Origin of the sequence: Chryseobacterium pyrolae (genome assembly GCF_025153485.1) — a bacterium.
GTDB classification, from domain to species: domain Bacteria; phylum Bacteroidota; class Bacteroidia; order Flavobacteriales; family Weeksellaceae; genus Chryseobacterium; species Chryseobacterium antibioticum.
Genome location: NZ_JANZQH010000003.1, coordinates 115344 through 173014, shown reverse-complemented (window position 1 = coordinate 173014; position 57671 = coordinate 115344). Strand labels below are relative to the sequence as shown.

General features: G+C 36.3%; 48 protein-coding genes and 1 tRNA gene (2 of these 49 cut by a window edge). 19 read left to right on the top strand and 30 right to left on the bottom strand.

The features are described from left to right. The 3 genes in view from NZD88_RS07535 to NZD88_RS07525 are tightly spaced (at most 48 nt apart) and all read right to left on the bottom strand, a layout consistent with a single transcriptional unit that may run on beyond the window. On the bottom strand, positions 1–677 hold the 5' end (the start) of the coding sequence (locus tag NZD88_RS07535) for a lantibiotic dehydratase family protein (protein ID WP_259828505.1). Its footprint begins 1519 nt before the window's first position; only the first 677 of its 2196 coding nucleotides appear in the window; the start codon lies at positions 675–677; its stop codon lies off the left edge, out of view. Then, positions 677–2860: a prolyl oligopeptidase family serine peptidase gene (locus NZD88_RS07530; RefSeq protein WP_259828504.1), complete on the bottom strand. Its 2184-nt coding sequence runs from the start codon at positions 2858–2860 to the stop codon at positions 677–679. Before NZD88_RS07530 ends, NZD88_RS07535 begins: the two co-directional genes overlap by 1 nt. 48 nt (positions 2861–2908) lie before the next feature. Beyond that, complete coding sequence (locus NZD88_RS07525; protein ID WP_259828503.1) at positions 2909–3082, bottom strand: hypothetical protein; 174 nt, start codon at positions 3080–3082, stop codon at positions 2909–2911. 199 nt (positions 3083–3281) lie between these two features. Here NZD88_RS07525 and NZD88_RS07520 point away from each other — a divergent pair, with 199 nt between their 5' ends. From NZD88_RS07520 to NZD88_RS07495, 6 genes are all read left to right on the top strand, one after another. Beyond that, positions 3282–5033, top strand: coding sequence for a helix-turn-helix domain-containing protein (locus NZD88_RS07520; RefSeq protein WP_259828502.1), 1752 nt, complete (start codon positions 3282–3284; stop codon positions 5031–5033). Between the two features lie 245 nt (positions 5034–5278). After that, a complete protein-coding gene (locus NZD88_RS07515) occupies positions 5279–5440 on the top strand; it encodes a hypothetical protein (protein WP_259828501.1) in 162 nt (53 codons plus the stop codon). 24 nt (positions 5441–5464) lie between these two features. Then, positions 5465–5635 (top strand): hypothetical protein, encoded by a 171-nt coding sequence (locus NZD88_RS07510; RefSeq protein WP_259828500.1) that lies wholly within the window; start codon positions 5465–5467, stop codon positions 5633–5635. A gap of 235 nt (positions 5636–5870) precedes the next feature. Beyond that, positions 5871–6515, top strand: a complete 645-nt coding sequence (locus NZD88_RS07505; RefSeq protein WP_259828499.1) for a hypothetical protein — start codon at positions 5871–5873, stop codon at positions 6513–6515. A gap of 3 nt (positions 6516–6518) precedes the next feature. Then, positions 6519–7046, top strand: coding sequence for a TlpA family protein disulfide reductase (locus tag NZD88_RS07500; protein WP_259828498.1), 528 nt, complete (start codon positions 6519–6521; stop codon positions 7044–7046). After that, the gene (locus tag NZD88_RS07495; protein WP_259828497.1) at positions 7033–9141 is read left to right on the top strand and encodes a peptidase domain-containing ABC transporter; all 2109 of its coding nucleotides are present in this window, start codon (positions 7033–7035) and stop codon (positions 9139–9141) included. Before NZD88_RS07500 ends, NZD88_RS07495 begins: the two co-directional genes overlap by 14 nt. Before the next feature lie 102 nt (positions 9142–9243). Here NZD88_RS07495 and NZD88_RS07490 read toward each other — a convergent pair whose 3' ends face one another. The 12 genes from NZD88_RS07490 to lpxB all read right to left on the bottom strand — a co-directional run bounded on the left by NZD88_RS07490 (position 9244) and on the right by lpxB (position 32183). Then, entirely contained in the window at positions 9244–14220 is a 4977-nt protein-coding gene (locus NZD88_RS07490) for a GEVED domain-containing protein (RefSeq protein WP_259828496.1), read from the bottom strand. A gap of 253 nt (positions 14221–14473) precedes the next feature. After that, on the bottom strand, positions 14474–19012 hold the full coding sequence (locus tag NZD88_RS07485; protein WP_259828495.1) for a GEVED domain-containing protein: 4539 nt from the start codon (positions 19010–19012) through the stop codon (positions 14474–14476). Positions 19013–19654: 642 nt separating this feature from the next. Further along, positions 19655–20323 (bottom strand): DUF6048 family protein, encoded by a 669-nt coding sequence (locus NZD88_RS07480; protein ID WP_259828494.1) that lies wholly within the window; start codon positions 20321–20323, stop codon positions 19655–19657. Next, the gene (locus NZD88_RS07475) at positions 20289–20765 is read right to left on the bottom strand and encodes a DUF6452 family protein (RefSeq protein WP_259828493.1); all 477 of its coding nucleotides are present in this window, start codon (positions 20763–20765) and stop codon (positions 20289–20291) included. Before NZD88_RS07475 ends, NZD88_RS07480 begins: the two co-directional genes overlap by 35 nt. Positions 20766–20842: 77 nt before the next feature. Continuing rightward, on the bottom strand, positions 20843–22249 hold the full coding sequence (rlmD, locus tag NZD88_RS07470; protein WP_169232941.1) for a 23S rRNA (uracil(1939)-C(5))-methyltransferase RlmD: 1407 nt from the start codon (positions 22247–22249) through the stop codon (positions 20843–20845). Positions 22250–22418: 169 nt separating this feature from the next. Next, positions 22419–23942, bottom strand: a complete 1524-nt coding sequence (locus NZD88_RS07465) for a TlpA family protein disulfide reductase (RefSeq protein WP_259828492.1) — start codon at positions 23940–23942, stop codon at positions 22419–22421. A 316-nt stretch (positions 23943–24258) separates the two neighbouring features. Then, on the bottom strand, positions 24259–25026 hold the full coding sequence (locus tag NZD88_RS07460) for a succinate dehydrogenase/fumarate reductase iron-sulfur subunit (protein WP_034746785.1): 768 nt from the start codon (positions 25024–25026) through the stop codon (positions 24259–24261). Between the two features lie 24 nt (positions 25027–25050). Next, positions 25051–27063 (bottom strand): fumarate reductase/succinate dehydrogenase flavoprotein subunit, encoded by a 2013-nt coding sequence (locus NZD88_RS07455; protein WP_259828491.1) that lies wholly within the window; start codon positions 27061–27063, stop codon positions 25051–25053. Positions 27064–27078: 15 nt separating this feature from the next. After that, the gene (locus NZD88_RS07450; RefSeq protein WP_048508425.1) at positions 27079–27741 is read right to left on the bottom strand and encodes a succinate dehydrogenase cytochrome b subunit; all 663 of its coding nucleotides are present in this window, start codon (positions 27739–27741) and stop codon (positions 27079–27081) included. A 143-nt stretch (positions 27742–27884) separates the two neighbouring features. Next, entirely contained in the window at positions 27885–29654 is a 1770-nt protein-coding gene (locus NZD88_RS07445) for a ComEC/Rec2 family competence protein (protein WP_259828490.1), read from the bottom strand. Between the two features lie 281 nt (positions 29655–29935). Further along, positions 29936–31024 (bottom strand): glycoside hydrolase family 99 protein, encoded by a 1089-nt coding sequence (locus NZD88_RS07440; protein WP_259828489.1) that lies wholly within the window; start codon positions 31022–31024, stop codon positions 29936–29938. 55 nt (positions 31025–31079) lie between these two features. After that, entirely contained in the window at positions 31080–32183 is a 1104-nt protein-coding gene (gene lpxB / locus NZD88_RS07435; RefSeq protein ID WP_259828488.1) for a lipid-A-disaccharide synthase, read from the bottom strand. A 163-nt stretch (positions 32184–32346) separates the two neighbouring features. Between lpxB and NZD88_RS07430 the strand changes: the two genes are divergently transcribed. The 4 genes from NZD88_RS07430 (at position 32347) to NZD88_RS07415 (ending at position 36160) form a co-directional block, all read left to right on the top strand. Continuing rightward, positions 32347–32856 (top strand): DUF2480 family protein, encoded by a 510-nt coding sequence (locus NZD88_RS07430; RefSeq protein ID WP_259828487.1) that lies wholly within the window; start codon positions 32347–32349, stop codon positions 32854–32856. Between the two features lies 1 nt (position 32857). After that, positions 32858–34117, top strand: coding sequence for a protein O-mannosyl-transferase family (locus NZD88_RS07425; RefSeq protein WP_259828486.1), 1260 nt, complete (start codon positions 32858–32860; stop codon positions 34115–34117). A gap of 40 nt (positions 34118–34157) precedes the next feature. After that, positions 34158–35417: a DUF2723 domain-containing protein gene (locus tag NZD88_RS07420; RefSeq protein WP_259828485.1), complete on the top strand. Its 1260-nt coding sequence runs from the start codon at positions 34158–34160 to the stop codon at positions 35415–35417. Positions 35418–35500: 83 nt separating this feature from the next. Beyond that, entirely contained in the window at positions 35501–36160 is a 660-nt protein-coding gene (locus NZD88_RS07415) for a DUF937 domain-containing protein (protein WP_259828484.1), read from the top strand. Between the two features lie 54 nt (positions 36161–36214). On the opposite strand, the gene NZD88_RS07410 is transcribed toward NZD88_RS07415, so the two are convergent. The 3 genes from NZD88_RS07410 to NZD88_RS07400 are packed head-to-tail and all read right to left on the bottom strand — an operon-like array spanning position 36215 to position 39572. Continuing rightward, on the bottom strand, positions 36215–36334 hold the full coding sequence (locus tag NZD88_RS07410) for a 30S ribosomal protein THX (protein ID WP_259828483.1): 120 nt from the start codon (positions 36332–36334) through the stop codon (positions 36215–36217). A 60-nt stretch (positions 36335–36394) separates the two neighbouring features. Then, positions 36395–38143, bottom strand: a complete 1749-nt coding sequence (locus tag NZD88_RS07405; protein ID WP_259828482.1) for a hypothetical protein — start codon at positions 38141–38143, stop codon at positions 36395–36397. Between the two features lie 34 nt (positions 38144–38177). Then, a complete protein-coding gene (locus NZD88_RS07400) occupies positions 38178–39572 on the bottom strand; it encodes an MATE family efflux transporter (protein ID WP_259828481.1) in 1395 nt (464 codons plus the stop codon). 112 nt (positions 39573–39684) lie between these two features. Here NZD88_RS07400 and NZD88_RS07395 point away from each other — a divergent pair, with 112 nt between their 5' ends. The 3 genes from NZD88_RS07395 (at position 39685) to NZD88_RS07385 (ending at position 42530) form a co-directional block, all read left to right on the top strand. Beyond that, positions 39685–40044, top strand: coding sequence for an ankyrin repeat domain-containing protein (locus NZD88_RS07395; protein WP_259828480.1), 360 nt, complete (start codon positions 39685–39687; stop codon positions 40042–40044). A gap of 160 nt (positions 40045–40204) precedes the next feature. Beyond that, positions 40205–41959, top strand: coding sequence for an aspartate--tRNA ligase (gene aspS, locus NZD88_RS07390; protein WP_259828479.1), 1755 nt, complete (start codon positions 40205–40207; stop codon positions 41957–41959). Positions 41960–41993: 34 nt separating this feature from the next. Further along, the gene (locus tag NZD88_RS07385) at positions 41994–42530 is read left to right on the top strand and encodes a hypothetical protein (protein ID WP_259828478.1); all 537 of its coding nucleotides are present in this window, start codon (positions 41994–41996) and stop codon (positions 42528–42530) included. A gap of 20 nt (positions 42531–42550) precedes the next feature. On the opposite strand, the gene NZD88_RS07380 is transcribed toward NZD88_RS07385, so the two are convergent. Together NZD88_RS07380 and NZD88_RS07375 are read right to left on the bottom strand one after the other, a co-directional pair. After that, positions 42551–43825, bottom strand: a complete 1275-nt coding sequence (locus NZD88_RS07380; RefSeq protein ID WP_259828477.1) for an adenylosuccinate synthase — start codon at positions 43823–43825, stop codon at positions 42551–42553. A 69-nt stretch (positions 43826–43894) separates the two neighbouring features. Then, on the bottom strand, positions 43895–44464 hold the full coding sequence (locus NZD88_RS07375) for a Crp/Fnr family transcriptional regulator (protein WP_259828476.1): 570 nt from the start codon (positions 44462–44464) through the stop codon (positions 43895–43897). Between the two features lie 146 nt (positions 44465–44610). On the opposite strand from NZD88_RS07375, the gene ku reads away from it, so the two are divergent. From ku to NZD88_RS07355, 4 genes are all read left to right on the top strand, one after another. Beyond that, the gene (gene ku / locus NZD88_RS07370) at positions 44611–45396 is read left to right on the top strand and encodes a non-homologous end joining protein Ku (protein ID WP_259828475.1); all 786 of its coding nucleotides are present in this window, start codon (positions 44611–44613) and stop codon (positions 45394–45396) included. Next, complete coding sequence (locus NZD88_RS07365) at positions 45396–45998, top strand: DNA polymerase ligase N-terminal domain-containing protein (RefSeq protein ID WP_259828474.1); 603 nt, start codon at positions 45396–45398, stop codon at positions 45996–45998. Before ku ends, NZD88_RS07365 begins: the two co-directional genes overlap by 1 nt. Positions 45999–46075: 77 nt before the next feature. After that, positions 46076–47947: a DNA ligase D gene (gene ligD / locus NZD88_RS07360; protein ID WP_259828473.1), complete on the top strand. Its 1872-nt coding sequence runs from the start codon at positions 46076–46078 to the stop codon at positions 47945–47947. Between the two features lie 22 nt (positions 47948–47969). Further along, entirely contained in the window at positions 47970–48506 is a 537-nt protein-coding gene (locus NZD88_RS07355; protein ID WP_259828472.1) for a hypothetical protein, read from the top strand. A 1-nt stretch (position 48507) separates the two neighbouring features. Here NZD88_RS07355 and NZD88_RS07350 read toward each other — a convergent pair whose 3' ends face one another. The 4 genes from NZD88_RS07350 to NZD88_RS07335 all read right to left on the bottom strand — a co-directional run bounded on the left by NZD88_RS07350 (position 48508) and on the right by NZD88_RS07335 (position 51333). Further along, entirely contained in the window at positions 48508–49242 is a 735-nt protein-coding gene (locus NZD88_RS07350) for an SDR family NAD(P)-dependent oxidoreductase (RefSeq protein WP_259828471.1), read from the bottom strand. Positions 49243–49544: 302 nt separating this feature from the next. Further along, positions 49545–49907, bottom strand: a complete 363-nt coding sequence (yajC, locus tag NZD88_RS07345) for a preprotein translocase subunit YajC (RefSeq protein WP_259828470.1) — start codon at positions 49905–49907, stop codon at positions 49545–49547. A gap of 9 nt (positions 49908–49916) precedes the next feature. Beyond that, positions 49917–50426 carry a DUF1573 domain-containing protein gene (locus NZD88_RS07340; RefSeq protein ID WP_259828469.1) on the bottom strand — a complete coding sequence of 170 codons (510 nt, stop codon included), beginning with the start codon at positions 50424–50426 and terminating at the stop codon, positions 49917–49919. Between the two features lies 1 nt (position 50427). Continuing rightward, complete coding sequence (locus NZD88_RS07335; RefSeq protein WP_169232966.1) at positions 50428–51333, bottom strand: transcription antitermination protein NusB; 906 nt, start codon at positions 51331–51333, stop codon at positions 50428–50430. A 90-nt stretch (positions 51334–51423) separates the two neighbouring features. On the opposite strand from NZD88_RS07335, the gene NZD88_RS07330 reads away from it, so the two are divergent. Both NZD88_RS07330 and NZD88_RS07325 read left to right on the top strand, forming a co-directional pair. Next, positions 51424–53085 carry an ABC transporter ATP-binding protein gene (locus tag NZD88_RS07330; RefSeq protein ID WP_259828468.1) on the top strand — a complete coding sequence of 554 codons (1662 nt, stop codon included), beginning with the start codon at positions 51424–51426 and terminating at the stop codon, positions 53083–53085. A gap of 99 nt (positions 53086–53184) precedes the next feature. Continuing rightward, positions 53185–53520 (top strand): DUF3276 family protein, encoded by a 336-nt coding sequence (locus NZD88_RS07325; protein WP_034701927.1) that lies wholly within the window; start codon positions 53185–53187, stop codon positions 53518–53520. Positions 53521–53727: 207 nt separating this feature from the next. On the opposite strand, the gene NZD88_RS07320 is transcribed toward NZD88_RS07325, so the two are convergent. The 6 genes from NZD88_RS07320 to NZD88_RS07295 all read right to left on the bottom strand — a co-directional run. Beyond that, positions 53728–53803 (bottom strand) — tRNA-His (locus tag NZD88_RS07320). A 35-nt stretch (positions 53804–53838) separates the two neighbouring features. After that, positions 53839–54558, bottom strand: coding sequence for a bacillithiol biosynthesis deacetylase BshB1 (bshB1, locus tag NZD88_RS07315; protein WP_259828467.1), 720 nt, complete (start codon positions 54556–54558; stop codon positions 53839–53841). A gap of 167 nt (positions 54559–54725) precedes the next feature. Beyond that, on the bottom strand, positions 54726–56375 hold the full coding sequence (locus tag NZD88_RS07310; RefSeq protein WP_259828466.1) for a tetratricopeptide repeat protein: 1650 nt from the start codon (positions 56373–56375) through the stop codon (positions 54726–54728). 91 nt (positions 56376–56466) lie between these two features. Further along, positions 56467–57339 (bottom strand): PstS family phosphate ABC transporter substrate-binding protein, encoded by an 873-nt coding sequence (locus NZD88_RS07305; protein ID WP_259828465.1) that lies wholly within the window; start codon positions 57337–57339, stop codon positions 56467–56469. Then, positions 57329–57526, bottom strand: coding sequence for a DUF308 domain-containing protein (locus tag NZD88_RS07300; RefSeq protein ID WP_259828464.1), 198 nt, complete (start codon positions 57524–57526; stop codon positions 57329–57331). The genes NZD88_RS07305 and NZD88_RS07300 overlap by 11 nt, the downstream gene beginning before the upstream one ends. Positions 57527–57602: 76 nt before the next feature. After that, positions 57603–57671, bottom strand: partial view of an energy transducer TonB gene (locus NZD88_RS07295; RefSeq protein ID WP_259828463.1) — the 3' portion only. The gene runs 771 nt beyond the window's last position; only the last 69 of its 840 coding nucleotides appear in the window; its start codon lies beyond the right edge, outside the window; its stop codon occupies positions 57603–57605.

The following is a 57671-nucleotide window of genomic DNA, read 5'->3' as shown; positions in this document are numbered from 1 at the left end:
TCAATAAACTCATTAGCTGCATCCTCAGTTATTTCCTCATTAATAAGAATATCTGCAATTTGCTCAATTGTCTTACCTTGTACAGAAAAATCCAATATTTGTTGTAATTCAATAGATAGAGAAGCCGAAGAAATGATGTATTCTCTTTTTTCTTTAGTATACTCATATTCAACATACCGAATTTTACTTCCAACTTTGTAAATACTACTATTAGGAAAAAATAATAGTCGATTTCTAATTTCTAAAGTTTGTGCAAAATGTTGAGTTAAACCAACAAGAAAATGCATATCTAATTTTGTGTCTCTTAATTTCCCAAGATCAGAATTATAGTTTAATTTTGGCTCTTTGTTGAACTTTCCCAAACCAACTTCTGAAAATAATCCAAAGGGAGTACATCTGGTACTGGTTCTACTGTAGTATTTTAAAATTGTAATTTTGAGCTTTTGAAATTTCTTTGATGAAAATTCTTTTTCTGAATTAAGCCATCTGATTAATTCATTATACACATAAGGAGATGCAAGATAGATAGCTTCTTGGAAAACAGAATTAGTACAAATTATTTTTAATTCTTCGGTAGAAGTTTCATGATCGTCTACATTTTCTTGAAATTTCTTGCGTGAAAATAACGGAGTACGAAAAACATATTCATCGAAAAATTGATACGGAAAACGAGACATTATTTTTTTATGTTTTCTTTAGGTTGGTAATCAGGATGACCTAATTGCCAAAATGCAAAGGCGAAAATATCACTCAAAGTAGAATATGCTTGTGCTACAGGGATATCTTTTCCATGACCTCCTTCGTAGTCTACTTTTAGAAGAATAGGGTTCTTTGAAGTATTATAGGATAGTAGTTTAGCCGCAAACTTTGTTGGCACCCACGAAGCAACTCTTGGATCATTAATTCCAGAAGTAATTAAAGTTGCCGGATACTTTGTTTCTTTTTTTAATTGTTGATAGGCATCCATTTCTAATAACCCCTTAAATTCTACCAAATTATTAGGATTTCCATATTCTTTAAAAGCATTTTCACCAATACCTTCATATCTTGTTGTATTTAAAACCCCTGCTTCTACTATCATTGCGCCATATAAGTCTGGTCTTTCAATCATGGCTCTGCCTATTGTTATTCCTCCGGCACTAGCTCCCCAAATAGCAACTTTTTTTGGGGATGTATATTTTTTCTCAATCAAATATTCTGTACAAGCAGTAAGATCTTTCCAAGAATTTGGTTTCTTTGTTTTTTGTCCATCGATATGCCACTGAACTCCTTTTTCACCACCGCCTCTTACATGAGCAATTGCTAAAATCCCCCCCTGGCTAGCCCATACAAGGTAACTTCTTGCAAAAAAAGGCGAAAAGGATGTTCCAAATGCACCATAACTTTGAATAAGTACAGGATTTTCACCATCTTTTTTTAAATTTTTATTATAAATCAAGGATAATGGCACTTCTGTTCCATCGTAAGACTTAACTGTAGTTTCCTCTACTATAATATCTTTAAATTCAGGATATTCTGTAAGTGGGGCTAGATTTTCTGGTTTAAAAGTATTTGTCGCCAGATCATATTTAAATCGTTGTTCTTCATTTGCCCACCCCGAGCAGTTTACCCATATTTCAGAAAAATCTTTACCTTTTGATTGTAAGCTTATATTTCCTGAAACATATGGAAGTTTTATGGAGACTTCTTTTCCATCTTTATAAAGATATAATTTTGCTTCTACACCATTTTTTGTAGTCGCATAATAAATTCCATCTTTCGTAAGTGTGTATTGGGTAATGACCTCATCTTTTTTTTCAGGAACTAGTACTTCCGGATTTTTGAAATCCTTTGTTTTTACACTACCTCTGCATAACTTGTAGTTAGGAGAATTATATCCTGATAAAAAATAAATATCATCTCTGGACAGTTTTATTGAATAAACTTTGCTCTCTTTATCATATAATAGCTGCCAGTTATTTTTTCCATTTAGCAAATCTTTTTTATCAATTATAAAGGTTTTCCTAAAATCTTCTGCATCTACCAATATACCAATATAATATTTATCGTCTTGATTAAAAGCTAATACAGCAGGAAATTCATCCCTGTTGATTTTTAGATTAGGATTATTGGATTTTGAAAAAACAATCTTCAATTTTTTAGGATCTTCTCCTATTTTATATAATATTGATTGAGTGTCTTTTCTAAATTGTTCTGAGGTAATATCAATGACTGGGTAATAGACATATAAAAAACCACTATTATCTTCCAACCACTTAATTCCCCCAATATTTGAAGGGTTTGTATTCGTAATTTTCTCCGGATATATTTTTTTTGTACTTATATCCATAATTATTACCTCAGATAACTCTTTCCCCTTTTCAGTTAAAGAAATTGCTAATTTACGTCCATCCCAGCTTGGACTAATTAAATTAATTATATAATTATGTTTACCTTCAAGGTTACTATTAAAATTAGCCGGGTCATAAAGCAATTCTTCTTTTCCTTCAAATCCTTGCCTGTAATACACTTTTGCTGTTTTTTCTCCGGCACTTCTTTTTAAATAAAAGTATTTATCATTACTTATAATTTTAAGATCTGAAATTGAGTACCCTTGTCTTCTATCAAGCTCCAATCTTTTTTCCAAATAATAATTTCTGTTTGGAATTGTATTTAAAAGAGAGTTTGAGTAATCAGTTTGAGACCTCATCCAATCAATGGTATTTTGATCCTTTAAATTTTCCAAATTTCTATATTCATCAATTATCTTAATACCGAAATGTTCATCTGTAGCAGGTACAGACAAAGCTGGATTATTTTTTTGAGCTTTATGAAAAATCATAATGAATAATGAAAGACTGAAAATTAATTTATAATACATCACAGATTAAATGATTAATGATAATAAATTTAATGAAAATTAAGCTAACTAATACCCAACTCCGCCAACTCCACCTTGGTCATTACCACTTCCATTATCTGGATTGTTACAACCATCCAAATATTGCTTAGTTCCACCAAATATTTTTTTAGGATTACTAATTTTTACTAATTGTAATTTTTCTAAAGATAATTTTTTTTCTTTCTTGTTTTGTTTTTTCATTTTGATTAAATTAAATACAGCGCAAAGGAAGTAATATTTTTTTTAATTTTGAACCAAATGTATTCCTAAATTCATGAATTTAGGAACACTAAACACTCATCAAAATTATGATAATCAAATAAATAAACACATTTTTAAGTTAATAAAATTTTAAACTTAATCGATTAATTTAATTGTGATATTTTTGCACAATAATAATATGATGAAATTTAAATACTTCATTTTACTAATCTTATTCCACCAATTATTTTATTCACAAAATAATTTAACTGATTCGTTAAAAACATATTCGTATAATGATTTAAGCCAAAAATTCTATAGCTACAATAATAGTAATGAAATAAGAAATGCGAAAATAATTTCAAAATATTACCTGAAAAAAGCAAAATCTGAAAAAAACCAAGAGCAAATATCTGAAGGATATGTAATGATGCATTTCAATGAAAATTTGCCTAATGCTTTAAAGTACCTGGATAGTTTACAAATAATTACAAAAAATTCAGACAAAGATTATTATCCTGCAAGGATTTATCTCCTCCGTGGCAATCTGTATTCTAAATTTTATAATGTAAAGACTGCATTGGGTAATTATGTTTTGACTCTTGATCATGCTAGAGAAAAAGGTAATAAAAGACAAATTGCTTTTGCGGAAATTAGCATTGCATATCTTAATAATTATATTGGGAAATATAGGGATGCGGCAAACACATTACGGCATTATTTATATAATACAGATTATTTAGATAAAAAAGATTATGATAATATTCGTGTAAACCTGGTGGACACTTATATAGAAATTAATAAAATAGATTCAGCCCGAATACTTATAGAAGAAGGATTGCTTTTTAATTCTGAAAATGGTAATACAAATCAATATTATGGATATCTACTTGAGTCAGGATTTTATAATTTAAAAATAAAAAAATATCATATTGCCATTGAAAATCTAATACGATGCAAAAAATATTTTTTCACAACCAATAATATTAAAAATCAAAGCTATACTCTCTTATTTTTAGGACAGTCATATGTCGGATTAAAGGAAACAGAGAAGGCTATAGAAACTTTTATACAGCTAGATTCACATATACAACAGAGTAAACACTTATTTCCTGAGCTTAGAGAAGTATATCCCTATCTTATAAATTATTATAAAGAAAAAAACGATAAAGAAAAACAATTATATTTCATTGAAAAGTTTTTAAAAATTGACCAAATTTTAGATTCTCAATTTAGATATATTTCTCGGGAGCTTCCTAGACGGTATGACAAACCAAGGCTTCTAAAAGAGAAGGAGAACATCATTAATGAGCTCAAAAACAGAAAAAGATTCTTTTATTTTTCTGTTTTAGTCTTATTATTGATACTATTAATATTTATATTCCTATACCGTAAATCTAAAAAAGCTGAAAAGCAACATAGAAAGATTGCTCAAGATTTGATCTATTTTGTTAATGAAAATAAAATCAAAAGAGAAACCATATCTATAAATGAAACATTCTCTGATAATTTCCAAGAGCAAGGAACTATAGAAGATAAAACAACAAAAACCATCTCACAAGATGTAGCTCAAAATATTTTAAAAGAGCTTGAAAACTTTGAAGCTAAAGAACAATTCATAAATAAAGGAATCACTTTAGGAAGTCTTGCGAAAAAAATAAGGACAAATTCTAAATATTTATCCGAGATTATTAATACCTATAAGGGGAAAAATTTTACCGGTTACATAAATGATCTCCGTATCGATTATGCTATCAAGAGGTTAGCAGAAGACAGAAAGTTTCGTTCGTATAAAATATCTTCTATTGCAGAAGAATTAGGATATAACACCGAACAAGCATTCACATTGGCGTTTAAAAAGCGGACAGGAACACCACTTTCTATATATTTAAAAGAAGTTGAAAGGATAGTAGACTCAACAGATTACAAATCAAAAAACACGCTTAAATAACTAATTTACAAGATTTTAATTATTCTAAATTCATGAATCCGTGTACTTAAATTCATGAATTTAGGAACTAATTACTTGCATTACCATTCTAATTTCCTGCATCTTTGTCTCAGGTAAAAACACAAATATTCCTTTTTTATATGTGTACAGTATAAAAAACGAAATATTACAGCTGATCAGCAAAGAAAGCCCATGTCAGGGTTTATATGACAAAAATTAATTAATAATATGAAAATTTTAACAAAATGAAAAAATTAAATGTTTCACAAATGGAAAATTTGAATGGGAGTGGTAATAATCAGGCAGTCCTATGTGGTATAGGAATTGGGCTGATGTTTACTCCTATGTTTTATTTAGGAGCAGCTGTTGCAGCTGCAGGATGTTTAGTAAGTGATAGTTCTAATTAATAATAATCTAAAATAGATAATCTTATGAAAAAAATTAATTTTAATCAGATGGAAAAAATAACAGCTAATGGGGATGGTCAAGACCTTGTAAGCGGAGTCCTTTGTGGACTAGCACTAGGAGCGGCTATTCCTACTGGAGGTGGCTCTTTAGTATTGGCTGCAGTTGGTTGTGGTGTTTTATTTGGAAACTGGTAATTGAAGGTTTAATTTCAAATTAATTAGTACTGTTTCTTATTTAGATAGGAAACAGTACTATAAATAAAATAAAAATTCATGATGAATAATAGACTTGAAATATTAATTATAGCATCCGTTGTTTTTGTGATTTTGTATAATCTTTTTAGTTATATTATCCACAATGAGTTCTACCTTAAAACTATTTTTGCAGCAGTAGTACTCGCTATAGTATATGTCATAATAAAATATAAAAATGAGAAATAGCATATTGTTTTTTATATTAATCCTTCTATATTTCACCCTGACTTTTCTTGATAAGAATTTCATCAGTACGAGTTCCAAAATTTTCGATTTCCTTTCCAAAGACTACCCCAGCGAAATGGTACAAAATTATATGGAGAGCCAGAAAAAATGGTGGTGGGTAAGCTATGCAACAATACCTTTACTTATTGGAATCAAAATTCTACTGGTAACTTTCTGTCTGAACTTTATTAAACTTTTTGATCTTCCTGGGTTAGAAAAAGTAAAATTTTCAGATATAATAACACTTGTTTTAATAGCAGAATTTGTTTTTATCATAGCAGGCTTTTATAAGTTTGTTAATTTTTATTGGATCGATACAGATTATACGCTGGAAAATCTGCAAACCTATTATCCCATCTCTTTATTAAATATAAAAGAATATATTTCAGCTGAGAAATGGCTTGCTTATCCTTTACAATTAGTTAATTTATTTGAATTATTCTATTGGGGAATTCTCGCTTGGGGAATTTGGGAACTTTCAGAACAAAAAATCAGTTTCAAAAAGTCTTTCGGTTTAACAACAATAACTTATGGAATTGGTCTGCTGTTCTGGGTAGGTGTCGTTTCATTTTTCATCCTAAACGCCCAGTACTAATGTATGAAAAATAATAAATTTCTAAAAGCATCAGCTATTATTTTTCCAATTTTGTTGATTGGAATAATGGTGTATTTATTTTTAAACTTTCAGAAAAAGAAAAAAAAAATAGATGCATTGAAAAACATCCCTTCATTTAGCCTTAAAACTATTAATGGAAATTCTTTCACCCAACACAATTTGGCCAGCGAACAGACTAAAGTCATAATATATTTCAGTCCAAGCTGTCATTTTTGTCAGGCAGAAGCAGATGAGTTATCTAAAAGTTATCACACTTATAAAAACATTCAGTGGATATGGGTTGCCAGTGAACCTTTGGAAGAGATCAAACAATTTGCTGTGAAATATAAACTAGATAATCAAATGAATATCTATTGGTGCCACGATGAAATGGCAGCCCTTTATCAAAAATTAGGGATGAACAGTGTCCCTTATTTCTTAGTTTATGATAATAACAATCACCTTATCAAACGAAATTCAGGAGCTATAAAACTAGAAAAAATCATAAACAACTTTGATGAAAGAAAATAGACATATAAAAAAAACATTCTCTCTTCAAAAGGATTTAACCGATTGCGGAATTGGATGTTTACAATCTCTGGTCCAGTATTATGGTAGCAGTATTTCATTAGAAACTCTACGTGAAAAAAGCGGAACAAGCAAAACAGGAACTACACTTTTAGGATTGCATCAATGTGCTAATTCTATAGGCTTTGAGGCGGAAGGATGTGAAGCCGATATAGATGCCCTTATTGAACATGGAGAACCTGTTATTTTACATACTATTATAGATCAAAAATTTGAACATTATGTTATATGCTATTGCTACAATCTTTCTGAAAATCATCAATTTCTTATCGGAGATCCTGCAAAAGGTTTAGAATACTGGACAAGGGAATATCTTGAAGAAGTATGGCAGTCTAAAACCTGCCTTATCCTAAAGCCCAATGCACAGTTTCAAAAAAAAGAACAAACCGATACAGAGAAAAAAAAATGGCTTAGAAATCTTATCAAAGAAGACCAAGAGGCTATTTATACCATTCTTTTTCTAGGCCTTATTTTCTCACTATTGGGCATGTCAATGTCTATTTTTTCACAGAAATTGATTGATGACATTCTGCCAAAGAAAAAAATATCCGTTTTATTGTTAAGCATTTCATTTCTTGGATTTCTACTTTTTGCGAAGGTAATTACTCAGGCGTTGAGGGAACTTTATATTATTAAGCAAAGTAAGTCATTTAATGAGAGGATTAATAAAAATTTCTACTCTTCTCTTCTTCATCTTCCAAAAATGTTTTTCGACAGCAGAAAAGTGGGTGATTTTGTAGCAAGGCTTAATGATACACAAAGAATACAAACCGTAATAAAACAGCTTATAACCAATACTGCCATCGATGTTCTGGGCATTTTAATATCTACCGGCTTTCTTTTCTTCTATTCCTGGAAACTGGCTATGGTATGTATCATTATTTCACCTGTAATTTTCTATATCATCTTCAGTTTTAATAAAAAAATTATTGATGCCCAAAGGAACGTTATGCAGTCCTATAGTATAAACGAGGCAAATTATATTGACAGCATAAGAGGAATAGAAGTTATCAAAGGGTTCTCCAAGCAGCATATGTTTATAAAAAGGAATGAAACCATATTTGGCTTTTTCCAGACAAGGATTTTTGAGCTTGGAAAACTTAACCTAACCATAGCATTATATTCAGGAATGGTTTTGGTTTTCTTTCTTATTGTCATTCTTGGTTTTTCTTCCTATAATGTTTTGAACGGGGAAATTAAAACCGGGGAATTAATGGCGATTATAGGAATTTCCAGTTCACTGCTCTCTTCAATCACTAATCTGGCATTGGTAACCATTCCAATACAGGAAGCCAAAGTAGCCTTTGACAGAATGTTTGAATATTCTTCATTAGAAAAAGAAAAAACGGAGGGCCTGGAAATTACAGAGATTAAATCTATTGACATTGCCAATATTGACTTCAGGTTCAATGGAAGAAGCAGACTATTAAATCAAATCTCTTTTTCCCTTCAAAAGGGAAATATAACGTGTCTTCTCGGAGAAAGTGGAAGCGGTAAAACCACACTGACAGAAATATTACAAAAAAATTATTTACCGGAAAATGGAGAGATTATTATCAATAAAAACATCCCTTTAAAAGATATTTCTATAACTAATTGGCGGAGTTTGACCGGCATAGTCCCACAAAACATACAACTTTTCAATGGGACTATTTTGGAAAACATTATTCTTGAAGAACAGGTTGACGAGTATAAGCTAAGGAAATTAATTTCTCTTGGTTTTGATCAATTTATCAACTCTTTACCTCAGGCCCTTTTAACTTTAGTAGGTGAAGAAGGCATAAATTTGTCTGGTGGACAGAAACAGTTACTTGGCTGGATGCGTGCTTTATATCATGATCCGCAGTTTTTAATCCTGGATGAACCCACTTCTTCTTTAGATAAGGAAAATAGGAAATTCATTTATGAATTAATCCTAAAAATAAAATCTGAAAAGGTAATTTTTATAATCAGTCATTATTTGGAAGATATGAAAGAAATGTCTGATGAGATTTTAATCATAAAAAATACTCAAATGAAAGAATCCAATCATAAATAACTGATCATCAAATAACAATTCTAGATATAAAGAGTCAATAAAATAGTATATAACAAATGAAGCCCTCATTTCTGAGGGCTTCATGTATTTGAAATTTATCTATTATTCTTTAATAAATTTCTTCTGTACCGATTTACCATTGTCTTCGATATCTAAGACATAAACTCCGTTGATCAGCTTGCTTACATTGATCTGATTGTTCAGTAAAATACCCTGACCAATGACCTGTGCTGCGGAATTGTAGATCTTATATTTCGCTCTTTTGCTGATATTCTTCACATACAATACTGAGCTTACCGGGTTAGGATAAATCATGATATCCGTCTGGTTTACCGGATTCGCTATGGCTGGCTTGGAAATTCTTACTGAGTAATCTTCCACTTCACCATTGGCGAACCTTGTACAGTTCACCGGAACTCCATCTCTCATCAATGCAATTCTCATGACCACATACTTATAGCTTGTCATACTTACAAAAGCATCGGCTGGTACACTGAAGGTTCCTGTCACCGGACTTGTGGTATTCGGAGGTGATGTAAATACTCTTTCATCAATATCGAAATATCCGTTTCTGTTGAAGTCTATCCATACTGCGATCCCTTCATCGTGATTGGTCCCATTCCATTTCTTCTCAATCGTGATCTGATTTCCTGTAGATCCCTGAACCATCTCTATGAAAGTATCAGGTACTCCTGTATAATCTGTATAGGTAGAGGGTCCGGAAGCATTTTCCATCTTAGGTCTTCCGTTTGGCATCACTGTAACTTTGGCAATATGCTCGTTCACTGAGCTTCCTGAAGACATTTGACAGTAGATCACTGTAGGGGTCGTGAAATAATACGGAGGTGTATAAGTTCCCGGTGTCCCGTTACAGATATTCACGACCTGCATTTCATATTTCGTATCTTCTAATAATCCTGTTATGGTATAAGCATTATTCGCTACCGGAACATTAGTCCAGCTCGGAATACCTACTTTTCTGTATCTCAGGATATACGTTGCCCCAGGGAAACCTTCCCATATCACTTCAGCTGATGTAGGAGTAAGCTGGGTAATCGTTAATCCCGGAGGAGGCAATTCACATGTTCTCAGGGTCGTAAATACAACAGGGTTTGAATATGGATTAGGTAAAGCTTCTCCTGTACACTGATTGGCAACCTGTACTTCATATTTTGTATACGGATCTAAACCAGATAATGAATAGGTGTTTGCAGGTGGAGCTGGCAGGTTAACAAGATTCCATGTTGTTGTGCCTACTTTTCTCCATCTCATGACGTAGGTAGAGCCTGTTACTAATGGAGTCCATGTTAACAGTGCAGAGTTTGTCGTGATATTCGTCACCGAAATACCCGGAGGTGTAGGATCACATTTTGTAGTAAATGCCTTGATTGGTGTAAAGGCACCTGTAGAAGTTCCGCAGTTGGCTGCAATCTGTAATTCATATGTAGTAAAAGGAACCAGATTGTTCAATGTATGAGGTACCGCAGTAACATATACGGAAGTCCACGTTGCTGTTCCCTGTATTCTATATTGAAGCAGGTAAGTAAGGTTATTCGTGGCAGCTGTCCAGTTAACAACAGCTGAATTGTATGTTATTGCTGTAACGGTAGGATTTGTTGGCGTAACCGTGCTGCAAGGTTTTAGTCTTACGGTATAATCTTCAACTTCTCCGTTTACTGCATTTTGACATATGACAGGAGCACTGGAACGTTTCAGTACCACTCTCATTGTTGTTGTCAACGGACCATTATATGCTCCTGCCGGAACTGCAAAATTAGCCGTAACAGGAGTGGTCGTATTGGATGCTGAAGTAAGGATCTGTTCTATAGTTTCAAAAACTCCATTTCTATTGAAGTCTATCCAGGCAGTAACCGCATCGCTGCTGGTTGCCCCTGTCCATCCTTTTGCTACAGAGATTTGATTACCTGTAGATCCTATTTCCAATGTAATAAGCGTAGCTGGGGTATTGTAACTGGTATAATTATTCTGTACAGTAGTGTTATTCATTACCGGAAGTGCCGGGTTTACAGACGTAATGGTTACATTTGAAATGTGATCATTAGTTCCGGTACCTGTCATCGGGCAATACGTAACCGGAGGAGTCGTAAATTGTATGGAAGGTGAGAATGCACTCTGGCCGCCGTTACATTTTGTGGATACCTGCACTTCATATTGAGTCTGTTCTGTTAAGTTCGGAATGGTGTAGCTATTTCCGGGAGCAGGTACAGGGTCTACTGTAGTCCAAGCTGTAGTTCCTACTTTTCTGTATCTTAATACATAGGTGGCTCCCGTTGCTGCTATCCAGGAAACATCGGCAGTAGCAGGGGTAAGATTCGTCACAGTAATATTGGCAGGCGGCGCATTTGTACATGCCGGCTGATCCGTTAGCTTTACTGCATAATCTTCTACTTCACCATTGGTAAAGCTACCACATACGGCAGGATTAGCAGAATCCCGTAGAACAACACGCATACGGGTTGTAAGCGGACCTAAATAAGCAGTAGCAGGGACCGTAAATATCGCATTTACCGGAGTCGTTGTATTATTGGCAGTATTTAAAACGCGTTCAATAGTCTCAAAAGTACCATTTTTGTTAAAATCTATCCAAACACTTACCGCTTTGCTTGATGCAGCAGCTGGCCAGGATTTAGAAATAGAAACATTATTATTTGTTGACCCTCTAACCAATGTTATCAATTTTGTGATATCAGCAGAATAATCTGTATAATTCGCAGCAGCTGAGTTGTTACTCATCGTATATGAGTTGGTGGCCGCTACGGTTACATTGGAAATATATCCATTATCTGTACTTGTAGAAGTTGCAGCACAATACAGGGTTACAAAAGTTGAAACCGGTGAAAAAGCGCCTGCTGTTCCTGCGCATACATTAGCAATTTGAAATTCATAATGGGTACCTGCTGCCAGACCGCTAAGTGTAACGGTATTCGTTATGGGTGCCGGTGTCACTGTTGTCCATGCTGTAGTTCCTGCAACCTTGTATTGGAAAATGTAGGTTGCATTGAATGACGCATTCCAGGTTACCGTTGCCTGAGCCTGGGTAATCGCTGAAACTATGATTCCTCCCGGTGCAGTGGTGGTACAAATCGGAAGCGTAGCTATTGAAGCAGTCCCGATCGCATAGAATACATTATTAATTGCACTGACTCTGATTTTAGCAGTCCCTCCCACTGTTAATGGAAAGGTAGTGAAATCTACAGCCTGGTTTCCATCATTCGGTGTCGATGCAGCTACAACATTCCATGTAGTTCCGTTATCTGTTGTAAAATCTATTTTGACATTAGCCGCATTGTAAGGTGCTGCGTTTGTATTGACCACATTCCAGGTTACATTGGTAGGACCGTTATTGTAGATGGTTGTTGGGTTTACGATAAAAGGACCGTTGTTGCCTACAATAATAGTCTGTGTTGCCGATTGGGTCTGCTGCTGATTGGCAACAGGATTGTTATCTCTTGCTGTAACGGTAAATTTGGTGGTTCTTCCTACCGTAGATACGGCTTCCCACAGGTTGTTGGCATTGTTTAAAACGCCCGCAAGTACAGAAGACAGTCTTGGGAAATAGCGGGTAGGGCTCACTGTTGGAGCCACAGATCTGAAAGACGGACCTGTCGTGGTATTTCCTAAGTTAGCATTATTAATCACTTCATTGGCGATATCTACCTCCTCCCAGTTAAAAGTCATGGGATCATTCTCAGCGTCCGTAGCAGATGCTGTCAGGACAAAAGCGGTTCCTTTTGGAATATTATAGGTCGTAAGTGGTGTAATTGCCGGAGGCGTATTCGTAATAACTGTTTCAACATCACACGTTTTGCTGATCAGATTAGCCTGAATCTGGGTAATATTGGTTACGTTAAAATAGGGATCTGAATGTGCCTGTACATCGGTAGTAGGCCCGGTAATACCGGCATATCCCATTATACTTGATCCTGAACCCGGCTCCACACTTGTAGAAGAGCCTAACTGAGGGGCAGAATATGAAAAGCTGTGGACTCCTCCCAGCTGGTGACCTATTTCATGGGCTACATAATCAATGTCAAAATTATCTCCTACAGGAGGATTACCGCCTGGAGATGTCCATCCCGAACCTTTATCATTGGATGTAGGCACTATATTATCGCGGCATATACAACCCACACATCCTGCATTTCCTCCAGCTCCTGGAGGAGAAAATAAATGTCCTATATCATAGTTGGCGTTACCTACTGCTGCAGTAATGACATTCTGCACCTGAGAATTCCAGCCAACAATACCGTTAGCTGTTCCGTTTTCTGTTGTGGAATAAGGATCGGTAGTAGCATTGGTATAAATTAAGCTCGGATAATTCTGCAGATTTAAATGGAGTGCAAAATCTTTTTCATAAACCCCATTGATTCTTGTTAAGGTGGCATTCATCGCAGCTAATGCTCCAGCTACAGTACCTCCATGATATTGGGTATATTCTCCGCAGACTGAGAGTGCCAGTCTTAATGTTCTGAATTTCTTATCTGAATTTTTTGCAAAGTCAGTAGCCTGATTGAAGAAGGCTTTTCCTTTTTTTTGAAGCGTCTCGATATCATGTTTTGCACTTTCACTTTCCTCAGTAGAACATACAAAACCTTTTTTATCTTTTCCTGTTTTCGGATGAACTTTATAGATTGTCTTAGCAGCATTGGCTGGTTCTATAAATTCATAGCCTCCATCCTGAATGATCATTGACTGGAAATCATTAGGGGATAAGCTGAATCTTAAATATTTAGAGGGATTATCTATCCCTACTCCAGCATAAGAGCCCAACTGATATTGATCTGCGAGCTCTTTTACTACAACAGGAAAGCTGTAGACTGCAAATTTTTCGATTTTCCCATTCGTGGTAGGCAGGGATATAATCACAGGTTTTGCATTTTTACCTGATTCCTCTGCTTTGGCTAGCTGCAATTTGAGCTGTGAAATGTCCAAAGAGTAATACTTGTCAGATTTTGAATCTTCAGTAGCTTCTTTTCCATAATGCACTGCGGGTATCCATTGGGCATGGATCATCGCAAATAAACACAGGAAGAAGAAAGAAAGAGAGATTTTCTTCATAATTTAAATATTTTGTAATGATTTCACAAATCTAATATATTTTTTATTAAAAAAAAACCTATTCGTTCAAATTATTAAAAATAAAGCAACAAAACACCATGAAACTAAAAAAACAAATAATATTTTATATTTTATATAAAAAAATTCAACGTTTATTGAATTATTAATTAAAAATACCACAACAATATAAAATATGTATATAATAAAAAAAAGCCCTCATTTCTGAGGGCTTTCTATATTTGAAATTTATATATTATTCTTTAATAAATTTCTTTTGAACTGTTTTACCTTCGTCTTCGATATCTATTACGTAAACTCCGTTGATCAGTTTGCTTACATTGATCTGGTTGTTTAATAAAATACCGTCACCGATAACCTGTCCTGTAGAATTGTAGATCTTATATTTCGCTCTTTTGCTGATATTTTTCACATACAATACTGTGCTTACCGGGTTAGGGTAAATCAGAATGTCAGTCTGGTTAACAGGGTTTGGCACTCCCGGTTTAGCGATTCTTACTGAGTAATCTTCTACTTCACCGTTGGCAAAATTAGTACAGTTCACAGGAACTCCATCTCTCATCAATGCTACTCTCATTACTACATACTTATAGTTTGTCATACTTACATAAGCATCCACCGGTACACTGAATGTTCCTGTAACAGGACTTGTGGTATTCGGAGGTGAAGTAAATACTCTTTCATCGATATCGAAATTTCCATTTCTGTTGAAATCTATCCATACGGCAATACCTTCGTCATGATTGGTTCCGTTCCATTTTTTCTCAATCGTAATGCTATTTCCAGTAGATCCCTGAACCATTTCTATGAATGTATCAGGTACTCCTGTATAATTTGTATAGCTAGACGGTCCAGAAGCATTCTCCATTTTAGGTCTTCCGTTTGGTACTACTGTCACTTTAGCGATATGTTCGTTCACAGCGTTTTGAGAAGCCATCTGGCAATAAACCACTGTAGGTGTCGTGAAATAGTATGGAGGAGTGTATGTACCCGGTGTACCGTTACAAACGTTCACTACCTGCATTTCATATTTCGTTTCTTCCAATAATCCTGTTATAGTATAAGTATTCGTTGTTAAAGGAACATTAGTCCAGCTCGGAATACCTACTTTTCTATATCTCAGGATATACGTTGCCCCAGGGAATCCTTCCCAAGTCACTTCAGCCCACGTAGGGAAAAGTTGAAGAATAGTCAATCCTGGAGGAGGAAGTTCACAAGTTCTTTCCGTAGTAAACACTTTCGGATTTGAATACGGGTTAAGAGTGGTTTCTCCAACGCATTTGTTTGCTACTCTTACTTCATATTTTGTATATGGATCTAAACCGGTTAACAAATAAGTATTGGTAGGAGGCGCGATGTTGCTCACCGGAGTCCAAACCGTAGTTCCCACTTTTCTCCATTCCAGTGTATACGTAGAGCTTGCTGCAAGCGGTGCCCATGTAATCAATGCAGAGTTTGTGGTAATATTACTTACCGTAACATTTGGGGGTGTAGGGTCGCATCTTGTTACAAATGGTTTGATTGCTGTAAATGCACCTGGAACATCTCCACACACAGCAGCCACCTGAACTTCATAAGTAGTAGCCGGCGTTAAACCAGTTAATACAAGTGGAATGTTATTTAACAATGCCGAAGCATATACTTGTACCCACGGTCCTGGAGGAGGTCCCTGAAGTCTGTATCTTACAAGATAAGTAACGGTATTGGCAACTCCTGAGAAAGTAAGTGTCGCAGAATTATGGGTTGCAACGATTCCAGGCTGGTTCGGTGTACCATTACTACATGGTCTAATTTTTACAGCGTAATCTTCAACCTCTCCGTTTACTGCATTCTGGCATAATACCGGAGCACTGGTACGTTTCACTACAACTCTCATTGTTGTTGTCAACGGACCTGTATAAGCAGTTGCCGGAACACTGAAATTATTATTAGTAACAGGAGTTGCAGAACTTGCTGCTGAAGTTAAGATTTGTTCTGAAGCTTCAAAAACTCCATTTCTGTTATAGTCAATCCAAGCTGAAACAGCAACATTACTCGTAGCCCCTGTCCATCCTTTTGATACAGACAGTTTATTATTTGCAGAACCTGCATCAAGAGTAATTAATGTTTGAGGCGTTGAATAACTTGTATAGTTAGTCTGTACCGTTGTATTACTCATTACCGGTACACCAGGGTTAGAAGAAGTAACGGTTACATTTGAGATGTGTTCGTTAGTTCCTGTACCTGTCATTGGGCAATAAGAAAGTGGCGGTGTTGTAAACTGTACTGTTGCGGAAAATGCACCTGTAGAAGTTCCACATGTTGTAGATACCTGTACATCATACTTAGTCTGTTCAGTAAGTCCCGGAATTGTATAGTTGTTTACTCCAGCAGCTAAAACCTGAGTAGTCCAAGCCCCACTAGGAGATAATCTCCATCTGATGGTATAGGTTGCGTTGGCAGCAGCCAGCCAGTATACCGTAGCCGTAGTTGCTGTAAGGTTTGTTACTGTAATGTTTGTAGGTGGCGCTGTAGTACAAGCAGGCTGATCGATAAGTTTCACAGCGTAATCTTCCACTTCACCCCAGGTAAAGGTTCCACAAGCAGCGGCGGCAGCGCTTTCTCTTAGCGCAACACGCATACGTGTCGTAAGATTTCCCATATACACTCCCCCGGCAGCACCAGGTACAGGGAAAATAGCAGTAACAGGTGACGTTGTATTACTTGGTGAATTCAGAACCTGCTCAGAAGCTTCAAAAACCCCGTTTCTGTTAAAGTCAATCCACACTCCTGTTCCAAACGACCATTGAGTTCCTGGCCAAGTTTTCTCGATAGTAACAGTATTAGCTCCTAAACCTCTTACTAAGGTAATCAGTCTTGCAGGATCTGCACTATAATCTGTATAATTGCTGAAATCTGAATTACTGATCATTGGTATTGCAGCATTCGGAACAACAGTAACTTTACTGATGAAACCATCAATAGTGGTACTTGTAGAACCAGAAGTACAATACGAAATCGCAGGTGTTGTAAAATTAGTACTTGGAGAGAATGCTCCCGTTGTACCTCCACAGATTGTAGCAATCTGAACTTCATACTGTGTCTGTTCTGTAAGACCAGGTATCGGATAGCTGCTTGATAGTGGCGCAGTGATATTTACGGTAGTCCATGCTCCTGAAGGTGAAACTCTGTATCTTAATACATAAGTTGCTCCAGTTGAAGGTAACCATGTTACAAGTGCTGTAGTTGGTGTAATATTTGAAACTGCAATATTAGCTGGTGGCGCTGTACTACAAGGTTGCAGAGCAATAACATTTAATGTAAAGTCTACAAAATTACCCCATGCTGCAGGCCCACATGAAGTATTGGCACCAATAAATGATGTAGAAGTTCTTACTCTGTAATTTCCAGGAGGCTGTGATCCAGGTATAGTAATAGCTGCTGTTCCATTTGTAGTATATGCCGTCGTTGCCAGAATGGTTTCGCCCGGATCATTAAAGTTCATATTATTATTCCAGTCAACCCAAACATAGTAATTGTACGTGCTGGTTCCACTGTTCAAATTCATGGTTATCGTATTGGTTGGTAACCCAGAAAAAACAGTAGTTGAATTATTAACATAAGCTGTATAGGAATTAGCGGTATAATTTAGATTTGTAATTCCTCCTGTTGTATTAATCGTTTTCAGATAATATGAAGTTGAACTCCCGCCCCCTGTTGGTGTACAGTATCCCGTAAGCACCGTTAGTGGCCCTGTCCATGAACTTTGGTCTGTTGCAGAACATCTTGATCTTACCCATACGTAGTAGGTACTATTGGCAGTCAATGGAGATAGTGTTGCAGTGGTTCCTGTAACCGTCTGTGAAGGTACCGTTGCAGCCGTTGGCGCTGTAGCAGATGTACTGTAATATACATCATATCCTCCTGCAGGTGCAGGTGAAGCAGCCGTCCAGCTTATATTGGCGCTGGTTGGTATTACTGTTCCTAAGGTTAGTGCGGTAGGTGCCACACATGAAGGAGGTGTAGTCACTGTTAACTGTCCAACCCAAGTACTCTGGTCAGTAGCGCTGCATCTTGATCGTACCCATATATAGTACGTTGTATTAGGCACCAATGGAGAAAGGGTCACTCCTGTTCCAGTAGTAACCGTTTGTGTAGGCACAGTTGCAGCCGTAGGGGCCGTAGCTGTTGTACTGTAATAGACATCATATCCTCCTGCGGGTACAGAAGAAGGTGCAGTCCAGCTGATCGCAGCTGTAGTTGCTGTTGTGGCTCCTGAAGTAAATCCTAAAGGAGGTAAGCAAGAAGGTGGCGGACCAAAGGTTAACTGAACATTGGGTCTGTTACCATCCACTGTTCCGTTAGTAGTAGGCGCCGTAGTATCTGCTTCGAGATACATATGTTTCGATGCATTACTGGAATAGGTAAAGGAATTTCCTGTTGAAGTTCCATTTCCACCTCCACCATAGTTTGTTTCAACCAATACCATCAGGTTTTCTGTCCCATTATAATAAAAAGGATTTTGAAGCGTGACCGTATTCCATCCTGTAGGGATGCTGTTTATGGTTCCGTTGTACACTAAAGTAGCACCGGCAGTTGCAGTTGCCCAGTTTTGCGCTGTAATCGTGGTGGTTGCAGCTGGAACAGATTTTAAATAAATCTTTACCGGAGCAGCAATAGTTGTCGCTACCGTAGCATTCCATGCTACCGACAGGACACTTCCACCCGCAGGAATATTCGCTTCCGCAGCGGTATAAAGTGACGCATCTCTTTGGAATCCATAGTAAGTACTCAAAGGATACCTTTGTGTGCTTGTTCCTGTACCAATTGTAACTGTTTGTGCTTGTGTGAACAGCCCAAAGACCATACAAAGCAATGTTATGAGCACCCTAAAGGGCCTGCTCATTTTACAGAGTAAAAATCCACTCATATTTTTTAAAATTTAATGATAACAATAGTATAAAGTAATTGTAGTGTTTTCCATTTTGGTGTTCAAATGTTAATTTGAAACATCCATTTTACATATAATCTGTATTGAAAAGAATAGTTTTTTAATTCATACGCTAATATTTTAATAATTACACAAATCTAATAATTTTTTCACTATTAATATATCCATTCAAATATTTTTTTGTAAAAATTTCACAATAATAATACATTTAATACATTAAAACATAAAATCCTCCGGAGAGCCTGAGGATTTTATATTATTTTGAATTACTCTAACTTTTCAATAAATCCGGGCCTTGCCCAATCCCTTCCTTTTCATCGACAGTAATGATATATCAGTATGAGACATTAATTTTTACTCCACTTATTGCTTTCATATTCATCAAAAAATCCCCAGATAAAAATCTGAGGATTCATGATGATATACTTTGTTACTTTTAATAAAGACGGATGGTATAATTAATAGTAAGAATCAGTCTCATTTTTTTTAAAATTTATAGGCAATATTCCAGGCAAACCCCATATTGAATTTAGCTGAACTTTTACCGAATCCCGGCACTATCATGGGTGTAATATCATCCTGTTTGGAAGTGTACACTAAATATTTTGGCTGAAGATTGACATCAATATAAAAATTGGACTCGAATAGCTGCACTCTTCCACCCAGCGTACCTTCTACCCAGGCAGAAGTTTGGGAAGACGATGGGAATGCTACAGAGGAACCGCTTCCTCCAAAACCACGCACAGGGACTGCCATATATTCCTGGTTGTAGAATGCACCGCCAATTTTACCTCCGGCATAGAAACCGTTGAATTCGTTTTCAAGATCTTTTGCGAGCATATAAAATGCACCCAGTTTTACAAAAGGACCGCTTGCTTTAGCATCATAACCGTTCTTCTGATAAACATTTTTCTCAAAACCGGCTTCTGCAATAGCATGAACATTTCCTCTCACTTTTGATGAGATAAAGCCCTGGTAAAGCTTTCTGTCTGAAAAAAAAGAAACTCCAGCATTAAGAACATCAAAACCCACCATAAAATTCGGTTTGTATTTCTCCTGAACTTTTTTGGTTTCTTTGGTCTCCTTTTTTTCCTGGGCCAGCCCCAGTATTCCTATTATGCTAAAAAAGAAGGAAAAGATTAGTCTTGTCTTCATTCTCTATTTGGTTTTGTCCTGTTTCCACTTTCAGGACAGGATTTGATTGTATTAATTCTGAACTTAAATTCTCGTAGCTTTTTTTAATCCCGCATCCCGGAGATACATATTTGGTTTTCGTTGTATAAGTAACCCGAATGTGAGATTCAGTCCCTTTATCTGCAAGCCTGAAATAAACATCTGTATAAGGTGAATCGTCTACCCTTAACGGGATCAGCCTTGAATCGATTTTCGTTAGTTTCCCTAGTTGTACTTTGCCGGAACCGTAGTCTACTGCTACATATAACGAATCTAAGGTTCTCACTTTATCGTTCGCCAGATTTTTAAAAGAAACTTTCATTCTAGGCGTACCTTCACCGCTCTCACAGATATCGTCTTCTCCGCCACAGGAGAAAAGCATTCCTATGAAGCAGATCATAACGAGAAATTTAAAGTATTTCATCTGTATATTTTTATTTTTATTGAGTCAGATGGAACTGACGTTTCATATTAAGATTTGAAATTCAAATTTAAATAAAATTATTTTTTAATCAGCAACGCTATGTTTTCAACATGGTGCGTTTGTGGGAACATATCCACAGGTAATATTTTCACCAAGGTATAATGTTCTTTCATTAAAGCTAAATCTCTTGCCTGCGTTGCAGAATTACAGCTTACATAGACTACTTTTTCAGGAGCCAGTTTCAGGATTTGCTCAACCACTTTCTGGTGCATTCCATCTCTTGGCGGATCGGTAATTAAAACATCAGCTTTTGGATGATTTTCCATAAATTCATCGTTAAAGACATTTTTCATATCTCCACAATAGAACGTTGTATTGGTAAGACCGTTTAATTCAGCATGTTCAATGGCAGCATCTATAGCTTCCTGAACAGATTCTATACCGATAACATGTTTTGCATTTCTGGCAACATATTGTGCGATGGTTCCTGTTCCTGTATATAGATCATAAACTACTTCATCACCTTTCAGATCAGCAAATTCCAATGTTTTTCTGTAAAGTTCCAATGCCTGTTTGTAATTGGTCTGAAAGAATGATTTCGGACCGATTTTAAACTTCAGCCCATCCATTTCTTCCATTAAGAATCCTTCTCCATAATAAATATTAACATTTAAATCGTAGATAGAATCGTTTTGTTTTGGATTAATGGCATACACCAACGTTTTGATCTGCGGGAATTTCTCTAATAGGTACTGGAAAAGCTGCTCTCTGTTGTTCTTCTCTTCTCTGTAAAGCTGGAATAAAACCATCCACTCTCCTTTAGAGTTTTGTCTCATCATTAAGGTTCTCAAAAAGCCTTCCTGATTTTTCACATCAAAGAAATCCAGTCCGTTGTCTACCCCAAACTTTTTCACAGCCAGACGTATCGCATTGGATGGATCTTCCTGAAGGAAACATTCTTTAAGATCTAAAATCTTACTCCACATTCCCGGAATATGGAACCCAAGGGCATCTTTGCTTCCGAAGTTTTCTTCTGAACTTATTTCATATTGAGTAAGCCATCTCGCGTTTGAGAAAGAAAACTCCATTTTATTTCTGTAAAAATACTGTTCTTCAGCGCCTAAGATCGGAACGGTTTCAAAGTCTTCAATTCCTCCGATTCTTTTGATATTATTGTATACCTCTTCCTGTTTGAAATCCAGTTGTTTTTCGTAGCTCATATTCTGCCACTTACATCCACCGCATGTCCCGAAATGAATACATTTAGGCTCTACTCTGAATGGTGAAGGCTCTACCACTTCTACGGTTTCTGCCTCATAGTATTTGGACTTGGATTTTTTCACCCTTGCATTAACAACATCTCCCGGGACTGCGCCTGAGATCAGTACTGTTTTTCCTTCTTCTGTTCTTCCTATCGCAACACCTTTTGCCCCTGCACCGAACAACTTAATATTTTCAAGAATTATATCTTTCTTCTTTCTCATCCGTAAACTCAATTTCTTTTAATGGTCGGAAGAAACCCTCCGGTCTCATTCCTAAATCTCTATTTCTATTTTTTCTAATACATCCGAAAAAACTTCCGGTTTGATTCCGCAAAAATACAATAAAAAAAACCTTATCCGAAGATAAGGTTTCCATCTATATTAAAGTTTATTATTTTGTAGGGGCAGGCTGTGGATTTGCAGGTTGTGCTGCAGGAGCCATTTGCATTCCCGGCTGCATTTGTACATTAGGTTCTGCTCTTGGTGCAGAAAGACCTGTAAGTTTATCAAGAATTGTTACAACCTCCTGCTCACCTAAGTTTACAAAAGATCTGCTGGCAATCTTCCCGTCTTTATCTACTACTACAAAGCAAGGCAGTTTGAATCCGTAAACGCCATATTTTTTAGCGATATCAGATTCCAGACCTTTTTCTCCGTAAACATTTGTTCCAGGAATTCCTTTTAATAAGGCGCTGCTTGTTTTCACAAACTGATCTTTTGTATCATCAACGTTTACAAAAACAAAGTTCATTTTTGATTTGTAGAAATTCACAACTTCTTTTAATACCGGAACTGTAGCTTCACTGATGTAAGGGTTCCAAGATGCATAGAAGAACAACATATAAGGTTTGCCTTTATTTTCAGAAAGCTGGTAAGATTTACCGTCTGCTTTTACCAATGAAGCTTCCGGAGCAGCTTCTCCTACTTTAAGTCCATTGATTGCTACCTGCATTTTCACAAGGTCAGCTTTTATAGAAGCATCTTTAATATCTGTATCAATAATTTTTTTGATTTTCTCTGTATTCTTTGCAGGAGCGCCCGGATGAATATCCTGAGCCACGACAAATGCTAAAAGATATTCTTTAGCGGTCTGTGAAATTCCTTTTCTGTCTTTCAGGAACTGTGCGAAGACTTCAGAAGTCGTAACATCTGTTTTTCCTTTAGTTTTAGCTTCTGCAAACTTTTGAAAGTCAGGGCTCATTTTCACAAGTAAATATTGTCTGTATAATGGAATTGTTTTTACCATTACATCTTTATTCTCTTCCAGTTTGGTTTCATAATCCTGGAAAGGCTTAGAAACTTTAAATGAAGGATTTCCTGACATCTGACGCTGTGCCATTTCATAATTGGCAAGAAGGTTCAGAATCGTTACTTTCACATCATTCTTTTTCCACTCAAGGATCCCTTTACCCGGATTATTTTTTTGAGCAAGATCCTCTACATTTTTGTTGATATCAGCTTCGATCTTCTGCGCTCCTTTTAGAAACGTTTTTTCGTCTCCTGCCATTAACTGCTGAATATTGATCTTACTTCCGTACTCCCCTAAAAATTTTTGGCTGGCCTGAAGGAAATCGTTGTTTTTCTTAGCATCTCCTGTTACTACGAATTCGTTTGGAAAGGTCATTGCGTTTCCAGAAATATTTAATTTCTGTCCGCCTTCAAGATAAATAAGATTTTGTCTTCCTGCATAGTTGATCACATACATTCCGTCTTTAGGAGCTTCGAAGCTTCCTGTAAAATTTCCATTTTTATCTAAACCTATATTAGCAAGTGGAAGTGTTGCTACACCGGAAGCTTCAACAAATTCAATTCTTTCGAGCGGTGAACTTCCAGCAATTTTTCCTTTTACTTCAACTTTTTTTGAACAAGACATCACAAAAGCTGTGATGATAAACAATAAAAGATATTTTTTCATTTCAATTTTAATATTACACAAAAATACCGTTTTTTACGGCTTGTTGATTAAGACTATTTATTTTTTTTGAAAATTTTATGAAAACCTATGAAAAGGGACGTTGAGAGCTTTTTCTCAGCATAAATTTTAATAGACAAAAAGAACTCTGTGAATGATAATTCTTCTTCTTTTCATAAAAAGTGCTCACCAAATATAGACTTATTAAATAAAGAATATCTTATCCTCTCAACAACTTAACAAATTTTAACAGCTAAAGGCATAGCATAAAAAAATCGCCTCCATAATGAAGACGATTTTTTATGTATTTGAATAGGTTCTATCCGTTGTCTACCATAGCAGCCATGTATTCTCTGTTCATTCTGGCGATGTTTTCAAGAGAAATTCCTTTCGGACATTCAATTTCACAAGCACCGGTATTTGAACAGTTTCCGAATCCTTCTTCGTCCATCGCTTTCACCATGTTCAGAACTCTTCTCTTAGCTTCTACTCTACCTTGCGGTAATAAAGCAAACTGAGAAACTTTAGCTCCAACGAATAACATTGCAGATCCGTTTTTACAAGTAGCTACACACGCACCACATCCGATACATGCTGCAGCATCCATTGCTTTGTCTGCATCTTCTTTAGGAACCGGAATAGCATTAGCATCCAAAGTATTACCTGAAGTATTCACTGAAATGAAACCTCCGGCAGCCATTACTCTGTCGAATGCACTTCTGTCTACCATTAAGTCTTTAATAACCGGGAAAGCAGCACTTCTCCATGGCTCGATAACGATGGTTTCACCATCTTTGAACATTCTCATGTGCAACTGACAAGTCGTGATACCTGTATCCGGACCGTGAGCTCTACCATTGATGTATAGAGAACACATTCCGCAAATTCCTTCACGACAATCGTGGTCGAAAGCAATAGGTTCTTTTCCCTCGTTAATAATATTCTCATTAAGGATGTCTAACATTTCTAAGAATGAAGAATCTGTAGAAACATCTGATATTTTATAGGTCTCAAACTGACCTTTAGTTTTGCTATTTTTCTGTCTCCAAATTTTCAGTGTAAGATGAAGGCCTTTTTTTGCACTCATAATGTTATATTTATAGGTTGGAGATTATTTGTAACTTCTCGCTTTAACTTCGATGTTGTCATAGATAAGATCTTCTTTGTGCAGAACTTCCTGTTTGATATCATCACCCTGATATTCCCAAGCTCCTACATATTTAAAGTTGACGTCATCTCTTTCTGCTTCCCCTTCCGGAGTAGCATGATCTTCTCTGAAATGCCCACCACAAGATTCGTTTCTGTGTAATGCATCGATAGCCATTAATTGTCCAAGTTCAATAAAGTCTGCTACTCTGAATGCTTTTTCAAGTTCAGTGTTCATACCTTCAACGTCTCCCGGAACTTTTACGTTTTTCCAGAAATCGTTTTTCACTTCTTCAATTTCTTTAATTGCTTCTCTTAATCCTTCAGGAGTTCTTCCCATTCCTACTTTATTCCACATAATGTTTCCTAATTGCTTATGGAAGTGGTCTACAGAATGAGTTCCTTTATTATTTAAGAAGAAATCTATTTTATCTTTAATTCCTTTTTCAGCTTCAATGAAATCAGCTGAATCTGTAGGAATAGTTCCTGTTCTGATATCTGCAGAAAGATAATCTGCAATGGTGTAAGGAAGTACAAAATATCCATCTGCAAGACCTTGCATTAATGCAGAAGCTCCCAATCTGTTGGCTCCGTGGTCTGAGAAGTTAGCTTCACCAATTACGAAACATCCAGGAATGGTAGACTGAAGGTTATAATCAACCCAAACACCACCCATGGTATAGTGAACGGCAGGATAAATCTTCATTGGAGTTTTGTAAGGATCATCAGCAGTAATCTTTTCGTACATTACAAATAGGTTACCGTATTTTTCTTCAATCCAAGCTTTTCCGAGATCGTAGATTTGCTGGTCACTAGGATTATGAATATGCTTTTCAATAGCAGCTTCTTTACCTTTTTTGATGATTTCTGTAGAGAAATCTAAGTAAACACCTTCTTTAGTATCATTATTTTCGATTCCGAAACCAGCATCACATCTTTCTTTACCCGCTCTAGACGCAACGTCACGAGGAACTAAGTTTCCGAATGCAGGATATCTTCTTTCTAAATAGTAATCTCTATCTTCTTCTTTAATATTTTCAGGTCTTAATTTACCTTCTCTGATGGCTACTGAATCTTCAATCTTTTTAGGAACCCAGATTCTTCCTGAGTTTCTTAATGATTCAGACATCAAAGTCAGCTTAGACTGCTGCGTTCCGTGAACAGGAATACAAGTCGGGTGGATCTGTACATAACAAGGGTTTGCAAAATAGGCTCCTTTTTTATGAATTTTCCATGCTGCAGAAACGTTTGACCCCATTGCATTGGTAGAAAGGAAGTATACGTTTCCGTATCCTCCTGATCCAATAACTACAGCGTGAGCAGAATGTCTTTCAACCTCACCTGTTACAAGGTTTCTTGCGATGATCCCTCTTGCTTTTCCGTCTACAATTACTAAATCTAGCATTTCGTGACGGTTATACATTTTTACTCTACCCTTACCGATTTGACGGCTTAAAGAAGAATAAGCACCTAATAATAACTGCTGACCTGTTTGTCCTTTAGCATAGAAAGTTCTTTTTACCTGAACCCCACCAAATGAACGGTTATCTAACTGTCCGCCGTAATCTCTTCCAAAAGGTACCCCTTGTGAAACACACTGGTCGATGATATTAGCAGAAACCTCAGCCAATCTGTAAACGTTTGCCTCTCTTGCTCTGTAGTCACCACCTTTGATGGTATCATAGAATAATCTGTATGTAGAGTCACCGTCACCCTGATAGTTTTTAGCAGCATTGATTCCCCCTTGTGCAGCGATTGAGTGTGCTCTTCTTGGAGAATCCTGGTAGCAGAATGCTTTTACGTTATATCCCTGTTCAGCTAATGTAGCTGCAGCAGAACCTCCTGCCAAACCTGTACCTACAACAATAATATCAATCTTATCTCTGTTGTTTGGTGCAACAAGGTTCATATGGTCTTTATGATTTTTCCATTTATCCTTTAGAGGACCAGCTGGAATTTTTGAATCTAATTTACTCATATTGGTATATTGATATTATTGAGTTACGAAGTGAAAAATTGCAATAAAAATAAAACCTGCAGGAATAAGGATTGAATACCATTTTCCAAAAGCTTTAATTACCGGAGTATATTTCGGATGTCTGGCACCAATCGACTGGAACGAAGATTGGAAACCGTGAGCCAAATGTAGTCCTAGCAAAACAAAAGAGATCACATATAAAGCGACTCTCCAAAGGTCTGCAAACTTCTCATGTAACTCCGGCCAGAAACGTTCTGCATCAGGAGCTAATCCTTCTACGTACTTGTAATTGATTTCATGTAGCCAGAAATCATATAAGTGAAGCGCTAGGAAAGCCAAAACAACTGCCCCGGAAATAATCATATTTCTGGACATCCATGAAGAGTTCACGGAAGGGTTGTTTGAAGCGTACTTTACCGGACGCGCTTTATTGTTCTTAATTTCCAGTACAAATCCCATAATGAAATGGAAAAGAACTGCAAAACCAAGAACAGGCTGCATTAAGAACTGCACAAAAGGATTATAGCCCATAAAATCTGATGCTGTATTGAATGCATCACGATTCAGGACTGATAACAAATTGGTCGTCAAATGCAGTATAAGAAAGATCAGCAAAAATAGAGCTGATAATGCCATCGCATATTTTCTACCTATCGTAGAACTCGTTAAACCTGCCATATAAGTTTAAATTTGAATTTCCCACAAAATTAAGAAATGTTAACAATATCGGGAAGTGAGAAATCTCACAATTAGCCAGTTTGTAATCTTTCTAAATAACAATCTACCGCATTATATAAGGAAAAAATGAAAAATGCCAGTTATTATTTCAAATCATACATCTTACCGTTGTACACTACTTTTTGTGCCGTGTGAGGAAAAGTCTTTATTTCCACACTCCGAATACGCCTAGAAGCACAATATGGGCTGGCTATCAATCTCACCATTTTCTTTTTATCCGCGTTTTCATCCATCCAAAAACAGGCTCTATCACCTTTTTTTACAGATAACACTTTGGTTTTATTAAAGTCATGAAGCAGCATTTCTTCTTTTTTATTTTCAAAAATATCGGATCCAGTTCTCATCATAAAAAAAACCAAAATCATGGTCAGCAGCCTGATTGAATTTTTCAAATCCACTTTTAAAAGCAATGGTTTCAACTTATAGACAATAACCGATAAAAACAAGACTTCTGCTATATTCATAGGAATTTCAGAAAAAAACAATAAATCCCATTCTGAAAACCAGTGAATAAGTTTTAATAAAACCTGGATTGATATGTCATATGCAAAATTGATCCATGTAAAATCGACCTGCAGTGCTATAAAAATTGTCATCAAAAAAGAAAATACAATGAGCAGTTCTGAAAAGGGAACAATCAGAATATTGGCAGGAATAGAAACCAAAGAAAACTGGTGAAAATAATAAAGAACCAGCGGAAGCGTCGCCAGTTGCGCGGACAGTGAGATCGTAACGGTGCTGATTATTAATTTTTTAAAATAACCATCCTGTCGGGGAAAATATTTTAAAAGAGGCTGATTCAGCCAAAAAATTCCTAAAACAGCGAGAAAGCTCAACTGAAAACCTACATCAAAAAGCTGCTGTGTATCAACAACCAGGATCATCATAGCAGATAGTGACAGTGAGTGGAGTAAATCCGGTTTTCGCTGAAGAATTACATAGACGAAATACACTGTAAGCATGATACAGGAGCGTATTACAGAGTTTCCAAAGCCTATAAATCCGGCAAACAGCCAGATAAAAGCTATACTTGAAATAACCGCATATTTCCTGAAACGCAAGGGACTGAAACGGGTCAGCAGGAAGTAAAACATCCCAAAAATAACCACGATATGGGTCCCGGAAATAGCCAGGAGATGAACCATCCCGGACCTGTTAAAATCCTGTACCGTATCAGCGTCCATTTCTGTTCTGTCTGCCAGAATAATTCCCTTCAAAAACTCCCGGGTCTTTGCAGATAATGCAGCCGTATCAATCTTTTTCAAGACTTCAAATCTCTGCTGTTGAATTCGCTCGTTCAGACTTAAATCAGTTCTAATCACTGAAGAAATACCGCTTGATATATAACATTGATATTCAATCTCTTTCCGCTGCAAATAGGCCGCGTAATCAAACTGAAAATTATGCTTTGGGGGTTTTGGTTTTGACAGATATGCCTCTGCTTTGTAATAATGTTTAAAATCCAACTCCTGATGCGTTTTGGGTATATAAAGTAGGGCATTGAAATTTTCTTCTCCGGCACGGGCATAGACTTCGTATTTTTTATTTTTCTCTGTAGAATTTAATTTCTTTGAGATCTTAAAGGTTACAGCTACTTTTTCAGAAACCGAAAGAGTATGTGACGAAAAAGTATGGAAAAAATGAAGGATTATCCCTGCTCCAAAAAACAGTAACCCCAACATTCCTGCTTTTATTTTATGCAGGAGATAAGAATGGAAGAATGTGAAGACGAAAAGCAGCAAACAGCATCCGGATACAAAATAAACGGAGTTTTTATCCACCTTCAACTGATCCTGAAAAAAAATCCCGAGGATAAAACAGATGGCCAGAATAAGAATAGGTTGCTTGTCCAATGAATGCTATTATTTACAATCAAAAAGTACTTATTTATTTGATTATTAAATAACACGGATTTTGCAGGATTTTAAATCTATCTCCCCTATTGATGAATAATATGAGGCGTGATTATTTACTATGAAATTACATTTTATATAAAAAAATAAAAGTTGCCCGCGTCAGACAACTTTATATTTTCAAATTTCCTGTAACAGCATTTTTATTCTTTACATTAAAATTTTCAATACAATTTCTTTTTCTGCGAATTAAATCTATTGATAAATTGTAATTCTTAGAATTATTTGCTTCTTAAAAATTGATCTGTTAATCTCTTCGTTTCCTTGATGTAAAACCAGGAATCTTTTCCATAATCTTCATATTTGAAATTTCCAGCTTTTTTAGGAATTGCGGGTTCTATTTGTGTCCCTTCATGCCATTCATTGAAAGAAGTGATCCCGATAAATTCCGGATTTACTCTTGCAGCAGCATTAAACATTTTTTCGTAATATTTTCCGTTTTCCCTGCTTTTGAAATTGGCTTCATTCCAGGGTCTTATTCTTGTATCTGAATAACCAGGCCCAACACATGGAATGAAAATAAGATGATGGTCTTTTGCATATTGGGAAAGGTAACTCCAATTGGAAGTGGTACTTCCAAAAACGAAACCTTCGCTGGCAAAGTAGGTGTAGAAACCATCAAAAGCTGATTTATCGAAAAAATCTGAATGCTCTTTTTCTACCCACAAGCCTATGTAAAGTCCGTCTAATTCAGTATTCCGAACTGTTTTTTCTCCATTCTCAGAAAGCAGCTTTGACCATTCTGACGGAGAAATTTTGTAGCTGTCGTATATATAATACAAGGGCTTTCCATCTTTTTTGTAAAAAGCATGGTGATGAGAATAGGTTTTGACAAGATAGGAAAGCTGATCTCTAAGTTCAGTAATGCTTTTATAAAAGGGTTCTATATGAAAAGCAATTTTCAAATCAAACTGATCGGCTATATCAAGATATTTGATGATACTTTTATCTACAAAAGGATCTTTTCCGAGCCAGCTTAAAACAACGACTCCGACACCGGATTCTTTGATCATTTTCATGTGCTTTTTAATGATCTCAGGATCATTGGAACTATAATTTCCCAAAGCCGGATAGAAATTCGCACCAATATCGTCTGCTCCCTTGTAATTTCCGAGGTTATTCCATTTTGGATTGCTCCAATGCGGTAAAACATCGTGATTCCAGTGATAATACTTCCCATCAATTGTGGGATTTCCGTACCATCCGTAATAGAAAATCTGTACGTTCTCACGGGATTTGGTATTTTGAGCAAAATTTGTCAGAAAAACACCTGTTACCAGGATGAATGCTAATAAGCTTTTAAAATTCATTTTAATAAAAATTTAAATCTACAAAAACCATCAGCATTATCAATAAGATTGTGTTTTAAACATTTAGGATGACCTCAGCAGCCTTCTCACTGGCTCCTTTTCCGCCTAATTTTTCTCTTAAAAGACTGTAATCATCCAGAATCTGATTTCTTTTCCCTCCATCTATAATTTTATTGAGCTCTTCAACCAGATTTTTGGTATTCAGCTCATTTTGGATCAGCTCTTTCACCACTTCCCGGTCCATGATCAGATTGACCAGTGAAATATACTTGATGTTTTTCACCAATCTCTTGGCAATGGCATAAGAAATTTTACTTCCACGGTAGCAAACCACTTCAGGAACATTGAGTAAGGCTGTTTCTAATGTTGCGGTTCCTGAAGTCACCAGTGCCGCTTTCGAGCATCTTAGCAAGTCGTAGGTTCTGTTGGAAACAAAATGAACGTTGTCGTCCACATATTTTTGATAGAATTCTTTTGGAAGACTTGGTGCCCCGGCAATCACAAACTGGTACTTTTTAAAATGGGGTCTCACAGAAAGCATTATTTCAAGCATTTTCTCTACCTCCTGTTTTCTGGAACCCGGGAGAAGTGCAATGATCTCCTTTTCGTTCAGTCCGCTTTCTTTTTTAAATTCTTCTGTACTGATATCTTTCAGACTGGAAATAGCATCGAGGAGCGGATGTCCCACAAAATGGGAATGAACACCATGTTTTTTATAAAAATCTTCTTCGAAGGGAAGAATGACCATCATTTCGTCTACATATTTTTTAATGGTTTCTACCCTACCTTCTTTCCAGGCCCAGAGTTGAGGAGAAATATAATAGACCACTTTAATCCCAAGTTCTTTTGCAAACCTTGCGATTCTTAAGTTAAATCCGGGATAATCGATCAGAATAAGAATATCAGGTTTATTTTTTTTAATATCCTCTTTACAGAACTTGATATTGTTCAGAATCGTCCTCAAATTCATAGCTACTTCGAGGAATCCCATAAAAGCGAGATCCCGGTAATGTTTTACCAGCGTTCCCCCTTGGGCTTTCATGAGATCACCCCCCCAGAATCTGATGTCCGCCTGCGGATCTTTCTGTAAAAGGGCTTTCATTAAATTGCTTCCATGAAGATCTCCGGAAGCTTCTCCTGCAATAATGTAATATTTCATTTCTTCCGAAATCTTTATTTGTTTTTTATGGCCATCAGGAACCTTTTGATTTCATTTTATAGAATGATTTTGAATCATGGGAGGTTTCTATGGTAAGGATAGAGAACAAATTAAGGTTTTCATGATCTTAATTTGTAAATTTGTCCAAAGATAATGATAAAAAATGTCAGAAGAATTTGAAATCCGAAATAAAGTTGCCGAAAGCGGTCTTGTCAATTTCGACCTAGCCACTCTGGTTCCTAAGGGAATAAGAAAAGGTATTGATCTTAAAGATTTTCTTTTCCAGGAAATGATCCTGAAGGAAAAAGATTTCAGGGAAAAAGTAGATGCGATAAATGTTGAGGAATATAAAGACGCATACATATACATTTACAATTCTGTGGACACTATCATCCCTTTGTGGGCTTATTTTGTGTTAACAGCTAAGCTTACGGATGTAGCTAAAAAGATTGTCTTCGGAAACCAGGAAGACCTGGAAGTTATTTTGATGCATAATGCTATCCAGACCTTCGATTTTGAAGATATGAGAGGCAAAAGAGTCCTGGTAAAGGGCTGCTCTGATAAAGAAATTCCTGAAAATGCTTATATAGAACTGGTTGAGCAACTAAAACCTCTGGTAAAATCACTAATGTTTGGTGAGGCATGCTCAAATGTTCCTATTGTAAAGAATTAGTATGAAGAAATATATATCGGCTGTACTTCTTCTGCTGATTTTTTCGGTGATTTATTATGCCGGAAGTTTTTCTAAAATACCGTTTGTAGACTCTATCGGTTTTATCCTGGATGTAGAAAAAGGCCAATGGATTACCACTTCTGCAGCTACAACACACTCTCTTTACATCAATACGGCTATTTTTATTAAAAATCTGACCGGTCTTAATGCCATTGAGGCATGCCGGTTTCTTGTTGTTTTTTGTGGGGCAGCAACGGTATCAGTCGTCTATCTCACCATTAAAAGTATTACGAAAACAGAATGGGCATCGCTCACCGCAGCCTTTGTCTTCGGATTCAGTTTTTCGTTTTGGAAAAATGCGGAAATTGTAGAGGTCTACACCTATAATTGTCTATGGCTGAGTCTTTTTTTCTTTTCAGTGATCAAAACTTTTGTAGAAAACAAAAAAACATATATTCTTTTAAGTGGATTATTCCTGGGAATCAGCCTATGGGTGCACATCGAAAATATACTGCTGATCCCGGCATTTTTAATTTTTCTTTTTTACTTTAGAAAAGAGAAAACATACATCTATGGCTCATTATTGATTTTCGGACTGTTTTTTTCATCTCTGTTCATCGTGAATATGTCACAAGGACTGCCTTTCAATTCTGTTTATAATTCTGAGTATGGAACCTGGGTGGAGGATTCTTTCAAAAAGACGTTCATTCAATATGTTAAAGATTTCTTCAAATCCATTGCTTATCTTATTTATAACTTCAACCTGTTTACCTTTTTTGGTATAACAGGCGCTTTTCTATTATACAGTTCGAACAGAAAAATATTTTTAGTATTCCTTTCCGGAGCTGTCTGTGTGTATGGCTTTTCTACATTTTATGCAGTTTCGGATAATTATGTTTTCTTTCTTCCTTTTAATATTATTTTTGCACTTTCTGTAGGATACGGGCTTTCGGCTCCAAAATATGCTGCATTGAAAAAGCTTTCATGGATATGCCTGCTCATCCCTCTGGGATATCTGGCTGTTTATAAAACTGCTTTTTTAACGGAAAAAGGAAGGGCATTCCACGAATTTAAAAAACATAAGGGAGGTCTCAATTATTTTATCCTTCCATGGATGAACAACAACGCCGGCATTCTGGAATTCACTATTGATAAAAAAACGGCTCCAGAGCCTGTAGAATGGATGACAACGATTGCCCGTGAATATATAGAGCTGATGAAAACCAAAGGATATACGGAAGAAAAACTCAGAAAACTCTAACAATTATATTTTGACAGTCCCAATTATAAAGAATTAATTTATGTTTAAAAACTTATACGCTGTATTTATATTTTTCATATTCATAGCTATTTATTATGCAGGAAGCTTCACAAGGATTCCGTTTGCAGATTGTGTAGGATTTGTACACAGTGTAGAGCTTGGTGAATACAAAACAGTAGCTACGGCTATCACACACATTCTTTACGTAAATACAGCTATTCTGCTGAAGAATATCACCGGACTGGATGGTATTGCTACCAGCAGGCTTTTAATTATTGGTTCTGCTGCTGCTACGGTATCTGTTATTTATCTTACGGTAAAAAGTATTACAAAAACAGATTGGGTGTCTATCACAGCTGCTTTTGTTTTCGGCTTCAGTTTTTCTTTTTGGCGAAATGCAGAAATTGTAGAGGTATACACCTATAATTGTCTATGGCTGAGTCTTTTCTTTTTCTCAATGGTCAAAACCTTTACCGAGCATAAAAAAAATTACATCATTTTAAGTGGACTATTTTTAGGGCTAAGTCTTTGGCTTCATATCCAAAACATATTACTTATTCCGGCCCTTCTGGTCTTTTTATATTATTTTAGAAACGAAAAAAAATATGCTTACCCTTCCCTGATTATTTTTGTGGTACTGTTCTTACTATTAACCGTTATAAATGTTTCACAAGGCCTTTCCTTTAACTCTCCCTACACTTCTGAAGGAGAGGACTGGATACAGAATACGTTTAAGAAAACACCTACACAGTATCTCATAGACTTTGTACAATCCTTTGCCTATCTGATCTATAATTTCAATATATTCGTATTCTTCGGAATCATGGGAATGATCGCATTGTATAAATCGGATAAGAAGATGTTCTTTGTATTCTTCGCCGGTGCTGTCTGCGTGTACGGATTCTCTACTTTTTATGCTGTTTCAGATAATTATGTGTTTTTCCTCCCCTTTAATATGATCTTTGCACTGTCTATCGGATATGGACTTTCATTGCCTAAATATGTCACATTAAAAAAACTCTCATGGGTATGCCTTCTCATTCCTCTGTTCTATTTTGTTTCTTATAAGGCCGCATTTTTAACAGAAAAAGGAAGAAACTTTCATGCTGCTAAAGAATACAAAGGCGGTCTTAATTATTATTTAGTTCCCTGGATGAATAACAATGTGGGTATTTTGGAATTCATTATTGATAAAAAGAAATCTCCGGATCCAATGCGCTGGATGACCAATGGAGCCAATGATTATATCAAGCTCTTAAAAAGCAAAGGATACACAGAAGAAGAGATTAAAAAACTTTAACAATAATTGTGAGTGAAAAGATTTTGCGAATCACATTTTTTGATAACTTTGATTTACTTAATACTTTAAAATAAACACAAACTATGAGTTTAATCGACCTACTTACAGGTAGTACCAGCAATCAGGTTGCTGAGCAGGCAGAAAACAAATTTGGGATCAGCAGAAACCAGATTATCGCTTTATTGGCAGTAGCTGCGCCATTGGTTATTTCTTATCTTAGAAATAAATCTCAGGATGCTAATGAAGCAGAAGCTTTAAATAACGCCCTGGATAAAGACCACGACGGAAGTATCCTTGATGATGCATCACAAGCTGAAGCAAGACAGGCTGAAGGAGGATCAATCCTTGACCACGTTTTTGGCGGACAAAAAAGTACCGTAGAAAATCAGTTGTCTCAAAATACAGGAATCTCAATTGACAAAATAGGACCTATTCTGGCCATGCTGGCTCCAGTGATCATGGGCTATATTGGCAAGGAGAAACAACAGAATAATGTAGGAGCAGGAGGTTTAGGAGACCTTTTAGGAGGGATTCTTGGAAACGCATCCAGCCAGGCTCAAACACAGCAGTCAAGTCCATTGAATGATATCCTGGGAAGTGTTTTAGGAAACGGACAGTCGCATTCCGGAGGAAACCCACTTAATGATATCCTGGGAAGTGTACTCGGCGGAGGCGGAGGACAGCAACAACAACAGGGAGGCGGCTTAGGAAGTATCCTGGGTAACCTTTTAGGAGGAAAATAATTTAATTTTGTATATCAAAAAAGGCTGAAGATTCATCTTCAGCCTTTTTTATGTTTAGCTTTTTGCTTTAGTTTCAGAAGAACCAATTGACTTAGAAGCCTTTCGTGGTCTTCTTTTACCATAACTTCCCGAATTGATTTTTCCTCTTCTGGATTTTTTGTCTCCTTTTCCCATAATGATAACTGTTTTGTTGGTTTACCACTAAATTAAAAAAAAATAATTGATCTCGTATATTTAACTTTTTAATATTCCGCTTGCGTTTAATTTTTTGATAAGATCTTCTAATCTTGCATTTGTAGCGATAAGGTCTTGCTTATCATAGTTATCGGAGGGAATACTTGGGATGTTAGATGTTAGTTTTTCTGCCTTTCTATTAATCAGCTCCCAATCAGACCAAACTCCACCATATCCATAGTAACTTCTTACATATTTTTTGTTTGATATAATTGTTGTATACTCCTGATGAATATTTCCTGTCGCAGAATCTTCACTATCATAAACTTCCAACATCCCTATTTCATTGACCGGGTAATTAACTCCCGGAGTAAAATCAGAAGGAAGAGTGACAAAAAAGATTCCGGTTTCAGTATAGCTATTTAAGTTTTCAGAACCGTCTATATAATTTTTGGATATCGTAACAGGCGATGTATAGGTCCCAAATTTTTTCCATTTTGCTGTAGCATATGTTCCCCTTTCTATACATATAGCGCCAATCCAATTATTATCCTTGTTTGAAGCTGTATTCCAAATTACAGATCCAACTGCAATATCTTCATCAAAGAAAACAACTTCTCCGTTATGCCCCGCTGTTGGTACAATATTTCCATAAAAATATCTGGCTCTTTTGGAATGATAATTTATATTGGAATCTCCAACATTCTGTCCATATTCAACATTACACTTAATGGATTTAAAAAAGATTAAATTCTTATTTCCATCTGGGCAGTTATTACCTCTTATACATCCTGAAAACAATTCATTTAAAACAACATGATAATAGCCAATACCGGTATTGTCTATACTATTATCTCCTGAAGGCCCAAAAAAATTATCTACAATATTCACTCCTTCGTCAGCAACAATTATATTAGGATTATCTGTAATTATATCTCCTTTTTTATTTCCTTCAAAATAACAGTCTCTTACATTTAAAATAGACGACCCCTTAAAATTAACTCCAAAACCACTCAATCCCTCAATAACGGAACTCTGAACAAACAACTGAACTTTGTCCAGACCAGGATATTCATAAGCTTCTATAAAGCTTTCACCTTGCTCAGCCATAACTTGATTAAATCTTATATCATAACACCCTTTATTAGCTTTAAGCCAAGTTCCCTTCCAATCTCTTATATTACAAGATTGAAAATACAACGTTTGTAAATAATCATCATTTGCTTCAAGCATCTTAATCCCAACAAATGAGCACCCAACAAATGAACATCTTAAAAATTTATTATCATCAAAAACAAATGAATTTTCTACATTTGACGTAAAATTCACTCCAATAAATTTAATTAATTGACTTATTGGCTGATATCTTATATTAATTACATTTCCTTGAGAATCTTTTATTTCTATTTCGTTAGCTAGAGAAGAAGAAAATAATGGAATATTATTAGAGGTTTTCAATTCACCACCAATTATTTTAAACCAGTTTCTACTCTTAATACCATCTACAATCCTATCGATATTAATGGTATTATCAATTCTGAAGTTACCATCAATTATCAGATCTTTTTTAGCATCTATACAAAACTTAATAGCCCTTTGTAATGCCGCAGAAGAATCTAGTATTCCTTTTTTATCTCCTCCAAAAGTTGTTAGTTTAACGCAAGTTTCTACGTTTTCAAAATATTTGTCCCCTAACTTTAAATAAAAAAATCCGTCTGCTAAAGAATCCTGCATCACCGTTCCATCTGCCCAATCTGTTGTATCCTTGTAAATACCTTCTTTGCCATTTTCGTGTAATAATACTGCCATAATTAATATTTTTTGATTTGTTAAAATAATACATTTATACTTTCACAGTCTTCCACTTTCCTTTTTTAAACAAAATAAAAGCAACGATGGTAATTAAAGTTTCTGCAGCCGGAATAGAAATAAATACTCCTTTCGGTCCCATCCCGAAATGCTTGGAAAGAAAATAGGCCAATGGGATCTGAAACAGCCAGAATCCGAAGAAATTCACCCAGGTTGGCGTCCATGTATCTCCCGCTCCGTTAAAAGCATTGATCAGCACCATTCCCATTCCATAGAAAATAAATCCTACACTCATAATGTGTAATGCATTTTTAGCGAACTCTTTGATCTCAGTTTCCTGTGTGAAAAAACCTACCAGAAAATCTCCAAGCAGGAAAAATATTAAACTTACAGCCAGCATGAAGATCACATTATATTTTACGGTCTTCATCACAGATTGTTCTGCCCTCAACATTTCATTGGCACCCATATTCTGGCCAACCAGTGTTGAAGCTGCATTGCTCAACCCCCAGGCGGGAAGAATAAAGAACATCATCAGTCTTAAAGCGGTTTGATACCCTGCAGACGCATTTTCACCTCCAGTAGTTGCTACTAGCTGAGCAAGAAAGATCCAGCTACATGAGGCAATCACAAACTGAAAAATTCCTGGTGTTGCAATTTTCACAATAGCTTTTATCTGCTTGAAATCAGGGGTGAAATAAGGAAGTGCAATACGGATCTGGGTATCTGCCACCAGAAGATGATACAATTGATAAATCACCCCAATACTTCGTCCTATGGTAGTTGCCAAGGCTGCTCCCGTAAGCCCCATGGCAGGGATAGGCCCGAATCCTTTGATCAGAACAGGGCATAATATAATGTTGACAATATTGGCAATCCATAGAGACTTCATTGCAATAGCTGCATTTCCTGCTCCCCTAAATATCCCATTGATCAGAAATAAAAGCATTATGATGACACTGCTTCCCATCATAATCCTCGTGAAATCTTTTCCGTAGGCTGCAGCTTCAGGTTTTGAACCCATCAGAATCAAAATTTCTTCGGCATAAATAACACCGAATAAGCTTAGAATAAAAGTAATAACAAATGAAACCAACAAAACCTGTGCAGCACTTCTCGAAGCCTGTTCCGGATTCTTTTCTCCAATTCTCCTCGCAACCAAAGCGGTAGCCGCCATACTCATCCCTATTGCAATGGAATACATTACAGAAAGCACGGATTCCGTTAAACCTACCGTCTGAATTGCATATCCACTTTCTTTCAAGTGTCCTACAAAGTACAGATCCACCAGGGCAAAAACAGATTCCATAGCCATTTCCAGCATCATAGGAACAGCCAGAAGGAGTACCGCACTTCTTATCGTTATTTGAGTATAATCTACTTCCTCGCCACTAAATGCTCGTTTGAAAAACTTTATATATTTTGTCATTTTCTAATCAATAATTATCTGATTTTCAAAAATACAAATTCAATTCTTATAAAAATTTAGTTACTCATATCAAAAAAATAATTTAGATTTGTATATTCTTAAAATGAATCTTATGAAAAAAATAATCTCTACTGCCTTTATCCTTGTAGTTTCAGTAGCTGCCAATATGCTTTCTGCTCAGATGCTTAGTAAAGCTCAGATGCAATCCATTCAGTCTGACAATGTTGCTTCATTTAAAAAGAATTTTCAAAAAGCAGATTACAATAAGTGCTTCCCTCTTAAAGATGAAACGTTCAGTGCATTAGGTTTCAGTTCTCTTTATGGTAGGAATAATATTGTTAAATTCCTTCTGGAAAACCAGGCAGACGTTAATAAAGAATGTAATGGGAAAACGCCTCTTGCATTAGCTAAATTAGGCAAGAAAGAACAAACCGCACAACTATTGATACAAAAAGGAGCTGTGAATAATTAAAAAGCCCTCAAATAATATACAAGACTTCCGAAAGGAAGTTTTTTTTGTTTACAGAACCTCCAAAAATCTTATCTTTGCATCCGGAATTTATGGTTGAAAACTTCATGATCAGAAAGCTAGACCCTATATATCTTAAACATTGAACCTTAAACAAATAATTATGTTTCGATCACACACGAACGGAGAATTGTCTCTGAAAAATCTTAATGAAGAAGTTACACTTTCCGGATGGGTACAGACTATCCGTGATAAAGGATTTATGATTTGGATAGATCTTCGGGATCGTTACGGAATTACCCAGTTATATTTCAATCAAGATATTTCTTCTACCGAAATGATTGAAAATGTAAAAAAATTAGGTCGTGAATTTGTGATCCAGGTTACGGGAAAAGTAATTGAAAGAACAAGTAAAAATCCAAATATTCCTACTGGTGATATTGAAATTTTAGTTGAAAAATTAACGGTTCTTAATGAATCAATTCTTCCTCCATTTGAAATTGAGGATAAACTTGATGTAAGTGAAGAATTAAGAATGAAATACCGTTATCTGGATATCAGAAGAGCTCCGGTAAGAGATAAACTGATCTTCCGTCACAAAATGGCGCAGAAGGTGAGAAATTATCTTTCAGACAAAGGATTTATCGAAGTGGAAACTCCGGTTTTAATCAAATCTACTCCCGAAGGAGCGAGAGACTTCGTAGTTCCAAGCAGAATGAATCCGGGACAATTCTACGCGTTACCACAGTCACCACAAACTTTCAAACAATTGTTGATGGTAGGTGGAATGGATAAATATTTCCAGATTGTAAAATGTTTCCGTGATGAGGACTTAAGAGCTGACAGACAGCCGGAATTTACACAAATCGACTGCGAAATGGCTTTCGTAGAGCAGGAAGATGTCATGAATGTGTTTGAAGGAATGACGAAAACACTGATCAAAGATATTACAGGTCAGGAATTCGGAGCATTCCCTAGAATGACATTTGCTGAGGCCATGCAGAAATACGGAAACGACAAACCGGACATCCGTTTCGGAATGGAGTTCGTTGAATTGAATGATTTAGTAAAAGGAAAAGATTTTAAAATATTCGATGACGCTGAATTGGTGGTCGGAATCAATGTAGAAGGATGTGCCGATTACACAAGAAAGCAGATCGATGAGCTTGTTGATTGGGTAAAACGCCCACAAATCGGAGCTTCAGGAATGGTTTGGGCTAAGTTTCAGAATGACGGCGTGAAAACCTCATCTGTCAACAAATTCTACAACGAAGAAGATTTAGCAAAAATCATCGAAAAATTCGGTGCTAAAGAAGGCGATTTAATGCTGATCTTATCCGGAAACGAAAATAAGGTAAGAGCCCAGCTTTCAGCCTTAAGAATGGAACTTGGAAACCGTTTGGGATTAAGAAAAGGAAATGTATTTGCACCACTTTGGGTTGTAGATTTCCCATTATTAGAATTCGACGAAGAAAGCGGACGTTACCATGCCATGCACCACCCTTTCACCTCTCCTAAACCTGAAGATATTCATTTACTGGAAACTGATCCGGGCAAAGCAAGAGCCAACGCTTATGATATGGTTCTTAACGGAAACGAGATTGGTGGAGGTTCTATCCGAATTTTTGATAAAGACCTTCAGTCTAAAATGTTTGACCTTTTAGGGTTTACAAAAGAGGAAGCAGAAGCTCAGTTCGGATTCCTGATGAATGCCTTTAAATACGGGGCACCTCCTCACGGTGGTTTGGCTTTCGGATTTGACCGTTTGGTGGCTATTCTTGACGGAAACGAAGTGATCAGAGATTATATCGCATTCCCTAAAAATAACTCAGGACGAGATGTAATGATCGACGCTCCCGCATCTATCGCTGATGCCCAGCTGGATGAACTGGAAATACAATTGAATTTAAAAGCATAAATTTAGAGCGGAGATTTTTCTCCGCTTTTTTATTATGAAAATTTTCATTCAAATAACTGTTTTAATAGGATGTGCAGCCTCTATAGGTGTTGTTGTATTTGCAATAGTCGTACTGCTGAAGAAAGTGATCTATCAGCCTCCTAGCGACCAAACTGAAGATCAAGACAAAACTTCAAACTATTTTTTTGCATTGGCATTATGTCTTTTTTTATCTTTCACTTCCTTTTTGGGAGGTAAAGAGCTTATAAGGCGTGATTTTCACAAGGCAATAAAAGAAAAGAAAATTGTCTCAGTGGAGGCTAACGGGTTCTTCTTTAGTCAAGAAGATTCAGCTGATTTATTCACAAAATTTGATTCTGATCCCGGACGCTACCATTGTGATACTTTTTTAGGAAGTATTAATTTTGAAAACAATGAGTATATTCCTATTGAGATCATCCGGCACTGTTATGAAAGAAATCAATATATCATTATTTCTAAGCAATATCCTTTAGATGCTACTATTGGAATCATCAACACTTCAAAATTTGATTTTATTCAGAACGACAGTATCTCTGTAAGCCAACCTTAAAACCTTTTTTTACAATAATTTTACTTCATTTTTAATATCTGATCTCTTCCCGGACCCGTAGAAAGATAAGTAATGGGAACTCCAAGCTCATCATTCAGAAAAGAAAGGAAATCTTTTAATTCCTCAGGCAGACCGGAAGCATTTTCAATAGCGGTAATATCTCCTTCCCAGCCTTTCATCTGTTTTAAAATCGGACGGGCATTTTCGGGAAGAGTTCCGGAAATGGTTGCTATATTTCCGTCTTCGAGCTCATAATGGGTACAGACTGCTACAGATCTCATTCCGCTTAAAACATCAGCCTTGGTCAGGATCACCTGAGTAACACCATTGATCATAATAGCATATCTTAAAGCAGGAAGATCCAGCCAGCCTATTCTTCTGGCACGTCCGGTATTGGAACCAAACTCATGGCCTTTATTTCTGATCTCTTCACCAAGATCATCAAAGATCTCTGTCGGAAACATACCATTCCCAACTCTTGTACAATACGCTTTTGCAATTCCGAATATTTCACCGACTTTCTTAGGAGAAATACCTAATCCGCTGCAGGCCCCTGAAGCAGTGGTGGAAGAAGAAGTTACATACGGATAAGTACCGTGGTCTATATCCAGCATTGCAGCCTGGGATCCTTCTGCCAGAATTCTTTTTCCTTCAGATAAAGCTGTATTTAAAAATAGCTCTGTTTCCATACGAATGAACTTCTTCAAAAATTCTATAGCCTCAAAAAACTCTATGCTGATTTCTTCCAATGAAGGAAGCACCCTATCACCGCCTGCAATCAATCTGTAATCTCTTTTTAAAATATGTCTTACCCTGCTTTCAAAATCCGGAGACTCTATGTCTTCAACTCTTACATTCTGTCTTAAAATCTTATTGGAATAAGCCTGTGCAATACCGTTTCTTGTAGTTCCTATGGTGGTGTAATCAGGATTATCTTCCATAAAGACATCCAAAAGTCTGTGCGTAGGAAGCACCAGATGTGCTTTTCTGGAAATAATCAGATTCTGTTCCGGATGAACAGTTCCGTCAAATTCTTTAAGATTTAAAATCTCTTTTTTCAGACTTACGGGATCCAACACTGTTCCTGTCCCGATCACATTCTGAACACCTTTCATAAAAATCCCGGAAGGAAGAGATTTCAGCGTGATTCTTTTTCCGTTACGTTCTATACTGTGTCCGGCATTCGCACCACCGTTAAAACGAGCCGTGATGTCATAATCCTCACTGATGAGGTCAATAAACTTACCTTTACCTTCATCACCCCATTGCAATCCTAATACAATATCCATATTCATACTTTACATTTATACTGCAAAGCTATGGCAGCTGACATAGGAGGCCATTGTCATTTGGCAAAAAAGTATTTATACGATATTTCTTCTGATCCGGCTTAATGAAGAAGGGGTAATACCGAGATAAGAAGCCAGCATAGACTGTGGCACCCTGTTAGCAAGGCCCGGATAATGATCTAAAAAATGAATATAACGTGATTTAGCATCCAGATTCAGCATGGTACTGGCTACCTTAAGTTTATTCTCTGCTACAAAAGCATGAAGCCTGGCAAATAATACCGGCCAAATAGTAATTTCTTTCTCCAGCTTTTTAAAATGATCAAGATCAATTGCCAGCAGTACCCCATCAGTTATTGCTTCAATATACTCAAGCGAAGGCATTTGATCCGCAAAGCCATGAAAATCACCGATAAATCTTCCCTCATAGATAAAGTAACGCGTAAAATCATCTCCCTGCTTATTATAGTACAAAGACCTGAAAACGCCTTCTTTTACAAAAGCAATCTTTCGGCTCACTTTTCCGGCTTCTATGAAAACTTCTCCTTTAGGAATGGTGATTTCATTTAATCCTTCAGCGATTAGCAATTCTTCCCCAGTATTCAGTACCCCGAATTTTCTTATGTATTTAAAAAGTTCCTCCATAGTTATTTCTGCCCGAATATTGGGAAAATATAAATGTATAAAAATAGTGTGGAGAAGCCATTGTCATTTGACAACAAAGCAAATAAAATGTACCACATCATCTTTTCACGGCATGTTAATTGATTGATTTTTAAAAACGTAAGACAATGAAAGCAATCTGGAACGGCGCCATTGGCTTCGGTTTAGTCAATATCCCGGTTAAAATCTATTCAGCCACAGAAACCACAAAACTGGACCTCGATATGCTCGATAAATCTGATTTTTCTAATATCAAATTTAAAAGAGTGAATGAGAGTACCGGAAAAGAAGTAAAATGGGAAAACATTGTAAAAGGTTATCTCATGGATGAAAAATACATCGTTCTCGATGAGGAAGATTACGAAGCTGCCAGCCCTGAGAAAACCAAAATACTTTCTATTGACCAGTTTGTAAAAGAAGCAGAAGTAGACAGTGTGTATTTCGAAAACCCCTACTATCTGGAACCTCAGAAAAACGGTGAAAATGCGTACAGGCTTTTGTTAAAAGCTTTACAGGAAACAGAAATGGCAGGCATCGGAACCTTTGTCCTCCGTGATAGTGAAGCTATTGGAATGATCAGGCCTTATAATGAAGAAATACTGGTTCTGAACCGGCTTAGGTTTCATCAGGAGATAAGAGATTATAAGGACCTTAAAATTCCTGCTCAAAAAGCCCCTAAACCCGCAGAGCTCAAAATGGCAGTAAGCCTTATCAAACAGCTTTCCCAGGACTTTGATCCCATCATGTATAAAAACACTTATTCTGATGAACTGATGAAGATCATCAAAAAGAAAGCGAAAGGCAAAAATATAAAAACCAAAAAAGCCGAACCTGCGAAAGAAGGAAAAGTGATTGATCTTATGGCTCAATTAAAAGCCAGTCTGCAAACTCCTAAATCCAAATCTGCATCGTAATGGCTCTAAAAGATTATAACAATAAAAGAAAGTTCGATGAAACGACCGAGCCTAAAGGAAAGGCAAAAAAAAGCAAAGACCAACTGATTTTTGTCGTTCAGAGGCATGCAGCTTCCCGTCTTCACTATGATTTCAGGTTAGAAATGGAAGGGGTATTGAAAAGCTGGGCTGTTCCCAAAGGCCCTTCACTGGATCCAAAAGACAAACGTCTTGCTATGATGGTGGAAGACCATCCCTATGATTATAAAGATTTTGAAGGAAATATCCCCGAGGGAAACTACGGAGCCGGGCAGGTAGAAGTCTGGGACAGTGGAACGTATGAACCTTTAGACGATACGAGCAAACTTTCTGACGAAAAGGAATTATTAAAAGAACTAAAAGCAGGTTCCATAAAATTCACTTTACACGGCAAAAAGCTGAAAGGTGAATTTGCTTTGGTTAAAATGAAAAATGCTGAAAATAATGCCTGGCTTTTAATTAAGCATAAAGATGATTTCGCTGAAGACCAATATAATGCGGAAGAAAATACATCTCCGAAATCTTTGGTGACGAAATTTTTAGAGGAAAAAAAAAGCCTAAAAAACGACAAAAAGAAGTCATAACTTCTACAACAAAGCCAGAGTTTCAAAGGTTTAATTCTTTAGTTGACGAAAAAAAACTGAAGAATTTCATTAAACCCATGCTGGCAAAACCTTTTGAAAAAGCCTTCGATGATGAGAACTGGCTTTTTGAAATCAAATGGGACGGCTACAGGGCAATTGCTGATCTCAGCCATACTGATCTCCTATTCTACTCCCGAAATGGGATCTCATTTTTATCAAAATTTGAAAAAGTCACGAAAGGTTTTAGCCAACAAAAACATAAAATGATCGTGGATGGTGAAATTGTCGCATATGATGAGTATGGAAAGCCTAATTTTCAGCTTTTACAGCAGATCGGTGATCATCCTGATCTTGCATTAACCTATCAGGTTTTTGATCTTCTCTGGCTGAATGGCCATTCGACCGAAGAACTTCCTCTCCTACAACGTAAGGAACTTTTAAAAGAGGCTTTAACAGAAACGGATGTGATTAAATACTGTGACCATATTCCAGAAAATGGAATTGCTTTTTTTAACCAAATGAAGAAAATGAAGCTGGAAGGGATGATCGCAAAAAAGGCCGACAGCTTATATGTTGAAAACCACAGAACAAATGACTGGCTTAAAATAAAATTCACGAATACGGATGAAGCCATTATCTGTGGATTTACAGAACCCAGAGGTTCGAGGGAAAGTTTCGGAGCTTTAATTTTAGGAAAATACATTGACGGAAAACTGATTTACTGTGGCCATACCGGAACAGGCTTTAATAACGAATCTTTAAAACAAATTTACGACAGGCTTCAAAACCTTATTATAAAAACATCCCCATTTGAAACTGCTCCGAAAACAAATATGCCCGTAACATGGACAAAACCTGAGCTAGTATGTGAAATTAAATATTCTGAAATCACAAAAGATGGTATCTACCGGCATCCTGTTTTCCTGGCTATCCGTGAAGATAAAGACCCCGAAGAAATTAAACTAACTCCAATCAACAAAAAGTCTAAAGAAATGAAAGCCAAAACGCCATCAAAGAAATCAGAGAATTCCGAAAAAGAAAAGGAAATTACTCTGGATAAGCATCAAGTAAAGCTCACCAATCAGGATAAGATCTATTTTCCGAAAGACGGCATTACCAAAGGCGATGTGATCGACTATTATCAGTCTGTTGCTACTTATATTCTTCCTTATTTAAAAAACCGTCCATTATCACTCAACCGTTTTCCTAATGGTATTGAAGAACAGGGATTTTACCAGAAAGATGCAGGAGATAATATGCCGGACTGGATCAAAACGACAAAGGTTTATTCGGAATCCAATGACAAATACATTGACTACGTTTACTGTAATGACAAGGCAACTTTAGCGTACCTGAATAATTTAGGCTGCATCGATCTGAATCCCTGGAACAGTTCACTTCCTGATCTGGAACATCCGGATTATCTGGTGCTGGACCTGGACCCATCCAAGAAAAATTCATTTGATGACGTAATTGAAACTGCTCTTCAGGTGAATGAAGTTTTAAATTCAGTTAAAGTTAAAGGCTATTGCAAAACTTCCGGCAGCACAGGAATCCATATTTATATTCCGATGGGAGGAACATACGATTTTGACCAGGTCAAAGATTTCGCACATATCTTAATGAAACAAGTCAATGAAAAGCTTCCGAAACTGACAACGCTGGAAAGAAGTTTACAGAAAAGAGATGATAAGAAAATTTATCTGGATTATCTGCAAAACAGGACAGGACAAACATTAGCAAGTGTTTATAGTTTACGTCCAAAAGAGGGAGCTGCCGTTTCTATGCCATTGGAATGGAATGAAGTAAAGCCTGGTTTGAAGCCTACTGATTTTACGATTCACAATGCTTTAGAAATGATCAAGGACAAGGGAGATTTGTTTAAACCGGTGTTGGGAAAGGGTATTGATATGATGAAGGTATTGAAATTACTCCAAAATAATGATTAATTTAGAATATTAACTAAGACCAATGAAAATCATTTATTTAATTTGTCTGCTATCTTTTATAGGTTGTACTAATAAAGAAATTTCTGAAAAAAATAATTCGGGACAATCTAAATATTCATTTGAAAATATATTTAGTTACAATAAAGAGGATACAATATTTATAAAATCTCGATTTACAGATTGTGGGGAATGGGGAGGCCATGAAGAATTCATCAAAGTCTATCGTTTAGAAAGAAAAATTGGATTAACCTATATAAAATATAAAGTCACTTGTGGTAATATAGATAGCTCAGGCTCACCTATCCAAACTAAAAATATTACTCGTAATTTTATTTTATCAGATTCACAACAATTAAGTTTAATGACTTATTTCAATAATTTAATGAAATTTAAATTCATTGATAAAGAATTGGGTAATAGTGGCAATTCTTTTTTAATCGAAGATAGTAAAGGAAAATTAAGGCTTTCCCAATATGGGAATAATATTCAATTACTTAATAATTACAATAGTTTAATGAAAAGCCTAGGCCTTTCAAAGGTGATTATTGAAAATAAATAATCTATGGAAGTTTCGCCACCAAACTTTCCGGTAAGATTTTCAAAATAGTATAAATAATTTTCCATTTAAAATTCGGGACAATAGTGAAAGAATTTCCCGCATTGACGATATGTCGTGCTACATAATCCGGCTCCATAATCAGAGATTCATTAAGTTGAAGCCCTTCATTAATCTTTGTTCTGATATAACCGATTACCAAGGCATTGACCCCAATTTTTCTTGAGGCTAATTCCTGTCGTAAACCTGCTAAATACTGAGTAAACGCAGCTTTGGTACTTCCATACACAAAATTACTTTTCCTTCCCCTTACGCCTGAAAGTGAAGACAACCCGATAATTCTTTCCAGGTGAGCATTACTCTGATCCATTGCGATAATATTCAGGATGGAAACAGCTCCCATATAATTGACCTGCATCATCTGCTGTGTACCTTTAAAATCTCTCAATGCTTTCTCATTGTCAACAAGAAAACCGGCTGCATATACTGCAATATGAGGTTTTACAGGAAGTTGATCATAAAATGTCTGATGGGAATTAAAATCTACCGCATCAAAATACAGTATTCTAACCTTTGAGGAATCCAGTTTGTTGTCTTCAACAAATTTTTCAAGTGAAACAGTATCCCTCGAAGCAGCCAGTACAGAAAATCCTTTTTCAAGGTACTGCCTGATGCACTGCTTGGCTACATCTGAATTGGCTCCCAGAATGAGAACGGTTTTGCCTGTAATTTGATTCATGATGCAAAGATATTTTATTTTGGGAGTTTGAAAAATGAATTTTAATTATGTGGGATTTTTTTAACTACTGATTTCACAAATGAGTTCTCGAATATCATAAGGGTAAACCTGATATTGAGAGTTAAATGAGACCTGATTATTTTTTAACGTAAAGATTTAAATGCTTCTGCAATAGTTTTGAGATGGGCAAAAAGATGTGGCTGCGCCACTGATTAAGCTTAAGGCTAGGTATTTGTCTATAAAAGACTCGGCGCGGTGAACTTTGTTCACCGCGCCGAGCCAATATCTTCAAACTAAAAAAATTATTTCTTTTCAGTATCGATTTCTTTTTTCTCTGCTGTTTTTTCAGCAGCAGCTTTTGCTTTTTCTCCAAAACGCGTTTCAGTAAATTCTCTTGAAACGGCTGCTTTTTCGAATTTCAGTTTTCCTGATAAAGTTTCGATAACGAAACCATCATCCTGAACCTGAGCAATTCTTCCGTGAAGACCTGAAGTAAGGACTACTCTAGTTCCTACTTTTAAGGTTTCCTGAAAGGTTTTCTCCTGCTTCTGTTTTTTCATCTGTGGTCTTATCATTAGAAAATAAAACCCCACAAACATTACCCCCATCATGATCAGCATCATAGATGAAGACCCCTGCTGTGCCTGTAAAAAGATTGTCAACATATACTTATATTATGGTTGGATGTTCGCTGTGAACGTTAATTTTATAGGAGCCTTATCAACGTTGGCAAATACGTCTGCATACTTCTGAACGTTTCCGTCAAAGCTTGAAGAGTCAAAATGCAATGTGATATTTCCTTTTTTACCCGGAAGGATAGGTTCTTTAGTAAAATCAGGAGCAGTACATCCGCATCCAGGTTTTACTTCAGAGATCACTAAAGGATTTTTTCCTGTATTGGTAATCTCATAAATGTGCTGTACTTTCTCTCCTTTTTTGATTTTTCCAAAATCGAAGTTGTTTTCAGAAAGGGCAACTGATGTTAATGGCTGGTTTGAAACCGGAGCCGCTGCTGCGTTAGCTACTGCTGGTGCTGCCGCTGAATCAGTTGGAGCCGTTTGTTGTATTGCTGTAGAATCTGCTGTTGCAGTTTCAGTACCTTGAACTTCTTTGTTTTCTTTCTTACAAGAAACCAAACCAAATCCTATGATAGACAAAGCGATAATTGATAATGTCTTTTTCATGTTAAATTCTATTTTGATCTTTACAATATTTATCCAAAATTCCGTTAATGAAGATATTGGAACGGTCTGTTGCAAATACTTTTGCGATTTCAATATATTCATTAATAATAACTCTTGAAGGCGTCAAAGCAAAATTATCCAGTTCTGAAATAGATGTTGACAAAATTACTTTATCCATTAAAGAAACTCTTTCCAGATCCCAGTTTTCCAGTCTTTCGCTTAGTTTTTTCTCATTAGCTTCCCAGTTGTTCAGGGTATCTCTAAGAAGTTTTCCTGCAAAAACTTTATCCTCTTCATCTTTAATCATTTTAATTAAAGTTCTGCTTTCTTCATCTTCTTTCAGGAAACCGATTGTTTTCTGTACCATTGAGTTGGCGATGTGAATATCATCGTACCAGGAAAGTTCTTTATCGCTCAGGTACTCCTGAAAATCTTCATTTTCAGCAATATATCTCAGAAACAGTTTTCCGATAAATTTCTGATCTGCTTCAAAAGAATATCCATCCTCTTTCATGAAATCCTGATAACGTTTCCCGGCTGTGATTCTTTGGAAAGTTTTCACCAATACATCATCATGCATATCCCATTTCAACTGCTTGTGCTGACCTGTGAAAAATAATCTCTCGGGATTTTCTTCCAGCTTGATCAGAACTTGATTATTGATGAATTTTTGGTTAGGATTAATTTCAGCATCAGTTTTAAGGTATTTGTTCTTCCCAATTTCGATCTGGGTTTCTGCTAATTCTTTCAGAGCGACCAAAAAATTGATCTGATAGATGTAGAGATTATAGATTTTCTCTATTCCAGAGAACATGTTTTTCTCTAAAACATCAAATTTTAAAGGATTTTGGTAGTATGAATACACTGTCTGTACTACTTTTTCACGGATTTGTCGTCTTCCTAACATTCAAAGAGCTTTTTATGGGTGCAAAGATACAAAAATTAAAATTGATGAAATTCGTAGTCTGCCTACATTTTCGTAAATTTGTAAAACTTTATGAAAGCGCTAAAAACCTTAAACCCTTACTTTTGGAAGCACAAAATATTATTGTTTTGGGGGTTATTATTCATCATTGCCAGTAATTTCTTCAATATATATAAGGTGCAGTTTGTAGGAAAGTCTGTAGACGAACTTACAAAAGGCGGAAACCTGGGCTTCAATCAGCAGGTTTTGGTGTATGTTGCCATCATTGTAGGCTGTTCACTTTTAACGGGATTTTTCACGTTTATGATGCGTCAGACGATCATTGTCGCATCAAGGAGGATTGAATATGAACTGAAAAACAAAATTTACAGACATTACCAGGAATTATCTCTGACGGATTACAAACAGACCACGATTGGTGACCTGATGAACAGGTTGAGTGAGGATGTTGTGGCAGTAAGAATGTATCTGGGGCCAGGTGTTATGTATGTGGTGAATTTAGTGATCCTTCTTTTGATCACCAGTATCTATATGATAAAAACGGATGCGTCTATGACCTTGTGGACTTTGTTGCCGCTTCCTATTTTATCATACATTATATTTAAGGTGAGTTCTATCATCAATAAGAAATCGAAGATCATGCAGAAAAGCCAGTCTGCCATCTCCACTTTTGTACAGGACAGCTTTTCGGGAATCCGGGTAGTGAAGTTTTTTGCTAAGGAAAACTATATCAAGAAGAACTACGGAATAAAAGTCACTGATTATCAGAACAAAGCTTTAGATTTAGCAAAAACAGAAGCGTATTTCTTTACCATTATTCTATTTGTCATCGGACTCCTGAATGTTGCAGTCATTTTTGTGGGCGGACAGAAATATATTGCCGGGGAATTGAGTGTTGGTAAAATTGCTGATTTCTTTATGTATATCAATATCCTGATCTGGCCGTTTTCAATGGTGGGATGGGTAACTTCGGTCAATCAAAGAGCTGAGGCTTCAATGCAGAGAATTAATGAATTTCTGGATAAAAAATCAGAGGTGACTAATACCAACTTTGACAACTATCCTATTAAAGGGGATATTGAATTCAGAAATGTGTCTTACGTCTATCCGAATACCGGAATCAAAGCATTAGAAAACCTGAGCTTTAAAATCAAGGCAGGAGAATCCCTGGCCATTATGGGTAAAACAGGAAGCGGAAAATCTACAATCGCTCTTTTACTCTGCAGACTGATTGATCCTACTGAGGGAGAGATTTTAATTGATGGTAAGAACCTGAAGGAGCATAATCTGACGAATTACAGAAATTTCATTGGCTACATTCCTCAGGAAAGTTATTTGTTCTCTGACTCCATTGAAAACAACATTGGTTTTGCCATAGATCATCCTTCCCACGAAAAAGTGGTAGAATATGCCAAGATTGCAGACGTTGATAAAAATATTGTTGAATTTAAAGAGCGGTATAAAACACTTGTGGGTGAACGCGGGGTCATGCTTTCGGGAGGACAGAAGCAAAGGATATGTATCGCAAGGGCTTTAATAAAGGACCCAAATATCATTATTTTTGATGATTCCCTGTCGGCTTTAGACACGGAAACCGAGCAGAATATTCTTGAAAATATCGACCGTAAAATCAACAACGCCACGTCCATAATTATCACACACAGAGAGTCTAGCGCTCAGAGAGCTGATAAAATCATCAACCTTACTGAAATTGCCAATTCTTTAACTGCTTAGCCGTTTCGTTCTCAATTGTTAAATAAATCATAAAAAAAATTTTGTGATTAAAAGAATTCTTTTATATTTGTTCTTAACAAGATTAAAAAATATCTAACAATGAGTGAATACAAGGAACGCCATGAAAATGAAATTTTCACGAAGGTGTTAAAAGCGGGGAGAAGAACTTATTTCTTTGATGTGCGCGAGACGAAAGCAGGAGATTATTATCTTACGATTACCGAAAGTAAAAAGAACTTCGGGGAGAATGGGGAAGCTACATTCGAGAAGCACAAAATTTATCTTTACAAAGAGGATTTTAAGAGTTTTCAGGAGATGTTCAATGAATCCACAGATTTCATCATTAATGAAAAGGGTGAGGATGTAATATCAGAAAAACACGACAAGGACTTCAAAAGCAAATCATTCACTATTGATTCTGACGACGAAGTATAAAAAAAGAATATCTAAAAACACAAGCATCTGAAAAAGGTGCTTTTTTTTATGTCCAACCGTAAATTTCCCCGATAAATAACGTTAAGCTTAAATACACTACAAAAATCTTAAAATAAATAAGAAGCATTTTGTAATTTTTAAAGACTAAAATTGGTGCCCAAAATAGTATAAAATAAAAAAGTACACTTTAAAAAGTGTACTTTTCTTGGGTGAATGAGGGGTCTCGAACCCCCGACCTTCGGAACCACAATCCGACGCTCTAACCAACTGAGCTACAATCACCGTTTTGTGAGTGCAAATATAGGGAAGATTTTTTAATTACCAAATAATTCCGTCAAAATTTTTCATCGCAATGAGCTTCTCAGACGTAAATCCCTCAGCATAAGTAACTCCGGATAATCTTCCTAAATCCTGAGCACGATAGGTTAGGCTTTCAAAAAAGTCCTTTGTTGCAATCGGGGTAACAGGTTCACTGGATGTTGGGTCGTAGAACTGTGTTTTGAAGGCCATGCATGCTTCAATTTTCTTATCAAGATGTTCGGATATGTCAATCACAAACTCAGGTTTGATATCTTTCCATTGGATATAATGAAAAATCTGCTTTGGTCTCCAGACTTCCTGATTCCCGCCATCTATTACAGTTTCAATTTTTCTCAGCCCGGCTAAGAAGCACGCATCCGACACTAATTTCGCGCCTTTTGCATGATCCGGATGTCTGTCATCAATGGCATTGGCTAAGACGATTTCAGGACGGTATTTACGGATCATTTTTACAATCTCCATCTGATATTCTTCTGAATTCACCAAAAAGCCGTCTTTCATGCCTAAATTTTCTCTTGCAGAAACACCAAGGATCTTTGCAGCTTCACCTGCTTCTACTTTTCTTGTTTCATCCGTTCCTCTTGTTCCCAACTCTCCTTTTGTCAGGTCCACAATGACACATGTTTTACCTTCCGAAATCATTTTAGCGATCGTTCCGCCACATCCCAGCTCTACATCATCAGGATGCGCCCCAAAAGCAAGTATATCTGTTTTCATCTGTTCTTTTTATTTTTTAATTTGTCACATGGAACGCCCAATATTTTTTTTCGAATTTTCGAATTTTTAACCCCGAGCGTTTCATATGTTCAAAGATAAGATTTAAAATAAAAACTTCCCAAACATGGAGAATGGGAAGTTTTAATATCTATAATTTAAAATTTAAATTACTTATTGATTTCTGCATTTAATTTTATAGCATCCTTATAGGTAGGATCAAGCTGTAAAGATTTAGCTACATAATCCTTAGCTTTTGCAGCATCAGAATCTTTACTCATATAAGCTACTGCAAAGTACGCATAAGATAAAATCTGCTTGTTAGCTTCTTTATCTGCAGGTTTTACTGTAGTAATGAATTTCTCGTATGCTAATTTTGCAGCATCGTTATTTCCAGCTTGCTGGTAAGAATACCCCTGACTGTAATAAGCTGGTGCCCAATCTGGAAGAAGAGCGCTCATTTTCTGCCATGTAAGAACAGCTCCGTTCCAGTTTTTAATATCCTGGTAAGCTGTAGCCAACTTAAATAGGGAATCTGAATCCTCTTTATTAGCAGCCACTTTCTTTTTCAATGCTTCAATTTCAGGACTAGTAGGTCCTTTCTCTGCTTCAGCCTGAGAAGCACCTCCACCGGCGATATTAGCAAGTTCTATATCCCACTTCATGGTTTCATCTTTCGCAGCTTTAGCGATAGCAATCTTCTGCTGAGCTTCTGTATTTAAAGCTGCTTTTTTAGCGGCATCCGTTTCAGTTTTTGCTAATCCGGCAGCAATAAGTCCCTGAAGACCCTGATCCGCTGGCTGTAATCTTGTTTTCTCAGCCTGAGAAACAAAAGTATCCATGTTTTGTTTTGCATCAGCATAATTTCCATCAGCATAAGACTGATAAGCTCTTAATTTAAATTTGATAGGATCATCAATCTTATCAAAGATCTTGTCTAATACAATTTTAGAGTTCGCATAGTCTTCATTTGTGAAGTATAATTTAGAAATTTCTAACTGCGTGTATGGATCCTCATCAGCATATTTTGTATAGTTGATAAGGTCTTGTGTTGCTTTTGCATTCTCCTGGTATCTGATATCATAAGAAGCCAAAGCTTTATAGGCAGGTGCATAAGTTGCATCTACGCCAATTGCTTTGTCCAGGCTCTGTTTAGCTTGCTGCCATTGCTGTGCAGCCATCCATAAAGTAGCCATTCTTGTATAAACAGATGCTTTATTTTTAGCTAAAGGTAATGCTTTGTCATAAGCAGACATTGCCTCACCCGGTGCTCTTTTAATTCTGTACGCATCCCCAAGGGTATAATAGTAATGAGCAGGAACTCCTTTTTTCTCAGCTTTTTCAACAGCTTTTGTAAGGTACTGAATGGCTGCATCAGGAGCATTGTTTTTCTCAAATAAAGTTAAAGCTTCCGCTGCTCTGAATAATACTTCAGCATCTTTTTCTCTGGAATCTGTTACAATTTTCTGAATTTCAGCAATTGCGCTTTTATCGCCTTTACCTAGTTTTACAGTAGCCAAACCAATTTTGTTAAGATAGCTTTTATTATCAACAGCTAAACCTTTGTTAAAACTTTCTATGGCTTTAGCATAATCAGGCTCGCCTTGCTTCAGGTAAGTATTTCCTAAATAGAAGTAATTTTCTGCTGTAGGAGCCTTGGCAACCATTTCGGTAAAATTGATTTTAGCTTGCGCATATTTATCACTGTCTATACTGTTGATACCATCCTGCAACGTCTGTGCAGAGGCTAAACCGGCAAAAAATACCACGGCTGCTCCAAAAGCAATTTTCTTTACATTCATAATCATTATATCTTTCATTTTATATTTTTCTTTATTAGAATTATATGCTCCACAATTTTTAGACCAAAATAATGTTTTTGCAATAAGTAAAATACTATTTTAATATTTTTTAACGCATTTGAACCTCTCTTTTGTAGATATTATAGGGTTGCAAACCTTCTTTCTGTACGATCATCTGACCTAGTTGTGTACATGAATATCTAATAAATCCGTTAGCAATATTAAAGTTTCCTTCGTTGGTTAAAAAATAAAGAACACGGGTAAAAGGATAAGTCATTTCACGAAGATTGACATTATCAACAGTATAAAGCTTTCCATTACTTTCTACTGGAAGTACTTTAACCATTTGTCTAAGCTTCTCAGAAGTTTTATCATAAGGACGGCTGAACGTGTTCAAGCCAATCACTCCGATTTTATCAGTATGCTTACTCAATTCTTCAATAATATTCTGGTTTCCCGGAATAATGGAAAATTTCAGGTCTTTAGGCAGTTTCTTCAGCTTTTGTGCAACGAAATTCAGGTTACTTGAATTGGTACCGTCAAAAATAAAATTCTTGGCATCCGATTCAAGTCCGTTCTTTATTTCATCCATTGAAATACTCTGTTTCGGAGAATCTTTAGGAACAACAAATACAACCGCATCTGCAGCGAATTTAGCTGGAAGAAATTTCAGGTCGACCTGTTCTTCATAAGCTTTTTTCTCTTCAGGGGTAAGATCTCTGGACATGACCGTTATTCTTGCCTTGTCATTCAGTAAATCAAGAAAGCCTAAATCTTCTTTCTTGGTTTCGATTTTGATATGGGTTTCGGGATAATTAATCATATATCCATCTGCCAATGCTTCGGTAACGCTTTTGAAAGATTCGTCGGTAATTATGGTAAGGTCTCCTTTATGATAGGATGGAGATTTATCTTCTTTTTTACAACCTACGGCGGCGATGCTCATCACAGAAAGCAACGCAATTTTTAAACTATTCTTCATTTCCTGAATCTTTAATTCTTGTAACTGCTCTATAGATTCTAAATACTCCATAAAGAATAAGCACTGCACCCATTGCATAAGCAATGGCAGGCTCCAAAATCGTGAAGAAAAATTTGTAGATAATAACTACAATTCCCAATACGATATAAAATAATCCGGTAACTAAGGATAACCAATTGAACATCATATAACAAAAATACCAAAAAAAATAAAAAAGAGAAGCATATGCTTCTCTTTTTATTTATAATTTGAATAAATAAGTCTTATTCAAAGTTCATCGTAAACGGTACGCTATAGTAAGATCTAACGCTCTCCCCGTTTCTTTTCGCAGG

Excerpts from the sequence above, each read along its gene's own strand:
- NZD88_RS07495 (WP_259828497.1), top strand. The coding sequence starts at position 7,033 with ATGAAAGAAAATAGACATATAAAAAAAACATTCTCTCTTCAAAAGGAT.
- NZD88_RS07510 (WP_259828500.1), top strand. The coding sequence starts at position 5,465 with ATGAAAAAAATTAATTTTAATCAGATGGAAAAAATAACAGCTAATGGG.
- bshB1 (WP_259828467.1), bottom strand. The coding sequence starts at position 54,558 with ATGAAAACAGATATACTTGCTTTTGGGGCGCATCCTGATGATGTAGAG.
- NZD88_RS07300 (WP_259828464.1), bottom strand. The coding sequence starts at position 57,526 with ATGATGTTCAATTGGTTATCCTTAGTTACCGGATTATTTTATATCGTA.
- NZD88_RS07430 (WP_259828487.1), top strand. The coding sequence starts at position 32,347 with ATGTCAGAAGAATTTGAAATCCGAAATAAAGTTGCCGAAAGCGGTCTT.
- NZD88_RS07490 (WP_259828496.1), bottom strand. The coding sequence starts at position 14,220 with ATGAAGAAAATCTCTCTTTCTTTCTTCTTCCTGTGTTTATTTGCGATG.
- NZD88_RS07400 (WP_259828481.1), bottom strand. The coding sequence starts at position 39,572 with ATGACAAAATATATAAAGTTTTTCAAACGAGCATTTAGTGGCGAGGAA.
- aspS (WP_259828479.1), top strand. The coding sequence starts at position 40,205 with ATGTTTCGATCACACACGAACGGAGAATTGTCTCTGAAAAATCTTAAT.
- rlmD (WP_169232941.1), bottom strand. The coding sequence starts at position 22,249 with ATGAGAAAGAAGAAAGATATAATTCTTGAAAATATTAAGTTGTTCGGT.
- NZD88_RS07305 (WP_259828465.1), bottom strand. The coding sequence starts at position 57,339 with ATGAAGAATAGTTTAAAAATTGCGTTGCTTTCTGTGATGAGCATCGCC.
- NZD88_RS07325 (WP_034701927.1), top strand. The coding sequence starts at position 53,185 with ATGAGTGAATACAAGGAACGCCATGAAAATGAAATTTTCACGAAGGTG.
- NZD88_RS07480 (WP_259828494.1), bottom strand. The coding sequence starts at position 20,323 with ATGAAGACAAGACTAATCTTTTCCTTCTTTTTTAGCATAATAGGAATA.
- NZD88_RS07380 (WP_259828477.1), bottom strand. The coding sequence starts at position 43,825 with ATGAATATGGATATTGTATTAGGATTGCAATGGGGTGATGAAGGTAAA.
- NZD88_RS07405 (WP_259828482.1), bottom strand. The coding sequence starts at position 38,143 with ATGGCAGTATTATTACACGAAAATGGCAAAGAAGGTATTTACAAGGAT.
- ligD (WP_259828473.1), top strand. The coding sequence starts at position 46,076 with ATGCTGGCAAAACCTTTTGAAAAAGCCTTCGATGATGAGAACTGGCTT.
- lpxB (WP_259828488.1), bottom strand. The coding sequence starts at position 32,183 with ATGAAATATTACATTATTGCAGGAGAAGCTTCCGGAGATCTTCATGGA.
- NZD88_RS07475 (WP_259828493.1), bottom strand. The coding sequence starts at position 20,765 with ATGAAATACTTTAAATTTCTCGTTATGATCTGCTTCATAGGAATGCTT.
- NZD88_RS07500 (WP_259828498.1), top strand. The coding sequence starts at position 6,519 with ATGAAAAATAATAAATTTCTAAAAGCATCAGCTATTATTTTTCCAATT.
- NZD88_RS07335 (WP_169232966.1), bottom strand. The coding sequence starts at position 51,333 with ATGTTAGGAAGACGACAAATCCGTGAAAAAGTAGTACAGACAGTGTAT.
- NZD88_RS07530 (WP_259828504.1), bottom strand. The coding sequence starts at position 2,860 with ATGTATTATAAATTAATTTTCAGTCTTTCATTATTCATTATGATTTTT.
- NZD88_RS07515 (WP_259828501.1), top strand. The coding sequence starts at position 5,279 with ATGAAAAAATTAAATGTTTCACAAATGGAAAATTTGAATGGGAGTGGT.
- NZD88_RS07465 (WP_259828492.1), bottom strand. The coding sequence starts at position 23,942 with ATGAAAAAATATCTTTTATTGTTTATCATCACAGCTTTTGTGATGTCT.
- NZD88_RS07355 (WP_259828472.1), top strand. The coding sequence starts at position 47,970 with ATGAAAATCATTTATTTAATTTGTCTGCTATCTTTTATAGGTTGTACT.
- NZD88_RS07340 (WP_259828469.1), bottom strand. The coding sequence starts at position 50,426 with ATGAAAAAGACATTATCAATTATCGCTTTGTCTATCATAGGATTTGGT.
- NZD88_RS07375 (WP_259828476.1), bottom strand. The coding sequence starts at position 44,464 with ATGGAGGAACTTTTTAAATACATAAGAAAATTCGGGGTACTGAATACT.
- NZD88_RS07440 (WP_259828489.1), bottom strand. The coding sequence starts at position 31,024 with ATGAATTTTAAAAGCTTATTAGCATTCATCCTGGTAACAGGTGTTTTT.
- NZD88_RS07330 (WP_259828468.1), top strand. The coding sequence starts at position 51,424 with ATGAAAGCGCTAAAAACCTTAAACCCTTACTTTTGGAAGCACAAAATA.
- ku (WP_259828475.1), top strand. The coding sequence starts at position 44,611 with ATGAAAGCAATCTGGAACGGCGCCATTGGCTTCGGTTTAGTCAATATC.
- yajC (WP_259828470.1), bottom strand. The coding sequence starts at position 49,907 with ATGTTGACAATCTTTTTACAGGCACAGCAGGGGTCTTCATCTATGATG.
- NZD88_RS07415 (WP_259828484.1), top strand. The coding sequence starts at position 35,501 with ATGAGTTTAATCGACCTACTTACAGGTAGTACCAGCAATCAGGTTGCT.
- NZD88_RS07350 (WP_259828471.1), bottom strand. The coding sequence starts at position 49,242 with ATGAATCAAATTACAGGCAAAACCGTTCTCATTCTGGGAGCCAATTCA.
- NZD88_RS07425 (WP_259828486.1), top strand. The coding sequence starts at position 32,858 with ATGAAGAAATATATATCGGCTGTACTTCTTCTGCTGATTTTTTCGGTG.
- NZD88_RS07420 (WP_259828485.1), top strand. The coding sequence starts at position 34,158 with ATGTTTAAAAACTTATACGCTGTATTTATATTTTTCATATTCATAGCT.
- NZD88_RS07505 (WP_259828499.1), top strand. The coding sequence starts at position 5,871 with ATGAGAAATAGCATATTGTTTTTTATATTAATCCTTCTATATTTCACC.
- NZD88_RS07520 (WP_259828502.1), top strand. The coding sequence starts at position 3,282 with ATGATGAAATTTAAATACTTCATTTTACTAATCTTATTCCACCAATTA.
- NZD88_RS07455 (WP_259828491.1), bottom strand. The coding sequence starts at position 27,063 with ATGAGTAAATTAGATTCAAAAATTCCAGCTGGTCCTCTAAAGGATAAA.
- NZD88_RS07385 (WP_259828478.1), top strand. The coding sequence starts at position 41,994 with ATGAAAATTTTCATTCAAATAACTGTTTTAATAGGATGTGCAGCCTCT.
- NZD88_RS07395 (WP_259828480.1), top strand. The coding sequence starts at position 39,685 with ATGAAAAAAATAATCTCTACTGCCTTTATCCTTGTAGTTTCAGTAGCT.
- NZD88_RS07525 (WP_259828503.1), bottom strand. The coding sequence starts at position 3,082 with ATGAAAAAACAAAACAAGAAAGAAAAAAAATTATCTTTAGAAAAATTA.
- NZD88_RS07310 (WP_259828466.1), bottom strand. The coding sequence starts at position 56,375 with ATGAAAGATATAATGATTATGAATGTAAAGAAAATTGCTTTTGGAGCA.
- NZD88_RS07460 (WP_034746785.1), bottom strand. The coding sequence starts at position 25,026 with ATGAGTGCAAAAAAAGGCCTTCATCTTACACTGAAAATTTGGAGACAG.
- NZD88_RS07410 (WP_259828483.1), bottom strand. The coding sequence starts at position 36,334 with ATGGGAAAAGGAGACAAAAAATCCAGAAGAGGAAAAATCAATTCGGGA.
- NZD88_RS07365 (WP_259828474.1), top strand. The coding sequence starts at position 45,396 with ATGGCTCTAAAAGATTATAACAATAAAAGAAAGTTCGATGAAACGACC.
- NZD88_RS07450 (WP_048508425.1), bottom strand. The coding sequence starts at position 27,741 with ATGGCAGGTTTAACGAGTTCTACGATAGGTAGAAAATATGCGATGGCA.